We start from the raw sequence: 54532 nt of genomic DNA on the forward strand, positions 1-54532 counted from the left end.
TGGACGCCGCCGAGAAGCAGCTCCTCAACCTCGCCACGGTTCCGATCTATAAGATCCTGGGAGTTCAGGCCTATGCGCATTATGCGTTGACGGAAGGCGAGATCGAGACGCTGTCCGAGATCGTCGCCGTCGACCTGCTTTCGGCGATGCTCGACAATATGCTCGACCGGGTCGAGCAGGCGAAGGTTCATTATCAGACCTTCGATCAAGAGACCGCGACGCAGTGGAAACAGCAAATCGCGTCTACCCGGGCGAAATTCAGCCAACGGGACGTCCGGCTGAACAACAAGCTCCAGGTGACGATGCAGATCATCAACCGAAGCATTATGCTGGAATCGACGCTCCAGAATTCCATGACGCCCGGTATGGCGGCCGCGCTGAACTTTTCGCGCGGCCTCAACGCACAGGGTCTGAACTAGGCGCGGGGGCAGACCGATGCTTGAGGTCTTCACGGTTGGTGGCGGCGAGTATCTCGTAAACATCTTCAACGCAGTCGCGGCGTGGTCGGGAGGCGGTGGCTATCGCTCGCTCATCCGCGTCGTCATGGTCATGGGCCTCATCTATTCGCTGCTCGTGGTGGCCTTCACGCTCAACTATAAGGCGTGGCTGAACTGGTTCCTGCAAGCGACGGCCATTTATCTTTGCCTGATGGTCCCGACGGTGGACATCAAGGTAACGGATCGCATCAACCCGGGCCTGACGCCATCGACGGTCGACAATGTACCGATGGGATTGGGGGTGCTTGCGAGCTTCACGACACAGGTGGGCGATTGGCTGACGCGGACGGCCGAGACCGTCTTCGTCATGCCGAGCGAGCTCAACTACTCGACGAACGGCATGGTGTATGGCGCGCGACTGTTCGATGCGACGCGCAACTTCATCATTCGCGATGCGGAGTTCTCGACCAACCTCGAAAACCATTTCAAGAACTGCCTGTTCGGCGATGTGATGCTTTATCAGAAGTCGCTGACCAATCTTGCGAAGGCGCCCGATCTCTGGGCTGCGGTCGGGCCGGGCTCGGAAGCCCGATCGCAGCAATGGCTTGAGCGACAAGGTGACGGAACGGTTAACAGCTTCATCATCACTTGCCGGCAGGCGTACCAGGCGCTCGACGCGCAATGGGGTCCAATGATCGAGGCCAACGCGCCTCTTTGGGGCAAGGAGGTCTATCCCAAGCTCAGCAACGCTCTGGCGGCGGACAAGCTCAAACACGACGTTCCCATCGTCAGTGCGGCCTTCACGGGCACGAGCAACAACTTTGCTGAGGTGATGCGCCAGAACACAGCAATCAATGCTTTCATGCAGGCCCGAAATTCGATGTCCGGCGGGACGGGCGCCGCAGAGATCGACACCTTCGCGCAGACCCGTGCCGACATTCAGGCGCGCAACACCTATAATTCGATCGCTCAGCAGGCGATGGCATGGGTTCCGATTTTGAACATCGTGCTGACGGTGGTCTTCTTCGCCATGTTCCCGGTCGTTTTCCCGCTCTTCCTGATGCCTCAGACGGGCGTCTCGACGCTGAAGGGCTATGTGACAGGGTTCTTCTATCTCGCCGCATGGGGGCCGCTTTACGTCATCCTTCACATGATCTGCATGACGCGGGCGACGTCGGCAGCGACAGGCGTCGCGGAAGGCGGCGTTACGCTCGCAAGCTATGCGGGGATCGGGGCGGTGAATGGCGAGACCGCCACGATCGCTGGCTTCATGCTTATGAGCGTGCCCTTTCTCGCGGCAGGCCTCGCGCGCGGCGCGATGTCGATTGCCGGGCATTCCATGTCCATGCTCGCGCCGGCGCAGAACGCTGCGGAAGCGGCGGCGCTGGAACAGACGACCGGCAACTATTCGTATGGCAACGTGAGCTGGGCGAATGCCACGTCGAACATGCGGCAGGCCGATCAATGGTCGACGGCGCCCACCTATATGGGCGGCGGCGCCAGCTTCGGGTGGCGTCAGGACAATGGCGCCATGGTGACGGGGTTCGGCAACGGCCAGGAGGTATATGATACATCCGCGGCCATCTCGCGCCTTGGGTTCACGCCGACGATGACATCGGGATCGGTCGCTGAATGGCGCGAAATGGCCAGCGAGGCGCATCGCCAGGCGCGTGCCTATGAGAATGCCGCCAACGAGATTCTGACCGCGACCCATGCGAACCGCAGCACGTTCGGAAGCTCAACCGAGCATACGCGGGGTTGGGAATCGAGCAGCGGCAATCAGGCGAATGCCTCTGTAGAGCAGTTCGATCGGCGCACGGGCAGCAGTACCCAGGGCCTGGAAGAGCGATCGACGATTTCGCAAAGCGAGCGCGTTTCGGGGCGGCACGATCGCCAAGCGCAGATATCCGATCAGATCGGTGGAGCACTTTCGGCCGGCCTTGGCGGCCGCCGCGGTGGCGGCAACGGAGGCTCGGGTGGGCGCGGGCTGCCGGGGCTCGGAATCAATGTGTCCAAGTCGGGTAGCCAGATGGACACCATGAATTGGACGACGGACGATTCTCGGAGCAGTGAGAGCGGCAACACCTCGTCAAGCGGGGTTCGTGACGAGCATGCGAACGGTAGCGGCGCTTCGACGTCGGAAGGCACCTATGCTCGGAGCGGTGTCTTCGCCCGTGGCTCAAGGACGGATTCGTCGTCGGTCAGCACCGAAGATTCCCTGGCTCTGGCGAAATCCTATTCGGAAACCGCGCGACGGCTCGATGAGCTGTCGCAGCAGCTCTCGCGCGACGCGAGCTATGCGGAGACGCATGGAATGCAATTGAGCGAGAACCTGAGTCAGGATCTCGCCCAATGGTATCGCCACCAGCAGGTCGCAAATCCGGGGCTCGACGCGCCGGAGCTCTGGGCGACCGACTTGACCGATCAGCAGCGAGCGGTTCGGCAGGAGATGATCACGCGCTGGATGGACGAAAAGCAGGCGTCGATCCGGTCCGAGATCGAGGGCAGGCTCCATGCGCCCGATCTCGTCGATGTGCACCATCCCTCCGTCGATAGCGCTGCCGACGTTCGGGCGGCCTACCAGCCTCGCGGGCTAGCCGGAGTGCCGGCCGGTCCCGGAGGCGGCCAGTCATCGACGGCAGCGGACATAATCGAAGAGGGCAGGGCGGATATCGACCTGACGCGTGAGGCTGCCCAATCCATGCGCGGTCAACGCATCCAAGGCGCGGTCGATGTTCAAAGCGAGGTAAACCGGGGCAGGGACCATGGCTTCTTCCATGATCCCAAGCTGCGAGAATGAGGAGCTTTAGACGAACAGGACGAAATAGCCGACGCAGCCAGCCATGAGCAGATAGGCCAATGCATAGCCGATGCGACCGCCGAGCGTAGGATTGCCATCGTGATCGACAGCCGTCCCTATTTCGCAATATTCCTCGTCAACATGCGTGCAGACCGGCGTGCCCGAAGCCTTGGTCCTATTATAGGTTTCGATGTCGAATTTCACGGTTCGCATGGTGAACTCCCAGGAAGTTCACTAGCATGTTCAATCTTTGTTCACAAGGGGCGGCACTGTCCGAACGGCCATACGGCGCGCCGCTTTGCCCGATTAGGAATGGTCAAACGCAAGGTTGCGCGGAGGGGGTTCGAGATGAAATGGATGGCAGTTGTCATTGCCGGTAGCGCCCTCCTGGCCCAAGGTGGCCTTGCGACGGCAAAGGAGAGTGCGCTGCCACCACGGGAGTGCGCCGCCAAGGCACAGGCGGCGGCGATGAAACTCCGGGATATGGCCTCTGCGATCGAAGCGGAGGCTGCTTATGCCGAGCGGCACGGCGGGGCGTTTTCGCCCGAGCTCACCCAGGAATTCGTTCAATGGTATCGCGCGCAGAGCGCGAAAGCCGGAAGCGAATTGCCGGATCTGGGAAAGACGGATCTCACAGTTGATGAGGCTCGGGCGCGGCAAGCGGCGGTTGACCGCTTTCAGCGGGAGAGAAGCGACCGCCAAAATGCCATGGTTGCCGCGATCCATCGCGAGGCTGCGAGGGGATGTCCGGTGCTTGATCGCCCCGCGTCAAGATAGCAGGGATCGTGGACCAAGCGGCCGATCTCAGTGCTGCAGCTCGTGTTCAGGCCCCGCTTTGCGTCTTCGCAGGGTCAACCCAGGCGAGTGCCTCGGCGCGCTGATCGGGCTCGAACACGCGGTAGCTGATGAACGGGAGAATTGCGCTTTCAAGGCGGCTGGCCAAGCGAATCCAGGCCTGATCTGCAACGATGGCAACGCGTCCGAAGCGGTTGAGCTTCCCGAAGAGGGGCATTGCCCGGGCGGTGTAAGCGGGCAAGCCCGACAATTCGATGCCGTCGATCGTCCGCGTCTCAACGAACATATGCACCTTTTCGTGTCGCGCCATCGCGCTGTCCAATCGGGTCATGATCGCGTCAAGATCCGAGCCGGTGATCTTGCCTGAGACTGCGAGGGCGAGCACGTCGTCCGAACTGTCGATAAACTCGTGCATTCTGATCTCCTGCCAGCACCATCCTACGAAATTTCTCGACCGAAGCTACCCTGATTCCGGTCCGGTCAGAAATGGGAGATAGTCGATGTAGCAGGCCCGCTTGCATTCGAGAGATGTGCGAGCAAGGGCGGGAAGGCCATGCCCTCCCGCCCAGGAGGTCAGTAATCCATCGCCGGCATCGGCGCGGCCTTATCTTCCTTTGGAAGCTCGGCCACGAGCGCCTCGGTAGTGATGAGCAGCGAGGCGACCGAGGCGGCGTCCTGGAGGGCGGTACGCACGACCTTGGCCGGATCGATGACGCCCGACTTCACCAGGTCTTCATATTCGCCGGTGGCGGCGTTGAAGCCCCAGTTGTAGTCGCTGCTTTCCAGAAGCTTGCCCACGATGAAGGCGCCGTCCTCGCCCGCATTGTCGGCGATCTGCCGCGCCGGCGAGCGCAGAGCCCGCCTGACGATGTCGATGCCGGACTGCTGGTCGTCGTTGGCCGCCTTGAGACCGTCGAGTGCCTTCAGCGCGCGGAGCAGAGCGATGCCGCCGCCCGGCAGGATGCCTTCCTCGACCGCGGCGCGAGTGGCGTGGAGCGCGTCATCGACACGATCCTTCTTTTCCTTGACCTCGACTTCGGTCGCACCGCCGACGCGAATGACCGCGACGCCGCCTGCTAGCTTGGCTACGCGCTCCTGCAGCTTTTCGCGGTCATAGTCGCTGGTCGTGGTCTCGATCTGAGCACGGATCTGCGCGACCCGGGCATCGATGTCCGAGCGTGCGCCTGCGCCATCGACGACGGTGGTGTTGTCCTTGTCGATGATGATCTTCTTGGCGCGGCCGAGCATCCCCAGCGTTACGTTTTCCAGCTTCGTGCCGAGTTCCTCGCTGACCACATTGCCGGCGGTGAGGATTGCGATATCCTCGAGCATCGCTTTGCGGCGATCGCCGAAGCCAGGCGCCTTGACGGCCGCGACCTTGAGCCCACCGCGGAGCTTGTTGACGACGAGCGTGGCCAGCGCCTCGCCTTCGACGTCCTCGGCGATAATGAGAAGCGGCCGGCCCGACTGAACCACCTGCTCCAGCAGCGGAATGAGGGCCTGCAGGTTGGACAGCTTCTTCTCGTGGATGAGAATATAGGGGTCCTCGAGCTCGACCTTGAGCTTCTCGGCGTTGGTCACGAAATAGGGCGAGAGATAGCCGCGATCGAACTGCATGCCCTCGACCGTTTCGAGCTCGGTCGCGAGGCTCTTCGCCTCCTCGACTGTGATGACGCCCTCATTGCCGACCTTCTCCATGGCTTCAGCGAGAATGCGGCCGACTTCAGCATCGCCATTGGCCGATATGGTGGCGACCTGGGCGATCTCGCTGTTGGCGCTGACCTTCTTGGCATGCGCAGCGAGATCCTGGACCACGGCGCCGACCGCCAGATCGATGCCGCGCTTCAGGTCCATCGGGTTCATGCCGGCGGCCACCGCCTTCGAGCCCTCGCGCACGATCGACTGGGCGAGCACAGTGGCCGTGGTGGTTCCGTCACCCGCCTTGTCGTTCTGCTTCGAGGCCACTTCGCGCAGCATCTGCGCGCCCATGTTCTCGAACTTGTCCTTGAGCTCGATCTCCTTGGCGACGGTGACGCCGTCCTTGGTAATGCGCGGAGCGCCGAAGCTCTTCTCGATCACGACATTGCGGCCCTTGGGACCGAGCGTGACCTTTACTGCATTCGCAAGCGTATCCACGCCGCGCAGCATGCGATCACGCGCGTCCGACGCAAATTTCACTTCCTTGGCAGCCATCTTGGCTTAACTCCTTTCCTTGTTCCTTCCTGAATGCTTGAGGAATGGCGGTCCTGCTAGGCCGCCTGCTTGAGCGGGACGACATTGTCGATCACGCCGAGGATGTCGCTTTCCTTCATGATGAGCAGGTCCTCGCCGTCGATCTTGACCTCGGTCCCCGACCATTTGCCGAAAAGGACCCGGTCGCCGGCTTTCACGGCGAGTTCGATGAGATTGCCGTTGTCATCGCGCGCGCCGAGACCGACGGCGACGACTTCGCCTTCCTGCGGCTTTTCCTTGGCGGTGTCGGGGATGATGATGCCGCCCGAGGTTTTTTCCTCGGCTTCAATGCGGCGGACGACCACACGGTCGTGCAAGGGGCGGAAATGCATGCATAACCTCCGGATGCAAAACAATATGTGATGGCCCTCTCGTTCATCTGAACGACAGGCTTTCCGAAGCTAGGAAAGGAGATTTTTCCGTTCAAGGGGTGCAACGAAAAATATTGGCACTCTGCGCGAGTGAGTGCCAATTGCCCTGATTTCAGTGCCTTGGTCATCGCGAATGCCCTCTTGACGCGACTCACGCGCGCACCAAGATTTGCAGCGGTGGACGTGGCGCCACGAACAACAATGGAGCGACGAGAAGGAAAGGAGGCACAGCAATGTCGCAACCATTTTCCCGTTTTCTTCATCCCTTTGAAGTTGCCCGGCATCCGAGCCTGGAACCGGAAGTGAAGCGCGCAATTCTGGCGTCCTGGGCGTCCGACAGGTCCGCGGTCAGAAACCAGCCTGGCTTGCGCAAGCCCCCTGGAGCAAGGCGTCCCATCCCAGTCGACGAAATTCTTGCGGCGATGCACACGCTTGATCAGGGCCATGAGCGGCCGCAGCCGTCGCCGTGATCGACCGGGGATTTATTGCGCAGCTGAGCGGCTATGGCCTGACGACTGCGGAAATCCACTATTATCGTCCGGACGCGCCTTCGCTTCTCCAGCTATTCGTCTGGCAGGAATATGATCTCGCTCCAGACTTTCCCGTGCTGTTCGATTTTCTCGACCACTGGCGTCGCGAGATCGAGGCGGCGCTCCATTCTGTGCGCATAGCCCATGAAGGGCTGATACGCCCTACGGAATGGAACGCCGTCGACGGCGTGATTTCGATTCAGTGAATCAAGGGGTGTTCAAGCGGATGCGACGCGGCCGCAAGGATGGTGCGCGCGTGCGCCTGCCGTTCGACGATATCATGGAGTTCGCGATCGCGTTGCTATCCATCAGTCCGCAGGAGCTCGAGGCGCTGCGCTGGACTTTTGCCGATCGTAAGCGGCTGCTCGATCATCTGCTTGCATCGGGCCGAGCCGCACAGGGTGTCGATCCCGAACGGTTGGGCATGCTACCGATCGAGATTAGCATTCCCAGAGACGATCTGACGAAGATGCAGCAATTCGCCGTTCGCGAACTTCCAAAGGCCGCGAGCAAAGCAGCAGTGATCGACCGTGTTCTCACCGCCCTCGACCTGGCAGCGCACCGCCAGGACCGTGAAGCCAGGTGACGGTCTGGTAACCAGACCCGTTTCCGCCCGCTAATCGAGAAATTGGCTCATGGTGCTTCCTGAAATTCCGGGGCAGGAGCTTCGGAGCGCCGGTGGCCGGGAGCAGAGCGCCCCCGGCCTATCTCATGACGCCGCACCGCCATTGATCGGAATTCGGCGCACACTCTCGTCGGGCTTATCGGAGCGTGGCACTGTCACAGTCAGGACGCCGTTCTTGAACGTTGCGCTCGCCCTGTCGTGTTCGACACCGTTCGGAAGGCTGATCCGACGTTCGAAGCGGCCATAGCTTCGTTCAGAATAGCCGCGGTCCTTGTCCTCGACCTCGGCCTTCTTCTCGCCGCGAAGAGTGAGCGCGCCGTCCTCGACCAGCACCTCCACATTCTTCTCATCCAGGCCGGGAAGTTCGGCCGTTACACGGATTTCCTTGTCCGTCTCGCCGAGCTCTAGGTGAGGCCAGCCGGCGCGCCGATCAAACCCGGCAAAGGCGGGCATGTTGAAGCCACGCAAGACGTCGTCGAAGAGACGGTTCACCTCGCGGTGAAGCGATTGCAGCGGATGAGTGTCCCGGTCCTGTTCGGCGCTGACCGAGACAGGCAGCCGGTTTTCCTGCCGGCTCCAGGGAATGAGATCACGAAAAGCCATGATAAGCATCTCCTTTCTGGCTGGATCCTGTCGATACCTGCCGGCACCTGCCGGCCGCCGCTGGCGGGAGGGACGAAAGCGGCGCCGGCAGGCCGGCGGCGGGATCAGGCAACTTCGCTCGCCTTCTCCTTCGCCTCGCCGATTTGGCGACCGTCCGGGGCTCCGCCGCCGATTTCGATTCGGCGCGGCTTCATTGCTTCAGGAACGACACGCCGGAGTTCGATCGAGAGCAGTCCATGTTCGAAGCTCGCCGCTCCGACCTCGATGAAGTCGGCAAGCTGGAAGCGTCGCTCGAACGATCGAGACGCGATGCCTCGGTGGAGATACTCTCCCTTGTCCGCATCATCGGCGCGCTTGCCGGTCACGGTGAGCTGGTTCTGCTGCGCCACGATCTCGATGTCGTCGGGTCTGAACCCTGCGATCGCCAAGGTGATGCGGAAGCTGTCATCGCCAAGCTTCACAATATCGAAGAGCGGATAGCCGTCGTCCTCGCGTGCTCCCGCCTCAAGCAGGTTGAAAAGACGGTCAAAGCCGACCGTTGATCGCCTGTACGGCGTAAAGTCGAAGTTGGTTCTCATTTCCAAATCCTCCAACGAAGCAATTTGGGCATGAGAAGCGTCGGTATGCGAGAGCCGACGCCCTCTATGTCCATCCGGACCCGGATGGCGTCCGGTATTGCAGAGCTAGTGAGGCCAAAGTTCGATTCAAGAGCCTGATCGCACGTTGGCGGTACCTCTGATCGAACCGCGCTGGCTTCCACGAAAAAGCGGATATTGAACCCGCTGCAGGCGGAGACGGAACCGCATCGCGATGGGGTAGCGAGGATAGTGACGCGAGCCTGCCTCTCGCGATGGGCCTGGTTATGCAATTGCGGGGATTGTTCGACCGTCAGCTATTACCGTTTGCGCGAGCCAAGCGATGAAGCTGCCGTCCCTCCAGTTCCGGTGCGTTACCACGAACCCGGGAGATGTACGCTCGGCCTGGCACCGCGTGGCCTCACGCGTCGCATCGATCGCCAGCCGCATGCGCCGGCCACCTACCGCGTTCGAGATGACCAATTCAATCAGGGTTCGTTCGTCGTCTGCACCCGGTCGGACGCGGTGGATCGCACATTCGACGCCGTGGGCATCCAGCGCCGCTTGAAGATGCTCGAGAGCGCGGAGCACATCCCGATCGAGTTCCGAACGAACGAGGATGAACCGTCGAGCATGGAAGATCGGGGCTGCGTACGCTTCGATCGCTGCGGCGCGACCGTCCGGCTCGCCTTCGAAGGCAACGAGCGCGAGGTAAGGACCCTCGATGTCGCTTTCGGTGCCGATCGTTCCTGTCACACGCAGCGGCGACATATTGGGGCCATAGAGCAATGGCGGCCGGACATCGGTGGCATAGAGGACGGCGAAACCGTGTATGGAATGCCCGTTGCGTGCGGTGCGCAGAAGGGAGGCGGCGGCCTCGCCATTATGTAGAGCGACCGGGTGCGTCCAGAAGTGTTCGGCAAGGCCCACGCCGGGAGCCACTTCGAAGCCGGCAGCGGCCGTCTTCAACGCTCCGAACAGGTCAACGATAGAGGGCTGATCGGGTGCGCGGGCGGGGGCTGGAATTTCATTGCAGCCCGCAGCGTCGATGAGTTCCTCCAGCAGGTTCGCCATGGAGTGGCGCGAGGATGCGGCCGCATGCCCGGGCAGCGGCGGCAGGTCGAGATCCGTTGTGAGCCGGAACAATGGGCGAGCGACCGGCGCGGCTATGGAGGCAGCGGAGGAGCGAAACTGGTCCAGATCCATCGCCACGCTCTAGCACAGCTTCATCCGCGCGTGAGAGAGGGAAGCGCCGAACAATGACAACTACGTCACTTTACCTTGCCCAGCGGTAAAGTGACACTGGTGGCAAAATCGCCAAATGACCGTCTTTGTGAGTAATTGGGGGATTCACATGAGTCTAACTTTGTGCTTGATTCGTTCCATGTTTCAGCAGGACCTTTTCGCACCTCCGCCCGCCCGCCGGACAATCGGAATACCCGATATCGTCCGCACGATCGCCGAACATTCAGCGCGTCCGCGCTACACCTTCATGGTGCTCGACCTTATTTCGCGGGTCGCCCGGGCGAATGGGCAGGCCGGGCCGCTCGTGCGCGATGGCGAGGCTCTGGTACCGATCCGTGAATGGCTGGCGACCGCGATCGCGCCGAGCGGGGCGCGGTACCATCAGCGTCGCGCGACCGCCGGCAAGGTGCGGGCGGCGCTCGCCGCGAAGGGCGAGCTGCCGGCCGACACGGCTGAAGCTGAACGGATCGTGGAAGCGCAAGTCAGCGAGCGCATTCGGGATACGGGCATGACGGCGATCAGCCGGGCCGTGTCCGAGCTGGTGCGGGCGGGTCTTATCGAACGCCACTATCAGGGTTTCCTGGTGGATCATGAGAACCGCGGGGCGCAGCGACATGCGGTCTATACGATAACGCCCGCCGTCCGGGCCGCGCTGCATCCCAACGTCGCCACGAGTGAGCATCAGCGAGACTTCTACATTCGCGGAATGCACGGCCAGCCTCGCGCGGCGGTGTCATGATAGCGCTGGAGGTTTGCCGCTCAAGCGTGACCAGAAGTCGACGTCAGTTTTTCCAGTTTGGCGAGGAAAAAGCGCTCACTCCACAGATCAAGCGACCTGAGTTCGGCCGGCCGCAGGAAACGCCGCACGTCGTCAGCGGCGGCCTTCCAGTCGATCTTCGCAATCGTGCTGCCCAGCGCTTCGTTCAGCCAGGGCATGTCGACGGCGATGTGATTATCTCCCGCCCAGGGACCGGCCTGGATGAGGGCATTGCGCAGGAGGGCCAGATTGAGCGTTACTCCCTTGGCGACATACCAGGAGAAATCGAACCAGTCCCGACCCTTGAGGAAACCCCGGCATAGCAAGGCATGAATCTTGAGAGCGAAATTGGACGGCAGATCCTGGTGCCGAACTTCGTGGTCCGCTGGAAAATCGAGATAGCTGGACGCCTCGCCCGAACCCGCAGGTGGGTTGACGTCGATCTCTAGCTTGATCCGGATCGTCTTTGGCTTACCAGCGCCCGCAAAAGACAGGTCGAGTTGGCTCGCGATGGAATCGTTCTTGATCAGCGCCTGGCGGATAGCCGTGTCCATCTTCGCCCTGGGCAGAGCATCGAGCTTCAGCCCGAACTGGCCGAACACCTCGATCAGGGTCTTGAGATAAGGCGTCCAGTCGAAGTCTGGGTCGGCCTGGCGCAGCAGGAAGTCGAGATCTTCCGAGAAGCGCGGTAGGCTGTTCAGGATGCGCAGGGACGTGCCGCCCTGGAATAGCGCGACGTCGAAGAAGTCGCCGCGCCAAAGGGCATAGAGCGCGATTTCCTGGAGGATTTCCTTGACCGCATTCTCTTCCTCTAGCGCATTGGCGGGATCGTAGCGGCGCAGTTTCTCCTGGATGATGTCAATCATGTGCTGAGCGGACCTTCCTGGCCATGACAGTGCTTTCGAGCGCGGCGAGGAAGCTGTTCACGGCCTTGTGCTTGTAGACCGGTTTCAGCTTGGCGAAATCCTTCCGTCGGAGCCCGAGGAGCATGTCCTCGTCGATCCGCATGCCATGGGTCAGCCACTCGATGCCCGCCCACTGCTGCTTGCGCAGGGCAACGAGGTCCAACAAGGCCCGCAGCGGCTGTGCGACGAAGGCGATGAGCTTGCCCATCTGCACGCGATCGACGCCGGCCAGGAACTGATAATCCGCGATAGCGAGCGGATGAAAGCTGAACGTGCCGAAGTCTGTCGTTTCAAAGCGGAGCGTTTTGCGGCCAGGCGTCACTCCCGCGGTCACAAAGACCGCTTCGGGGATCCAGCCATGATGGGCGAGCGCGCTTTCGAAAGAGACATAGCTACCCGGCATCAGACCTTGCGCAATGGCGAAGGGATGGATGGTTTCGGCCCGATAGCGCTTAGCCAGCAGGTAGGTGCCGCGCTTCACGCGGAGCAGGGAACCATCCTTGAGCGCCCGATTGACCAGGCCGTAGCGCCGGGCGTCTCCGCCGCCCAGCAGATTGCCGAGCTGGCGTTCGCTGAGGATATGATCGGCCAGACCCGCTGCCGTGATCTGTTGCGCCAGGGAGGACATGAAATTCCCGATACTTCCAATGTATGAAAGTTTCCAGAATTTTCTGACGAAGGGCGGGAAGCAGCGGAGGCACCCAGCATTGCTTAGTCTGCCCTTGATCCTGTCCAGAATATCAAACAGGAGGTTATCGCCATGAGCAAGCCTGTTACGCTCAATGTTCGGATCAGGGGCGCACTAGGCGATTTCGTCATGGCACATGTCGGCGCCGAAGGCTCCTACGAAAATGTCAGCGAATATGTCCGCGACCTCATCCGCCGGGACAAGGAACGGCTCAAGCCGAGCAGTTTGGTCGCCTCAAGGCAGAGCTTACGCAGGCATTCAATGCGCCGGAGGGCGGCTGGGCGAAATTTATGCCTGTACGCGACCGCTGGGGCGAGGCCCAAGGCGGATGCCTACATTCGCGGCCTCTTCGACTGCTTCGATCGGATCGCTAGGCGCGAAACGCGATGGCGCGCCATTCCGGCAGAATTCGGGGTCGAGGGCTTTTTCGGCCGCCATGAGCATCACTATGTCTTTTGGCGTTTCTGTCGGATGGATCCGTCGGGCATCGTGACCGTCCTGCACGCGCGTCGATATCGCGCTCTGATCAGCATTATCGGAAAAGCTTGTAAAACAGCCCCAAAAACCGCCCTCCCCGCGCGATCTGTCACTTACCATAATTGATCGTTATGGTAAGAACAAGTGCGCGGAAACAGCAGGGAAGGGCCAAAATGACGATCGCGAAAATGGCAGCGAAATCACGCGGCACAAATGTGCCGCGCCTTGTGCCGCATGAGCACAATGCCCGGCGCAAGGGCGCGTAGCAACGATGGCCGAAAAACCCGCCAGCCGTTCCGACGCCGAAATCGTGGTGGTCCGGACCAACGATGCCGCGCTGCCGACGCGATCGCCAAACGCGGATCCCGAGACCGTCGACATGCGGCTGCTGCGCACGATCGCCAGCATCGTTCCAGCGGATCTGCCGCCGATCAGCCAACTCGGACTCGAGACGACGCTGGCGGCCATGGCCGACGCGACAAAGGCGGCGATCGCCGCCGATCTCGACTGCTGGAGCGGCTGGTGCGGTGAGGAAGGCCGCTCACCGCTGCCCGCCGATCCCGAAGATCTGGTTCGCTATGTGAATGCGCTCGATGGCAGGGGCAAGAAGCCCGCGACGCTCGCGCGCCGGATCGCTAGCCTCGGCACGGTCCACCGCATGATGGGATTGGCGGGCGAAGCCGCGCCTACCGACGCACCGATGGTGCGCGCGGCGCTCAAGGCCGTCCGCAGGCGCAGAGGAGCCTTGCAGCGCCAGGCAGCGCCATTGCGGCTCGGCAAGGCACTGGACAGCCATGTCACCAAGGGATTCACCCTCGCTGCGCTTCTCGATGCCTGCGGCGGCGACCTGCAGGGGCTGCGCGACGCTGCCCTGCTATCGCTCGGATATGACGCGGGGCTGCGCGTAAGCGAACTCACGGTGGTCGAAGCTGTGCATATCGATCCCCAGCAGGATGGTTCGGCGACGCTGTTCATCCCCTTCTCCAAGACCGACCAGGAAGGCGAAGGCGCCTGGGCATGGCTGTCGGCCGAGACCATGCGGCGGGTCGGCGCCTGGCTGGAAGCGAGCGGTATCGAGGAAGGCCCCCTGTTCCGCAGGGTCGGAGTCGATCGGCGGCGCGTACGCGCCAGCGATTCTGAAACGGCGCTCGCCCGAACGACCTATTCCATCGGAACGGCGCCGCTGACACGCCAGGGCGTCAACGGCATCTACCGACGCGTCGCGCTTGCAGCATTCGAACTGGGATTGGTGAGTCTCCCCGCCAGCGAGTTGACCGCCGCGGTGCAGGCATTGTCCACTCACTCCCTTCGCGTCGGCCTGACCCAGGACCTTTTTGCTGCCGGAGAGGACGGCGCGGGAATAGCCCAGGCGCTGCGCTGGAGCTCGCCCGCTACGGCATTACGCTATGGCCGCAAGCTCGCGGTTCGCAGCAATGTCGCCGCCCGGGTCCTATCGCGCGTGCGCCGCTGACCACACTTACGCGTCCGGAATCACAGAGCTTCGGGGCGCGACAACATCATACGCGTTTTGAGATTGCCATCGGGCCTCCGATGAAGGTCAATGATGTGGCCGGCCCGAGGTGCAAAGATCATGAGTTCAGCGGCTGTCTCGTAGGATGTATTCGACCCGAAATAGCGCACCGGTCCGTGCCACTTCTGACCTTCGATGAGCCGGAGCCGGAATGTGCCCTGCGGCACCGGCACGCGAATCCGGTCATTTTTCGAGACATAGATCGAAATGGCGTGTCGGCCGGTGGTCGGGTCGATGAGCTGCACGACGGCATTGCTGTCCGCCGTCTCGACGGTGAGGAAGCTGCTAACGGGTTCGTGCATCGCCCAACTCGCCACAGTTACCGACCCTGATTCCGGAAATGGCATCGCCGCCTCGCGATCCGGCAGCCAGCCCGCCCGTTGAGCTTCGCCGTAGAGGGGGATCAGAATGAGGAGGAGGCTCAGGGCAAAGGGAATATATCGAACAGGGCTGGAACGCCTGGAGCCCCGCCAGCGTCCGCGTTGATAGTCGAAGCTTCGAATGGCCGGGTCGAACCAGGCGCCCTCCACGCGCCCGGCTCGGTCATTCCAGCGCGTGCTTCCGCTCCGCGCGCGCTGCCGCTCGCGCATATAGTCTCGATCGTCGATGCCCATGCGCGGTTATCCTCCGATTGCCCGAGGGGGCGCGTCGCCGCGGCGCTGAGTGAATTCCATGACCGCCTCCTTCAGCCCCACCCATCCCGCCGGCCTTCGCCATTGTCGCGCAGGTTGCGCCCGTCGAGCGCCGATCGGCGGATGCTGAGCTCCACTTCCCCGCCTTTGCGGGTGATCTGCACATCGCGCGGATCGAGATTGTTGCGCCTGGCATAATCGTCAGCCGCCTTCTCGCTGCCGAACTTGCCGGCCTGCTCAAATTCCCATGCCATCGTTTCGTCTCCTTCCTTTCGCCCCCGGCGCCGCGCCGGCGGCTTCATGCTACAAATCGAGGCCGAGGCTGCGCTCGGGCAGCGGCGGCAATTGTTCCGCCCGGTCGGGCTTCGGTTCGGGCTTCGCTGCCTGGTCCTTTCCGACCGGCGCTGCGGCGCCGGCGTCAGGGAGCGGGGGCAGGTCGTCAGGCAGCGGCGGGAGATCGGACAGGTCGACGCCGTCGATCGGGCCGGGATTGAAATCCTCGCGCGCCTTCGCGCCCTTGGCCATGTTCCCATCTATGTCGAGGCGGCCGACGGTTTCGAGCGAAGAGGTCTTGTTGCCCGGGTTCATGTCGAGCTGCCGTGCCAGCTTCTCCTTGTCGTCAACGATCATCGTCAGGCCGTCGCGCACGCGCGTCACGAGGACATTGAACAGGCGCTGGTTGGACAGGAAACGCTCGAATGAGGACATGACGCCGATCGCCCTGTCGGTTGTGATGCCTTGCGCCATATGCATGTTCAGCGAGTAGGCGAGGTCGAGGCGCGAGAGCATCGGATCGCCCATCGGCAGGGTCAGTTGCTCCTTGCCCGCCGTCTCTACCGTGACGCCGGAGCCGTCGACGCTCACCACCCGGGCGAGGGTGGCGTTGTGAAGCCCGCGGCCCTTGTCGTTCGCGGTCCAGCGGATGCGGTCGCCCTCGTGGATATCGAGCGGCTTTTTCTCGGAGAGCTGGAGCCGGTCCCGCTGCTCTGCCGGCGACAGCTTCTGCGGATCGAAGCGGATCCTGCGCCGTCCGTCTGCGAGGTCGACCTTGCCACTGGCATGGACCTTGAGGACATCGTATCGCCCGGCCTGGATGCCGACATCCTGCGCCCCGCCCCGACCCACCTCGAGGGTCTGGCCGGGGCGATAGGTCGACGCATAGCGCAATTCCTCGCGCGTCGTATTCACTCGATCATAGACTGTGAGCTGGAGCGCCTCGCCCTTGACGCTTCCTTCGGCGATCAATCCGGCTTGAATGCGCTTGTTGATAGTCTCGCGCGCGTCTCTGCCTGATGCGAATACGGCGGTCGCCTCACGCTCTTCCGGTGAAAGGCCGAGCCAACTATCGGCCGCGGCGGCGGCCGGATCCTTCTCTTCCACGATATGCTCGCCGAGCACCTTCATGGCGGCGCCCGCCTTTCCCACGTTCGCGAGTTCGGCGACAACCTTCAGCTTCTGCTGCTCTTCGGTTAGCGGCTGGCCCGGCTTCCCGATGCGGATATTCTGGGTCATCCGCACCATCGTCGCGCCGGCAGCCTGGATCATGGCGAAGGCCTTGCCCCAGTCGATCGAGGAGAGCTGCTGCCTGTCGCCGACGAGGACGAGCTTGTCGACGCCCATCGCCGCGCTGATCTGGTGAAGCTTCAGCATATCGCTTGCCGAGACCATCGAGGTCTCGTCCACGAGGAGCATGGTGCCGGCGAGCCTTTCCCGCGCCGCTTCATAGCGCGGCGTGTTCCGTTCGGCGATGAAGCGCTCGTGGGCGAGGACAAAGGAGGCGATCGTCTGGGCCTGGATGCCGGCGCCCTCGGCGAGATCGCCGACCATTTTGTTCTGGAACGCGAGACCCCGGATCGTACGGCCTTCGGCCTCCGCGACGCGCGAGACCGCCTGCAGCATCGTGGACTTGCCCGTGCCCGCCTTTCCCTGGATCGTGATCGTGCGATCGTCAGAGGAGAGGATCAGGGTCGCGGCGGCAAGCTGCCCGGGATTGAGTGGATGCTCCGCGACTGCCTGAAGGCGCGCGGGCGCGTCGGCAGCAGACAGGACGGGATTTGCGGCGCCATTGCCTTCCTTCACCAGGTCGAGGATCTTCTCCTCGATGCGCAGCGCCTCCTGGGTCGTCACCATCTTGCCGTCGCGGTCCGTGGCATGGGCAGTTCCCATCACGATCTGCCGATTCTGGACGAGCTGATCGATCCGGCGCTCGACGCTTTCGACGGTGACGCCTTTGAGACCGAGATCGAGCGCAGTCTTCGACACCATATGAAGCGGCCAGGCCGCCTCGCGTTCGGACAGGATGCGGACGGCCGATGCGACCGCGAGTTGCGTGCGGGCCTCTTCGGGTGACTTGACCGCGCGCGCGAGCGCATGGTCGACTAACGGGTCGTGTGGGCGAAGGAAATCGCCGAGCCGGCTGCGCGCGAGATCGATGGCATCGACGATCGCGCGATAGCCGCGCTCGAGCGGCCCGACCGCGGTCATCATGCCAGCACGCGCTTCCGCGGCCGCGCGCAGGTCCTTTCCGTCGAAACCGAGCGCAGCGGCCCGCTCGATCCAGCTTTGCCTGAGCGCGCCGCGATCCTCGACGTCGAGCTTGGGATCGCGGGTATTGATCGTGATCTGGTCGCGGCCCTTGTGGGATGTTATGCCGGTTTCGGCCGCCTTGTTGAGAATGTCCTCGCGCCGTTGGCTGAACTCCTCACGCGCGGCCTTTGGCACGCCGACGATCTCGAAGGTTCCGTGCTTGCCGCGAAGCTCTACAGTGTAGCCGATCTTCTCGAGCGCCGTCCGCAGGTAGCTGTGGTAAATCGCGCCGATGATGCTGTTGTGGCTCCAGATCTTGTCGGCGTGAAGGGCTTGCCACTTGCCATCGGGCATCTGCGTCATGTTGCCGATCACAGCGTGAATATGGCCCTGCGGATCGAGCGCCCGGCTGGTATCGTGCTGGAAGAGCGCATAGACGAGATTGCCGGTCTGGACCGGAACCTTGCGGCCGTCGACGTCGCGCCGGCCTTCGGCAAGGTTCTTTTCGACCCAGGCCATCGTCTGCTTGACGGCCGCCATGTTGGCGGAGAGCACGCGCTTGTCGCCGGCGACATAGGCCATCACCGACGCGGACTTCGGCATCGAAAAGGTAAGGTCGAGGCCGTGCCGGCGGTTCTCGACCTGGGCGACCCCTTCCCCGCTCGGCAGGAACCCGTTTAGAATCCCTTCGAAGGCGTCCTTCGACACCTCGCCAGAGAGACCAGCGATGTCGGCCCCTTCCCCTGCCCAGGCGCTGACCTCGGACGAATCCTCGACGGTGTAATAGTCGTCCTTCGCGAAATAATTCGCGGACCCGGCGGCCGAGCGGATCGGGGCGACGGAGAGCATCAGATGCCCATATCGAGATCGTTGTCGTCACGGCCGGCCGAGAAGTCCTGACGCAGTTCGGCGAGCGTCTGATCCTCGACCTGGGGCGTCCCCTGACCCTGCCGATGGCCATCGCTCCGATCGTCGCGATCCCGCGCCGCAACAGCCTGCTCGTCTGATCGGGCCGGTGCCGCGGGCGCCTTTTCGGCGCTTTCACCCTTTACCGATCCCTGATCACCGCGGTCGTCCGTGCCCTGCGCCGCCCGTGCCGCCGCGTTCCCCTCTTCTTCTGCTTCCGCCGACAATATCCCGGCGGCCAAATCCCGCGCGAGATTGGGAGATTCCAGAATCTCGTCGATCACCAGCAACGAGCCGTCCCGCCCGCCGGCTTCCCCTGCCCCATCCTCCTCGAACGCCCCTTCTCCGCGCCTTGATCGAACGGGTTGAACATTGGCGCGAGGCATGAAGCCCTCGGCGACAACGGGGTATCGTTTCCATTCGAGCTTGATCCGTCCTGCGGGGAATCCGTCCGGATATTTGACATATCCGTGAAGCGCCGGAAGGTTGGTGATGTCGTCGGGAAGGACAAGCGGTTCGACCTGCTTTCGCGGAGTCAGCGTCGAAGCGTCGCGCGTGTTGTTATAGCCGTAAGAATAGGCCTCATCCATCTGGCGAACCTCACGGTTTCCGATGTAGAGGGAGCATTCTTCGGCGGTCTTATATTCGCCGGTGGCGAGGATCAGCTTGGTGCGTGCTAGCGAAGCAAGATTTCGAGCGCCTTCTTCGCCGTAGACCTCGACGAGCTTCGGAAAGCTGTGGAGGCCGAGGAGCATTGCTCCGCCAAAATTGCGTGCGGTCTGAAGTCCCTTCTCGATGGCCGGCAGACGGTGGAGCGCGGCGAGTTCGTCGAACACGAACCAGGTGCGCAGACTGTTCGTCCGCGGCATCGACATGAGGCTCGTGATGGACAGGTTCGTCCAGAGCGTCAGGAGCGGACGGTTCAGCTCCAGGTCCTCATAATCGGAGGTGATGAAGAGGATGGCGCCGGGCCTTTTGTCGGCCGTCATCCACCTGCGAATGGAGTAAGGCTCGCCCTCGTCGGGGAGGAACCGCAGGACCTGCGCATTGGTATTGAAGACAGCCCGGATCGATTCCGCCATCCGTGCAGCTTCCGGGGCGGTCAGCGGGTCCGCGATTGTGTTGGCCAGATAGCGGTGCACGCGCTTCAGGTCGGCCGTCATCAGATTGTCGGAGAGAGCGAGATTGGTCGTTTGGCCGCGCTCGCGGAGCTTGATGCACATTTCGATGAAGAGAGTGCGCGCGGCGAGCGCCCAGAAGGGCTCGGACGATCCGCCGTCGGACGGAACGAGAGAGGCAGCCGCTGCCGTGAAATGACTGTAGCTCGTGCAGTCGTTGAAGATGGTCCAGGCGGGACAGCGCTGGTCCATCGGGTTGAGGATCGTGTCGCGTTCCGGGTCGTAGAACGCTTCGACGTAGGCGCCCGTGAGGTCGAAAACGACGGCGTTGTCCTGGCGCTGGCGCATCTGCACAATCAGATCGCGAAGCTGTGTCGTTTTCCCGGCGCCGGTCGTTCCGAATAGCATCGCATGCGACTGCTCGAGCCGATGGGGGAAAGGGATGTCGGCGAGCTTGTAGGGATGGTGGATTCCGGCTGCCTTGCGCACGGCGAAGGGAAGCGCGAGGACGTCCCGCGGCGACTTCCCGGGAAAGAGTTCGACCGCCTCGGTTTCGAACTTCTCGCGATTATATTCATTGATCTCGTTGAGAAGGATATCGTGGTCGACAAGCATGGCGCCGCGTTCATGCCGTTCCTGAAGGATCGCGCGGCCGCGTCGATGCGAGATGTCGATGAACCAAATGGTCAACGGAATGGTGATGAAGGCCGAGATGAGGAACGCGCCCAACAGTCCTCTCATGGCGACGGTCCATGCCCTGATCACCTCGGGGATGTAGGGGACTGCCGGCATCACGGTGCGAAGGACGTCTCCGCTGGGAAGCGTGACGTTGACGCGCTTGTTCGGATCGAGGTCGATCCAGTTCCACAAGGCCGAATAGAGCTTCATTCCGATGAGCTGGACGCCGTGCTCGTCGAGCTTCACGGCGAGGATGAGGCAGAAGGCTATGAGGAAGACAAAAAACCATAGCAGGAAGGGCAGCTTCGCGCCCGAGAACCACATCAGCATCTCGTGCGTGAGGAGCTGGCTTCCGCGCGTGAAATTGCCTGAGTTGCGCTGCACATTTCCGCGCGCGCTGTGATGAATGAGGGGGATGTTGCGCCCGTTCGATCGAATGTCCTTACGCGCCATGGTAGGTCTCCAGACGCTTGTCGGTTTCAGCGAGGATGCGATCGCGATATTCGGGGAATTGCTCGCGGATGATGATGTCGAGAGCGAGGTGCTGAAACTCGTTGATCCGCGCGAGCCGCCGCTGGCTTCCAGCGAGAATCTGGCCGGCTCCAAGGAAGGCGTCGACCGCGTGCCGGATGAGGTCTGAGGCGGTGCATTCGCGCTCGGCCGCGATCGCGACTAGACGGTCATATTTGCTGCGGTCGAGCCTGACCGTGCAATGCTTGTTGGGGGTCATCAAAACCAGGCCTCCTAGCAGGGAGGCTGGTGGGGTCTCAGAAACCTGCCCGTCTTATAGTTCAGCCATGCCCGCATGGCAAGAATTCTCGATCTGGCGAGCGGCCCGTGTTCTCGCGTAACACACTGAAATGCCCGCAAAATAGCGGTTTGCGTGTGGGCGCCACATGCGTCCCACAGGCGAACACGCGCGGTTTTCGCCTCATCTTCTTGAAAACGCGAAGAAAGCTCCTGCACCCTGGTGCGTAGGGTGTGCTGCTCTGTACCAGGGCAGATCTCCACCCTCGGGTCGTCATGTGACACAGATGGTCTGGGATGAAAAATGCCTTCGGCGGGGCGCCTCGCCGTCCTTTGGACGGAACGGCGTGCAAGGCGTGATTACGCGAAGCGAGACTGCCAGTCTGCGCGTCTTAGCGTTGTGAACGACGCTGATGGGATTTGTTTGCACGAGGAAAAGTGCACCGAAAAACATCGGCGACGTTCCGCTTTCGAGGCCGGTCGCGAGAGGCTATAGTGTCGCGGTTCATAGCCCGATCAGCGTGAACCAAGAGGCCCTTCATGGCACGCACATTGGAACAGGAAAGAGCCGCGATCGAAAAGGATGTCCGCAAGCTCGAAGAGCGGCGGCAAAGACTGGAAGAGAAGGAACGCGAGGCAGCCATTCAGGCCATCGAGAAGACCGGTCTTCTCAAACTCGAGACAAAGCGGCTGGGGAACCTTCTCGGCCGGATTCGGAGCCTCGGGATAGACGAAGTGGAAAAGCGCCTGACGGCGTGAACAGCCCCCGCCGCGAGCATGCTCGCGGCACGGACATGGAGGGCTCGATGCCCTCCATGTCCGTTCTGACCCCACAGCAAAAAAAGGGAGAGGCGCAGACGCGCCCCTCCCCATCTGTCTCAGAATTCGTCAAGCCGTCCGCCCGGCACGCTGTGGACGATCCGGTCTATGATCGTCATCGGCAGCGCGCCGTAATCGCCCTCGTCGATGGTGATGTAGCCGGCCTCCTCGTCCGCCACGACATGCTGGTCGAAGTAGCTGTGAAGCGCGCGGCGTTCGGCATTCGCGATGGCGGCGAAGAAGGCGGCGTTGTCGGCGGCGGCGCTGGTCGAGATGATCTGCATGATAGGCTCCTGTCGGTCTTGAATGACAGGAGCGGCGCGTCGGGCGGCCGAGGCCGGGTCAAGGATCGCGAAGCGACCGCGTGAGCGGCGGTGGGGGTCACGATTTTCTTCGGCGGCCGCCAACGCCGAAGGAGAAGCGCCGCGCTCGATCCGCCGAAGAAAATGGTGGGGCCCCACCGTCCTTGAGGCGGTCTCGGCCGTCCGACATAATGGGAAGTCTGTGAGAGATGTTTCCCCTCGTCGGGACGCTGCGGCAAGGCGTAGCGGCGTGCGGACCGACGGGTCCGCGCGGCACGCGAGCGAGCCGGAACGAGTTCGGCGATGGATGAGAAGAAGGGGCCGAGCGGATACCCGGCCCCGATGTCGTCAGGGATGCCGGCCGCAATGGCAAAAATGCTCATCGATGCCGCTGATCGAGCATAGGCCTGGACCGAAGCCGGCCGCCATGACCTCGGTATCGGCGATATAGCCAAGCTCGCTGGCGATCGTGATTGCCTGGGGCCGGAGCACCGGATCGAGCTTGTCGATGGCAGGCCCGAGCGCTTCTGTGAACCAGCGTTCGTACATTTGGTAGCTTCCTCCGGCGGTCTGGCGCATCATGGCTTTCGAAACGCGGCCCGCCTCGTCCCGAAACTGGGCCAGACTATCTGATTGGGCGGCTGCCGACAGCGGGTCATCTTGCGGAATGTGCGGCTGTGGTGGGCGGTGTTCGGCCGCGACCTGGTATGCCCTGCAGCAGTTCGAACAGCGGGCGCATTCATCGACCTCGTCATATTGCTCAGGATCGTAGAGCGTCGCGCAGTACGGGCAGATCGGAGCGTTGAACAGCGCCCGGAGATCGTCGGAAAGGTTGTCCATAAGAGCCTCCATCAGAATGATGCCGTGCTCCCCATCTCTCATCGATGAGGATGGGCTCAGCGGGACGCGGTGTTGAGGCGGTCAGGGACGGCATGGCCGCCGCGAAGCGGGCAGCGGGGGAACCGATTTTGTTGCCGGGTAGCGCAGCGGAGCGGCGGCAAAATCGGGGGGACCGCTGATCCTTGACGGCCGAGGAACACCCAGCGTCATGCTATGGCGATGAAGCCCCGTCTGATGCCGAGATGTGCGAACGCGTGCTTGCCTCCTGCCCGGCAAGTCGAGCGGGTAACCCGGCAGTAAATCCCCGGCGCTACTCCGGCGAACGGGGTGCCGCTTGGTTGGTCCTCGTCGCTGTGCTAGGCGCTTCGGCGTGCTGCAAAAACGGCAGCGCCGGGGCTTAAGAACCCTGTCGAGAACGGCACACGGTGTGATTTCACGCCGGGGTGCCTGCGCATATGTCCAGGAGCCTCGGCTCTAAAAGCGTAGGCGCATGTCTCGACGTGTTCTTAAGCCCCGGCTCCCGCGCCTTCGCGCGGGAGCGTTGGGCGGGAATGGCTCTCTCGTTTCCGCCTCGGCGGAGGCGAGGGGAAGTCGGATGATCAAGCCGGAAGATTTGGAGGCATCGGATCGACATTTCGTGGAGCAGGTCATGCTATCGATCCGAATGCTGCGCGGCGAAATTGGGCAAGGCGATGGTGGCGATGCGAGGATGCAGCGCGCTTATGCGCTGGTCTTGATGCGCGAGGCTCTGGGCGTGCTCGATTCGATCCGGGACACCAATTGCACCCCGCATTTGCAGATGGCGATCGACCGATTGCTGGGCGGCCCTCGCAATGATCTGTCGCGGGAAATTCATTGAAATCAGGCCCAGGCGAGGCGGGCGTCGTCCGTTCCATCGGCGCTATCCGCCAGACGCTTCAGCCGGGGCAGATACTGTTCGACGCCAAAGCGCATCGCGCGCCGTGACGTAGCCGGGTCGGCAATGCGCTCCCTGAGCTGGGAAAGGGCGATCTCTCCTACGCTCTCGGCGTCCACGCCCAAGGCTTCGAGAAGCGCATAGGCGTTGCCATAGGCAAGATCGAGTTCAAGCCCGCTATCGGATGTAAGCGCGACCCTCATGGTTATTTCGGCCGAGTTGGCGCAGTGGTGAACGCAGACCCGGCGGGCACGAAACTGCGCTTCCTCGACCACGCTGATCACCGCCGGATCATGGTCGAAGATGGCCGTCACCGTGGCCAGCGCGAGCGGGCAGACCCGGACCTCGAAACTGTCGCCGATGATGTCGTCGGGTTCGATGAGCGCGGTGCCGATTCGGTCGCCTTCGGCGCGAAGGATGCGGCGCAGCGCGGCGAGTTGGCGGGCAGTGATGACGGCAACCGGCGCGAGGGTGTCGTCGGCAGGAACGGCGATGCGAAAGAGGATGGACATGACTTTGTCTCCTTGGGCAAACCGCCACCCTTTCATCCCCCTTTTCTCTGGACGCGGCTTGATGCCGCATGGCGTTCGCCCCGGCGGAGCGCGGGGGTTCGATGCCCCCGCGCTCCGCATGTCGCGCGCAAAAGGAAGAGAGAGGCCCCGGCGGATGCCGGAGCCTCTCTCGGGCGCGGGCTCAGGCCCAGCGCTGCTGACGCTGCGGTGCCGGGCGCGGGGCCTGCTGGTCCAGCTTCACGACATGGAGCGGAACGCCGGCCTGCCGCAGCTTCTGCGCGAGGTTCATCTGGATGCCCGACCCCTCGCAGATGACCGCTTCGACCGGCTTGAGCGCCAGCAGGCGATCGTTGCGGACGAAGGCGGCCTTGGCGCCGAGACGGCGATCCAGCCGGAACAGGATGACCTTCACGCCGCGCGCTGCCGCCCAGGCCTGGGCGATCGCGTCGCAGCCTTTGGTCTGCGCGGTGGTCGCGAGGATCATTTCCGGCACGCGGGCCTTGATGGAGTCGAGACCGCGCCAGAGCATCTCGTGATCGTCCCAGACCTGACCGCCGGAGAAGGCGACGACGGGACCTTCGGGCGCGAACTGTTCGCGGCGCTCGCGGGCGCGCTCGGCGAGATAGTTGCGGGCATCGATCATCGAGGCGGTGACCCCGCTCGACACCCGGCTGCCGCGGGTCGGCGAGTAGGGACGGCCAGTCTCGACGCGATAGACTTCGGCGGCATGGTCGCGCATGCATTCCATCGCATCGCGGCACCCCTGCAGTGTCTGGCACAGCAGCTGCGCCTCCTCGAGCTGCGAGGCGTAGATCTCGCTCGGATCGAAGCTGCGGGCGAGATCTCCGAGCTCCTTGGCCGCGTCGTCCTCGCGGTCGCTGAGACGCTTGGCGACGACATGGAAGCTGTTGACGAAGCCCCAGGCGAGGTCGCTCGCGAAAGGCTCGAGCCGCGTGTCGCGAAACACGTCGAACAGCGTCGCCATCACCATTTCCACCGCTGCGCGGGCTTGCTCGGGATCGGGCATCTCGCGTTGCTCGGTCTCGTCGACGGGCGACAGCTTGGCGCGTTCGTCGTGCTCGATGAAAGCACCCTCGTAGATCGAACTCTGGCCGTGATGGCCGGTTTCGCCGGCGATGAAGCTGGCGAGGTCGGCGAAGTTCGTGAAAGACTTGGTCATGTGAGCCTCCATGGCGTTTTTGCTGTCTCATCCCCTCGGATGAGACCTGACTCAGGGCATGCGGTGGTCAGGGAGGTCAGGCACGTTAACCGGGAAGCCGGCCACAGGCCGGACCCCGGTTAACGCCGCGCCAGCGGGGAGTGGGGGAACCGATTTTGTCGGGGTTGCCGGGACGCGTCAGCGGCGCGGCGGCGCCGTCAAAATTGGGGGGGACCGCTCATGCTCGACGGACCGCCAACCCCGCATGCCACACTAGGCAGACACAAGAGAGGAATAGGGGTGTAAAACCTCACCGGCGAGAACAACCGCAAGCGGGATCGTAACCCGGACGGGCGGAGACGAGGCTCAGGCCTCGGCTCCGTGAGGTTAGCCGGGGACCGCGCGCATGCGCGGGCGGCGGCTTAGCGAATAGAGCCCCGGTCCCGTCCTTCTGCCCTGGCGAAGGACGGGATGCGCCAACCATCCATGCAACCGCCCCATCCCCATGTTGCGCCATGCCGCAATCGGGAGCGCAGCGCCCCGAGATCAGGCATATGGGCAATATCCTGCGAGCCAATGCGCTCATGCCGGCAGGAACTTCGGCATCGCGGCTTCCGCCGTGCGAGGGGTGGTCACGCCGGCGCCCGGGACATGGCTGGCACCCGTCCCGGACATTCGACGTCGGCAGCGATCAGACGGGGCCGATCCAGTCCGCGGCCTCACGCCACCCAAGGATGTCGCTGCCACTGTCGGAGACGGCGTCGTTCGAAATGTCGCGCCACGGCGAGCGCGGCCGATAGGTCGGCATGTATCGAGCGGTCATCAGCTCAAAGGTGGCGCAGCTATAGCCGCTGAGGCGAATGGCAAGCACCGGCTGATTCTCCGAAGGAAGATCGAAGAAGACCGAGGTGAAGCCGGACGGAAGCGGCCGGATCGTCGCATCGATCATCGTGCGCGCCAACCGAAGCTCGAGTTCGCCGGCATCGCTGCCCCAGGGATGCGCGTCGATGTCATACAGATCGACGCTCCCGGCGGCGCGCACACAGGAGAATTCGCCCGACCAGCAACGGCTGTCCGGGTGCAGGGCCGTGACCTCGGCGGGAAGACCGGCATCGCCGGTCTCCGAGCGAAGCCAGTCGGCGAGGGCCGGCGTGAGCCGGCCCGAGAGCTTGCGCGCGCGAACCGGCGCCGCGTCGAGTTCGGGAAACTCGACGAGCCACCAGGCGAGGCGGTGATGGAGAAGGACGCCGTAGCAATGCTGTACGGCGGGTCTGGGGGCGGGCTGTGTGGCCATGAGCGGAATCCTTGCTTGAGCGGAAGGACGGGTCAGTGAACTGACCCGTCATGCGCGAAGATGGCATCGGGGCTGATCAGCTGGTGCTCGCCGGCGACCAGCGACCAGGCCGCGGCGAGGTCGTCGTAATATTCGCTGTCGACGATCGCATCGGCACTCGCTTCGCCGAACTGGGCTTGTTCGAACGCGCGGACGTGGGCCGCGTCGGCGGCTTCGGCAATCGCCTGGGCGAGGCGTGCGGCGATCTCGTAGCGGTTGAGGCGGTCTGCCGCACGCCGGATGCGGTCGACCATGGCGGGGTTCGTGGTCTCGATGCCGTGGGCAATGCCGGCGATCTCATCGAAGGTGGCGAGATGGAACATTGTGCTCTCCGTGGAAATGAGGAGGGCGGCCGCTGACGGCCGCCCGTCAGGGATCAGAGGAACTCGATTTCCTCGGCGACGATGTCGGTGTTGTAGTAGGTGCGCCCATCGCGCTCGTTGCGGCTGTAGCGGATCTCGCCGACGACCATCAGCTTGTCGCCTTTCTTCTTGTGGTTGGCGACCGACTTGCCGAGGCCGTTGAAGGCCTTCACCGTGTGGAACTCGTCGTAGGTCTCGGTGTAGCCGTTGTCGTCCTTCTGGACCTGGCCGTCCTTGATCACCGGCTTGGAGGTGACGAGGCTGAAGCTGACGCCGCCCTTGCTGTCGGTGCCGAAGCGGCTGATGTCAGAGGTGATGCGGCCTGAGAGAAAAACCTTGTTCATGGTCGTGTACCTTTCGCGTGTCCGTCAGCGGGCCGACCCCGCTGGGATGAACAGTCGCGAAAGCCCGTGAACGAGGGAGCGCCGCACCGGAGCGCCAGCGACGGGGAACCTGCGATTTTTCGGGTGGTGCGGGCAGAGGCCGCCAGGCCTCAACACGGCCGCAAAATCGGGGGTTGCGACGGTCCCGCACGGGCGTAGCGTTCATCCCGACAAGCGGGTGGCCGGATGGCGGACAGGAGACGGGGACGCACCGACTGTGGAAGGCTCGATCCCGGCCGCTTGCCCTCAACCAGCGCGGCCGATGGCCGGGCGATGGGCCTCCTGCTTTGCCCGGTCGCGGGCTCCGGTCAAGGCGGCCGCCAGTGGGCGCGGTGTGCGCCGACCGCCTCGATGATCCCGCGGGCCGCCTGCAGCCGGAGGCCGGGCCACATTCCAGAGACGATGAGATTGGCCGGCGGGTCCGTCCCGGGCGAGCGCGCCGGATCCCGCGCTTCGGCAGGAAGGGCGCCGCTGATCGCAGCCGTCACGGCGGCAGGTGATCACCGGTGCTGCGGTGGGGACTGTCACGGCCGCCGGATGGGAACCGGGAAGGTTCGGCTGTAACGGGGCGGATATCGAAGCCGAGCCAGGTGAAATGATTATACTGGTCGATGACCACTGACGTGCCGTGCGCGAGCCGGCGGGATCGCCAACGGCGTCGGGAATGGCCAGCTCCTGGCCCGCCTTGTCGCTCTTCGTGGCGATCGCGGCCGTGAAAGCGCGCTGACTCTGCACAGCGATCACAATGACTGGACGTGTCTTGATGCCCTCGTCCCGACCGGCCTACTGGTCACGGGTGAAGAGATAGACACAGTGGAGGATGTCGCCGACCTTAAGGAGCGGCGTCATCGTTCCAAACGTCCTGTCCTATTTCTTCGGCGGAGGGCTTCGCGGCCTCGAAAAGATCCCGATGCGCGTCGGGCATTTGATCGGCATCGGCGGCGTTAAGATCGAACACCGCAAGAATCTGTCCAGCGGCGAGCCGTTCGAAATAGGCGGCCTCGACAATAGTGATGTCTGGACGCCCATGTTTTGTGACGGTGATTGGTTCTCGCTGGCTGATATCCGGATATTGACCGGTATGATTGTGGAAGGCCGTCCGCGGAACTTTCTTCTTCGTTGTCGACCGCAAGGTTTCCGCATTCATGGCACGGTCCAGGCGGAATAATCGGCATATACCAAATATGGCAATTTTAGTAAGTTCGAGAAATACCGCCGCCAAACAAGAACAGGGTCCGCTTCGCGTGAAACGAAGCGGACCCTGCGGGAATCGTGCCCGGCCTGGAGGCGCGGGACCGGGCACGACGGGGGGATTTCAGCTGACGGTTTCGGGTTCCTCCACCTGTTCGGCCGTACGCTGACGACGCTGACGCCGGCCGCCTTCGGGCTGTTCGCCACCAAAGGCGTGCTCTGCCGACGACTGGCCGAGGCCGGCCTCGGCGCCCTGGGCCGGCGCGCCGGCGGTTTCGCCTTCGCCGGGCAGCGGCGGCAGCGCGTCATCGGCCTTGCGCGCCATCTCCGAGGCGAGGTCGCGCCGCCGCGTCGGACGCGACCAGACCACGTTGTAGCTGCCGTCCTCCTGGCGGAACGCGGAAATGTAAAGCGGCGCCGCCAGGCTCGGATCCTCGATCTTCCCGTTGAGGAACGCCTCGCCCGTGCCGTTCGAGAACAGCTCGAACAGCGCCCCAACCTGCACCCACGCCCGCGATGCCGACAGCGCCAGCACCTCGAACTTCGGCGCCTTCGGATTGGCCGAGTGCACCTCGCGCAGCGCAATCGTCATCGCAATCGTCAGCGTCTCGATCTTGCCGACGAAAATACCGCCTTCATTCTGCTTGATCGAACCAATGTTCATGGAAAGTCTCCTGGATGATGGTCTCGAACACTGTGTCCGGGACACCGTCCTTCCTCCCCCTCCTCTCCTCGGCCGTTCGGCCGAGCCAGCGCGCAAGCGCCATAGCCGAGGCCCGCGTCCGCGGCCTCGGGACGATCCGGTCGATCCATGGATCGATCCGAACAGCCCCCGCCTGGTCCCGGCCTGATCAACCCCACCCCCGACGCCAATCGTCGGGCAGCAGATCAGACGCAGGAGATGATCGGCCATCGCGAAACGCTCGCGCGTCAGGCCGCTGGCTTTGGCGAGTTGGCTCCAGGATGCCGGAATTCGACTGGGCTTCTTCCGTGCGCAGCTATTCCGCAGGACCGCAATCTGGGATGGTGGCCCGTCAACGGCGGACAGTCGCGTTCAGGCGTAGTGCGGCCGGACCTCGGGAAAGGCCGGGGGCGCCGTCCATTCGAAGACGATGGCAGTATAACGGCCGCCATCATAAAGGACGGAATCGACGCGGCGACGATGACGCTGTAGCCGTTCGAGCAGGCGGTTGGCGCGGTCAGCCAACTGGATGGCCCGCGCTTCGGTCGGCGCCAGCGCGAGAAGGCGGGCCAACTCGCCGGTGTCGTACCACCAGCCACCCTCTTCTGCTCCACCATAGGCGCGGTCAATCTCATAAAGGGCGATGATGTAGCGCATGTGCGGCTCCTTCAGTTGAGTGGGGCCGGGAGCGCCAGCCATTCGGGCTGGTCGTCGGCAATGGGCGGATCGAAGTTCGCGGCCTCGGCCTCGGAAAACACCGTGGCGCCAGCAAGCGAGCCGAAGCCCGAATGGCTGTTCCAGAAGAGCAGGCCGGCCTCTGCGTCGCGCGTGACAAGGACGTATCCGTCGACACCTTCGTGGTGACCGCGCGCGATAGCGCGATCGAGGAGCCGGGACGAACCTGCGAACTCGAGCCCGTCTTCGCGGATGACGACATAGCCGCCGCCGAACTCACCGGGGCGCAGGCGATCGCAATCGAGCGCATATTCGAAGCCAAACGGCAGAGCCGATTTCGCGGTCGCCTGGATCAGCAGCGCGGCGGTTTCGACATCGACCTGGTCGCCGTAGAACCAGACCTTGCAACGGCCTGACCCATCGGACGGATCGACCTGCAGCGAGAAGCTGAGGCGTGGATAATCGAGATCGCTGAAGATCGCGCGAAATCCACCGAAGGGATCGGCCTCGATCGACGGGAAGCACGACGTGAAGGATTCGCCGAGCGCGGCATAAGCTGCGGCAAGTTCATCCTGCTCGAAACCAGAATCATCGAGAATTCCTGTAGCATCTTCGATCTGGCGCAGGACTTCGGCCTCGGCCTCGGTAACGGTGAGCACAAAGCTCGCTTTGACGAAATGGTTGGCCATGTTCGCTCCTCGCGAAAAATAGGTTCGGGACAGTCAGGTCTCCGGCCTCGGAGACATGTCCTGCCCCTTCCCCCTTCCCTGCTCCTCTTTGCGTGCGCGAAGCGCAGATGCGGCGAGGCGCGCGGAGGAGAGCCTCGGTCTCGGTCAGTGGCTTACAGAAGGCGTGGGCACCGTCAGCGAGTCCAAGCGTATCGCCGACACCAGCACGTCGGGAGACAAGGCCTGCGGCGCGCCGGGGAAGGTTTTGCTCATTCTGGCCGCTCATCCGATAATTTCTGGAAACTTTCACAATTTGGAAGTATGAGGAAATTCATGTCATCCTTGGCACAGCAGATCACGGCAGCAGGGCTGGCCGACCATATCCTGAGCGAACGCCAGCTTGGGCGGTTGCTGGGCGGCGGGGATGCGCGGCGCTACGGCCTCGTAAACCGTGCCCTCAAGGATGGCTCCCTGCTTCGGGTGAAGCGCGGCACATATCTTCTGGGGCGAGACTATCGCAGCCAAACCGTACATCCCTTCGCCATTGCCCAGAGTCTCGTACCAGGCAGCTATATCTCGCTCGAAAGCGCGCTGACCTGGCATGGCTGGATTCCCGAAGCGGTTTTCACCACCGCCAGCGTGACACCGGGACGCAAAACGCTGCACTTCGACACGCCGGACTTCGGGGCGTTCAGCTTCCACCCTCTCGCCATTGCCGATTATCGGTTCCTGATCGGCGTTGATCGGGTCCAGATGGGCAAACTCACCGCCTTCGTCGCCCAGCCTTTGCGGGCGCTGATGGACTTGGTTGCCCTGCGCAAGGAACAATGGAGCGGGGTCGAATGGCTGACCCATGGCATGCGGATCGACCCGGACAGGCTCGTCTCGCTTCGACGAAAGGATTTCGCCAAGCTCAGATCCACCTACAAGCACAAGGCCGAGAACGCCTTTCTCGCCGCGCTCGAATACGCCGTCATGGCCCGAAAGGCTTCCAATCATGATTGACATCATCCAGGAAAAGCTGCGCAGCTACGATGCGGCCAACGCCCTCGAAGAGGAAAATGCCGTCAAGGAAATCCTCCAGGAGATCGCGCTTTACGCCCTGTGGCGCGGCGATTTCTTCGATGTCGCCCTGTTTCAGGGAGGCACCTCGCTGCGTATCCTTCATGGCCTGCCGCGTTTTTCAGAAGACCTCGATTTCCTCCTCCGCGCGCCCGATCCGGATTTCGATTGGTCGCCTTATCTCACGGTTCTGGTCGACGTGTTCGGCCAGTTCGGCCTGAAGCTCGACGCGCGGCCCAAGGCGAAAATGGACAGCGCGATCCGCCAGGCGCTCCTCAAGAATGATTCGATCGCCAGCCAGCTCGACCTTATCTTTGCCGGGACAGGCAAGCCCCGGACGATCCGCATCAAGTTGGAAATCGATGTCAATCCCCCCGCCGGCTCCGGCGAAGATGCCACCTATCTCGATTTTCCGGCCGACTATGAAGTGCGACATCAGGATCTGCCGTCCAACTTCGCGCTCAAGATCCATGCGCTGCTCTGCCGGGGCTTCCTCAAAGGTAGGGACTGGTACGATTTCTCCTGGTATGTCGCAAAGGGAACTGCCCCCAATCTGCCGCTCCTGCGCGCGGCGCTGATTCAAGCCGGACCGTGGGCTGGTGACGAGAGCATTGCCGTCAATATGCCCTGGCTGAAGGACGCGCTGGGCAGCACGATCGCCGGTCTCGACTGGAAAGCGGCGGCCGAAGATGTGCGCCGCTTCCTGCGTCCGGCTGAACTCAAATCGATCGACCTGTGGAGCGAGCGCTTCTTCATGGCGAAGCTGGACCGGCTGGTTCCGCCCCCCGGACAGAATGCGAATGCATGATTGCCCGTCGCCAGGGCAAGCGCTCGACGCCTGACTCAAGACCTATGGAACCGTGCGCGATGGCAACTCGGGTCATCTCCTGCCCGAGCAACAGTAGGAGATCGATAACGAGCGGGTTGCTCTGCACGTTGGAAAACTTCTAGTCGCCGAAATCCCGCCAGCGGCCGACCAGTTCGATCATCTCGGCCTTGCAGCCGAAGGCATCCGGATAGATCGCGCCTTCATGTTGACCGAGGAAACCGACGATCGTCGTGATGTGGGTCGCGATCGTCGCGTCGACGCCGAACAGATCGGCGATAGGAAAGTGCCCGCAATCCTCGCCGTTCCACCAGGCCAGAAGGAAGTTTGCGACCCGGCGTGATTGGCCGGTGTCGGATCGGGCAATTGCGATGAGACGATCGAGGGCGTTGTCTGCGGCGGCCTTGCTGAAGGGTCCCTGATCCATGAGATCAGGCTACAGCAGCGTTGGGTGCGGGTGAACCGGAAATAGCAGGATCCAGCCCCGGCGAGCCGGCGGGATTGCCGCGCAACATCCAGGGCATCGGCTGGATGAGCCGTGCCCAGTCGGCGAAAGACGGAATGCGCCCCAGATCTTCGGTGACGTGCGCCTCCCCGATCAGACGCACCGGCACCTGACGTCCGTCGCTGTTGCGAACGGTCACGCCAAAAATCGTCTCGAGCAGGAAAATCCCCTCGGCATGGTGCCTGAGCGCCCGGTGGCGCGGATCAGCGATGATCTTCTTGGATTCATCGAACCATTGATGAAGGGCGATATAGTCGCCCGGCACGCCGCCCCAGCGGCGCGCCGAGCTGAGCGCATGAAAATAGCAGTGAGACATGGATCACAGCTCCGTCTCGGTGGTGTCGTAGTCGATGAACCGGGCATTATGCGTGATGGTCACGCCTCCCGAGGCGACATCGATGACGATCTCTCCGTAGGCGCCCTCGCCATTTTCCCAGCCACCATGATGGTCGCAGACGGCATTTTCAGCAAAAGACGACAGGGCGTCCTCCAGTTGCAATGCGGAACTGCGAACGTTTCCACCATAGTCGACGGCGTAATGGTCGCACAGCACCGAAGGCAATTCCCGGACAGACTGGCCGCCATAGGCGGTGACATCGCCCATCATGCCTTCATCACCGCCACCATCATAGCTGATGTCGACGCGTGTGATACCATGCTCCCGCAGGATAGGCAGGAACGCGCTCTTGCAGCGCGCTTCGACACGCCGGACGGCGGCGGCATGCTCTGCGATCTCGGCCTCGATACGAGCCTGAATGGCGGCCTGGTCGGAGGTAAGTTGCGTCGGTATCATACTGGTGTCTCCTCAAGCGAGCGGTTCGCGGCCTCGGCGCAGCGAGGGTAGGCGGCGGCGAGATTGCGATGAAGGATCTCGAAGTCGGGAATGGGGAACCGTCCCAACGGGTCGGGCCGCGTCGCGAGCAACGCACCCATGACGATGTCGTCGATACGGTCCCGGTCGACCGCGGGGGCACGGCCGTCGTCGTAGCGGACCGGCGGCGCGAAACCGGCTTCGACCCAGCTGGCGAGACCGTCCTGGGCGGCCTCGACATAGGCCGCGACCGAGGGATCGCGACGATAAGCGCCCGCATCGACCTTGAGACCGAGCGTGCGATAGATGCCGAAGTCGTGCCGGTTGGTGATAAAGACGAGGGCACACCCGTCCGGGGGCGGGCCGAAGCGGGCGATGACGGCGGCCCGATAGGCGGCGACCTCAAGCCGGTTGAGGCGCTCGAAGTCGGGGGTGTGGCCGAGCTGCGCGCAATCCTCGTGTCCGGGCGCGCCGCCGAGGTCGATGATGTCGGACATGGCCTTCTCCTGTTGCGTGAACACAAAGGCACACCCCCCTCCTCTCTCCGGCCATGAGGTCAATGGACGGCAAAGGCCCCCCGATCCGCTATGGAGCTGAAGGTCATCTCAAGGGTTAGGGTCGATCGCGAAGCGTGTGGCGGCGGCCCGCCGCTGGAGCGAGCCGATGCGCTAGACGAAAGCCATGCGGTGATTGCCCGGCATCCGGTCAATGAAGGTCGGCGATCCAGTTCTCGACTTTGAGTGCGCGTATCCGCGAGAAGTCTGTGATATTCGCGGTCACCAGCACCGCTTCCAGGGCATAGGCATGGGCAGCGATGAACCAGTCATTTGGCCCGATAGGCTTGCCGGCTGCTTCCAGCTCTGCGCGAATACCGGCATATTCAGTGTCGGCGGGGACATCGAGGGCAAGGATCTGGAGGCTGTCCAGAATGGCCTCGATCTGCGCCAGCAGCCGCGGCGAACCCGCTCTGGCGCAGCCGTAGCGGAGTTCCGCCGCGGTGATGATGCTGACACAGATCGCATCCGGGCCCACTTCGGCGATGCGTGCGGCAACCGATCCTTGCGGATTGCGGGCAAGCTCGGAGACGGTATTGGTGTCGAGCATATAGAGCCCGCTCACAGGTCGATGGCCTTTATCGGGAGCAATGTGTCCTCGACATCGGGAAACTGATCATCGGGCCCGAGCGGCTGCAGGGATGCGAGGACTTCCAGAAGATTCTTGCGGCGTACCGGTTCGATAATGAGGCGGTCGCCATCGCGATGGATCATCACGCGGTCACCCGGAAGTTCGAAATCGGCAGGGATGCGCAGAGCCTGACTCTTGTTGTTCCGGAACAGTTTGGCTTCTCGTGGAGGGACGGAAACTGCTTTTTTCCGGGCCATATCGACCTCCTTTGCATATGCATGAACATATGCATTGTACTGGGGAAATGTCAAGATTGTAGCCCATGCCGGGTGTTGCCGTACCTGCGCGGCGACAACTACGATGGCCGGTTGAGCGGCGACTATGATGGCCGGTAGGATCGGTTGTCTGGTCTGATCGTAGGGAGGGGCGCAGCCCCGACCGGAGAGCGGACCAGACAACCGGTGGCGATCTTTTTCCCCTTCTTTCGGGGGGCAGATCGGGGCTGTGGCGGGCGGTGGTATCGGAACACTCATCGAACAACGAGCGATGGGTTTGCGATGCCGGGCCACCACATTTCCGATCAGCAGGTATTTCTCTTCATGACCCATCGTCGCCAACACACCCAGGCCGTCGCGGCTGCCAAGGCCGGTATCAGCGAACGCAGCGCACGCCGGATCGAGAACGATCCGCAGCTTCCGTCCCAGAAGAAGAAGGAGCGCCACTGGCGCACCCGCGCCGATCCGCTCGAGCCATTCTGGCCACGTATAGAGGAGTTGCTCCAGATCGACGGTATCATTGCCGTCACGGTCTTCGAGACGCTCCAGGACGAGTTCGGCGAGGATGCTGTTCCCGATGCGATACGACGAACACTGGAACGCCGGATCGCCCGCTGGCGGGCACTGCACGGCGGCGAGAAGGAGATCTTCTTCCCGCAGCATCATGAGCCCGGTCGGCAGGGCCTGTCGGATTTCACGGTATGCGACAGTCTCAAGGTCACTGTTGCCGGCGAGACCCTGGCCTATCGCCTCTACCACTTCCGCTTGGCGGCGAGTGGCTGGGAGCATGCGGCTGTCGTGCTGGGCGGGGAGAGCTTTGCCGCCCTTTCGGAGCACCTGCAGGATGCGTTGTGGAAGCTGGGCGGTGCGCCGGCCGAACACCGCAGCGATTCCCTGTCAGCCGCCTACAAAAACCTCAACGCCGATGCGCAGCGGGATTTCACCCGAAGCTATGACGAGCTGTGTCGTCATTACGGCATGCTTGCTACCCGCAACAACCGCGGCGAGGCGCACGAGAACGGATCGATCGAAGGTCCCCATGCCCATCTCAAGCGACGGCTCGATCAGGCCTTACGCCGGCGGGGCAGCCGCGATTTCGTTAGCATCGAGGCCTGGCGCGAGTTCGTTGAGGCGCAGGTCGCCAGACAGAACCGGCGACATGCTGCGCGCATCGATGCAGAACGCAGGGTACTCAAGGCGCTGCCCGCAAGGCGAACCACCGATTTCGCCATGGTCACCGTCGATGTCACCCGCAACGGCACCGTCGCCATCGATCGGGTTACCTATTCGGTGCCTTCCCGCCTCGTCGGACGGCGCCTCAACGCGCATCTCTTTGACGATCGCATCGAGCTCTTCCTCGGTCCAGACAGGGTAATGTCCACGCCGCGTGTGCGGATCAGTCATCCCCACCGGGGGCATAGCATCGATTTCCGGCACATGATCGGTAACCTGCGCCGCAAGCCCGGTGCACTGCGCAACCTCGTCTACCGCGAAGCCCTCTTCCCCGATCACGCCTACCGGCGGGCCTGGCAAGCCTTCGATGCCCAACTCGATGGACGGCAGGCCTGCCGCGATGCCGTCGCGCTGCTCGATATCGCCGCCAGGGGCGACTGTGTCGACGTGCTGGCCCGGCGGATCGATGAGGCTCTCGACAGCGGGCGCTTGCCCGATGTCGATGCGCTCAGGGACGAGTTCCTGCCAACCGCAAGATCGCAGCGCGATGTCGCTATCCCGCCACCCGATCTGCACAGCTACAACAGCCTGATCGCCAGCGGGGAGGTGCACTGATGACCCGCACCAAGGATCAGGCCGCCGCCGTACTGCCTACCCTGCTCAAGGCCTTGCGCCTGCCGAGCATCAACCGCAACTGGAAGCACCTCACCGACACCGCCGATCGCGATGGCTGGCCGGCCGCCAACCTGCTGGCCTCGCTTCTCGAGATCGAGATGGCTGATCGCTCCTCCCGGCGCATCCAGCGCCATCGCGACCAGTCCGGCTTGCCCGCAGGCAAGACCTTCGCCACCTTCGATTTCGACGCCGCCCCCGGCATCCGCAAACCGCACCTCTTGTCCCTCGCCGCCGGTGACGACTGGATCGAGAACGGCGGCAACCTGCTGCTGTTCGGCCAGAGCGGGACCGGCAAGACGCACGCAGTTGCCGCCATTGGCCATGCCCTCATCGACACGGGGCGGCGCGTCCTGTTCTGCTCCACCACCGACATGGTCCAGAAGCTCCAGTCCGCGCGCCGCGACCTCAGCTTGCCCGCCATGCTCGACAAGCTCGACAAGTTCGATCTCATCGTGCTCGACGATCTGTCCTACGTCCGCAAGGACCAGGTCGAAACCAGCGCCTTGTTCGAGCTCATCGCCCACCGCTACGAACGCCACTCGCTCGCCATTACCGCCAACCAGCCATTTTCGGCATGGGACAACGTCTTCCCTGATCCCGCCATGGCTGTCGCCGCGATCGACCGCCTCGTGCACCACTCGACCATCATCGAGATGAACGGCGAAAGCTACCGCAAGCGTTCCGCCGTCGCCCGCATCAACGCCGGCGATTACGACCCGCCCAATGGCGCCCCGGACCGGCCATCATAATTGTCGCTGGCTTCGCGCTCGGGAGCACCCTTGCTGAGGCAACGGGTAATTGTCGCCAGCGGCAATTACATGCCAACCATCCCATGCGCTTCAAACCCTCGCTTCCGGCCAGCGCCAGCGACAATTACCCAGCGTCGTAATTGTCGCTCGACGGTTGCTCCTCGCAACAGCAAATGGTAGCCAGAATTCACCAACCGGCGCGGCCACCTATCGGCCATCAAAATTGACGCCGACCGGACTCCGTAATCGTCGCGCTACAGCCGCGAAACTCGTTTGCCGCACTCGGTATGCTTTGTTCGTGCAGAAGGGAGCGTACGCGCTCGACCAGATGGGCAGATCCCGGAGCCGGGTAACGCATCTCGTAAAGTGCGTCAGGAAAGCCACCGAAATCATGAATTGTAGTGTGTCGGTCGAGGCCGTTGAGGGTCACAACACTCTCTTCCCAGTGCGCCGATATGATCAGGATCGCGGTCGGTCGAAAGGGGAGAAGCGCGGGCAGAGATTCGAGGAACGACCGCGCCGGACTGTCGCCAAGCGCAAGGCTTGGAGCACCGTGGCTAATGAATATGCTTGGGAGCATCGATTGAACCGCCAGAAGAGAGTTTATACGGGGATGGCATTACGGGCTGCGGGCGGAGAGCAGCTTCAGGTGATCGCAGGGTTGATAACGGTCCCAGGAAGCGGTGTCGGCTTCAATGCGTAGAGCCCATCGCCGATCAGAGCCTGGACTATGAGGGTGAGCGCCCAGAAGGCAGGAAATTCCCAACCCCCATTGGGATTGTTGAAGAAGAAGCCGGCGCCGGCATGCACCGTTGCAATCGCGCCGAGCAGGATTGGGATAAGGCCCAGCGCCACGATGCGCGGATAGATGCCGAGGAGCAGTGCAATTCCGCCAAGCGTTTCCGCTGTCATCACCAGATAAGCGATGAACCCTGGTACGCCGACCGACTCGAAGAATTGCGCCGTTCCGGCCGGCGTGAACACGAAGATCTTCATGCCTGCATGTGCGAGGAAGAGGCCGCCAAGGGCGGCACGCAGCACCGTGGCACCGATCATTCCGGTGTGGACTTTCATAGCATCGCTCCATCGACGCGACCGATGACAAAGGCATTGCCGTCGGTTGCGATGTCTGTCGCCGTGGAGTTCCGAACTGGATTTGCTCGGCTAGCTCTTAGCGGCGGGCGGAGCCGTCTCCGCCGATGCCGTGACAGGTAATCTGCTTCCCACCTCGCGATAATCTGCAAAAATGTGCGGCGTTATCACACCGCCAGTGTGAACCGAAGCGAGCGATCAGTTCCTGTCGGTTGTCTGATCGATGCGTCGCTGCCACGGTGGGGTGCCAGCAAAACGCTTGATAAGGAAATCAATGAAGACGCGCACCTTCGCGGGGAGATGCTCGTTCGGAGGGTACACTGCGTAGATGTTGCCGAGATCGAACGGAGGATGGTCGAGTTCGAGAATTTCGAGCCGACCATCTGCAACGGCATCGGCAACGATGAATGTGGGCTGGTAGACGATCCCCATACCGGCAATGGCCGCTGCGACAAGTGCGTCGCCGTTGCCGGCGCGAAGCGGCCCCGAGACAGGCACCTTGATATCGCCGTTGCTTCCAAAACTCCACGAACTGGGTCCGACAGCGTGGGACAGGGTGTAGCCAAGGCAGCGATGATCGCCGAGATCGATTACCGTCTTGGGGCGTCCGTGTTTTCTGAGATATGCCGGCGATGCGCAGACCGCCATGTGACAAGGCGCGAGACGGCGCGCAATCATGGGCGAGTCCTGTAGTCGTCCGATACGTATGGCGAGATCCCATCCTTCCTCCACGAGATCGACAAGACGATCGTTCACGCCAAGATCGATTGTCAGGTCTGGGTGAGCTTTGGAAAGGTCGTTCAAAATGGGCGCGATTTCGCTTGTGCCGAATGAAACCGGAACATTGACCCTGAGCAGTCCCCGCACCACTAGTTTGTCGGCTGCCGCTTCGGCTTCCGCTTCTTGAAGTTCGGCGATGATGCGTTCCGCGTTTTGCACGAAAGTGCGCCCGATTTCAGTCGGGGTCACTTTGCGTGTCGTGCGGTGCAGAAGCCGCACGCCGAGCCGCTGCTCGATAGCAGCGACATGTTTGGTCGCCATGGTCGGCGACATGTCCAAAGCCCGAGCTGCACCCGACAAGCTGCCCAGCTCGACGACTTTAAGCAGGACCTGAATCCCCTGGAACCTATCGAGCAAGCGACTATCCTCACACTGATGGTGTCAAATCTTCGCTCTAGGTAAGAAATTATGCCTCGCCTTACAATGAATAAGGTCGCTCCACCGGTGTGAGGTAACTTTCGTGCCCGAGTGAAGCGACGCTGGGGGCGGGGTCGCGGGTCGAATGGTCTCGCACCGTCCGGCTCGATGATGAGGTGCTGTGCGGAGAGAATTTCCTGCAATTGCGATCGCAAGGGAGTTTGCGTGATCGTCAATGCGTCCGACCCGCCGAACAGCAAGCTGGGCGGCTGCTTAATCTCAAGGGGCGAGCTGGAGTGATCGGCGACCGGTCTCATTGCCACCTATCGGGCGCAAGAAAGTGTCTTCGTACCTCTGGTGAGAGCAGAACTCCGTCTCGGTGGGATTATCCCATTGAAAGGCGATTGTTAGCTTAGGCGACACCCTGATGAACTGCCGTCAGAGGCAAACCGGACCGTATGGAAGCGGCCTGGCGCGCTTGCCTGCAGGCCTACGGGTGGCGCTTCGAGCGCTGCAATCCGGCGCGAGTAGATAAGGCAGAACGACAATGACGCTTCGATCGATTGTGCGCGTGTTGGGATTGTTGCGCGAGGCGTCTGCTCAAACCAGTGCCGCGGCATCCTCCCGGCCCGCCAATAAGGAATCAACAATGACCAAGGTGCTTGTCCTCTATTACTCGTCTCACGGTCATATAGAGGAGATGGCCTATGCCGCCGCCGAAGGTATCCGGTCGGTCGGCGTGGAGGCGATCGTGAAACGGGTTCCGGAGACGACCCCGGAAGAGATCGCGCAAAAAAATGGCTTTAAGCTTGACCAGAAAGCCCCCATCGCGACCGTCGATGAGCTTGCCGAGTATGATGGCATCATCCTCGGCTTTCCGACGCGCTTCGGCACCATGCCGGCGCAGATGAAGGCGTTTCTCGATCAGACTGGCGGGCTTTGGTATGAGCGTAAACTCGTCGGAAAAGTGGGGTCAATCTTCACGTCGTCCGGCACGCAACATGGTGGGCAGGAATCGACGATCCTTGGAAGTATTCCGGTGTTGCTCCATCATGGCATGATCATCGTTGGACTTCCCTATACCGCGCAGGGTCAGATGCGCCTTGACGAGATCACCGGCGGTTCCCCGTATGGCGCGTCGACGATTGCTGCGCCGGATCGCTCACGCCAGCCTTCCACCAATGAGCTGGAGTTAGCATCGCTGCAGGGGAAGTTCGTCGCGGAAGTTGCACGGAAGCAAGCGGCGGCCTGAGCACGGTCCTGAGGGGCCTGTCGATGCTTCTCAGGGTAGATGCGTTAGACAGCTGGCGGGTAATCACGGCGAAACGATCGCGCTCAGCGCGTGGACGGATACCCGCCAGCTGGAAACGACAGGTGATGATGCGCCGGCATAGGCGAGGGGCATGAACACCACATGCTGCCCGACATCGGCCGCTCGGCCGTCGCGGAAAAATCTACACAAACCCCGACCAGAAAATACCGGAGGTGGCGTGAGTCCCGTGGGAACCTTAGCGCTTCTTCCCGACCTTTCGGGGCTCCTGGGCGCGTTTGACCGGCTTCTTGTCGCTGAGGCTTCGCATGAAGGCGGAGAGGATCGGGGTCGTGTTCGCCTTGAGATAGGCACAGTGGGTTGGCGATGTGATGTTCGGTTCGGCCAGCCTGACGAAGGTTACGCCAGGCATGCGGATGCTCGTGACCGCTTCGGGAGCGATACAGATACCCGAGCCGATCGACACGAGCGCAAGCGCCGATGTTTGATCCTCCGCTTCGGCGCCGATAACAAGATTGACGCTTGCAGCCGACAGGGCGCTCAGAACAGCATCTGCGAAGCTCGGCCGATTTCCGGATGGGAACAGGATGAGCGAACGCCCGATAAGATCGGGAAGCCTCAGAGACGTTGCATGAGCAAGGTTGTCTTCGACCGGAAGTGCGACATAGAGCGGTTCTTCGGCAACCGTCATGACCTCAATGTCAGGTGCGGGATTGAAATAGCGGCTAAATCCGATGTCGATCGCTCCGGAACGAAGAGCTTCCTGCTGGCGATCCTTTCCCATGCTGACGAGGACGATTTGCGCAAGCGGGACTTGGGCACGGAAGCGGCGCAAAATCATAGGCACGGCTTGATAGATGGACGAGCCAAAGAACGCGACGGTGAGGCGGCCGATCTCGCCGCGGTCGGCCGCGCGGCTGCGTTCACCAGCGCGGCGCGACCGCTCAATGATCTCGCGGGCCTCTTCGAGAAAGACGCGGCCGGCTTCAGTGAGAATTGCCCCCCTCGGCGTGCGCACGAAAAGCGTGACCTTCAGCTCTTGCTCAAGCGCATGAATCTGTCGGGTAACAGGGGGCTGTGTGACGTGGACGCGCTGCGCCGCGCCGCCAAAACTGCCCTCTTCGGCGACTGCAATGAAATAGCGCAACTGTCTCAATTCCATCGTAACTCCAGTCATTCCGAAAAGGTATCGCTGAGCGCCTCATATAGTATTTTACAGAAAGAGCCTGGCTTTCGATAGTGCCCGTCAGCAATCAATTGCGCACGAGATGTTGTGACGATTGCCGAATAGAAACGAGAACACGGGCAGGTATTGAAATGTTTTATCTAGTGCGAATGGTGGTCTCTCCGCCTTATGGCATGCCGCCGGAAGAATTCGAGAGACTGAAAGCTGAAGAGAAGGAAGTCGGGATCCGACTTCAACGTGAGGGGATCTGGAAGCACATCTGGCGAGTAGCGGGGGCGTACGCGAACGTCTCGATTTTCGAGGTCGATAGCGTCGAGCAGCTTCACTCGGCAATCAGCAGCCTGCCTTTCTTTCCATTCTTAAGTGTAGAGGTGACGCCGCTCGTGCCGCATCCCTCATCGATCAACCCCGCCGACAATCCACTCCTGAAGGAGGGCAGAGCATGAACGAGATGGTTTCTCCGATCGTCGCCACGACTAACTTGGCAAAGGACGCCTTGCGCATCCGCGCCGTCAAAACCACGATCGTCGATTTGCCGATCCGCAGGGCGCACCAGTTCGCCAAGGCAAAGATCAGCTCGCAGGCATTCCTGATCGTCGAGATCGAGACTGAAAGCGGCATCACGGGGCTCGGCGAAGGAGCTACGCCCGGTGGACCATGGTGGAGCGGCGATAGCATCGAGACGATGAAGGTGATGATCGACACCTATCTGGCGCCGGCGATCGTCGGACAGAGTGCGGGTGACGTCACGGCGCTCCACGGTCTGATGAACAAGGTCGCGTTCGCAAACTATTTTGCCAAGGCGGCGGTCGACATCGCTTTGTGGGACATCGTTGGCAAAGCGCTTAACGCACCCGTCCACGCCTTGTTCGGGGGCATGGTTCGCGACAGCAGCGAGATCAGTTGGGCCCTGGCGACCGGCGAGGCGGATACCGACATCGCCGAAGCCGAGGACATGATCGCCCGCAAGGCCGCGAAGGTATTCAAGCTCAAAGGTGGGGCAAAGCCGCCTCAGGCAGACGTCGAGCGTGCCGTAAAAGTCGCCAAGGCGCTGGCAGGCCGCGCGGAGGTGAGAATCGATCTCAACCAGGTGTGGGATGAGACGACCGCCAATCGGTGGATTCCGGCGCTGATCGATGGCGGAATCAGCCTGCTCGAACAGCCGGTACAGGGCTGGAATTTCGACGGTTTGAAGCGGATCCGCGAACGCTTCGGCATCAAGGTCATGGCGGACGAGAGCGTCTGCACGCTTCAGGATGCGATGCGGCTCGCGGGCAGCGCTGCGGTGGACGTCTTCGCCTACAAGGTAATGAAGTCGGGCGGCCTGACTGCGTGCAGGCAGATCGCCGGCATTGCCGAGGCCGCTGGCATTGCGAGCTATGGCGGTACTTTCCTTGAAAGCTCGATCGGCACGTCTGCCGGCCTGCAGGTCGCAGCGGCCGAGCGCAGTGTCACGTTCGGCTCCGAGTTCATCGGAGGCATCTGGCTTGCTGACGAAATCGTCACCGAACCCCTGGTCTACAGGGACTTTCACGTTTTCGTACCGACAAGGCCAGGCATCGGCATGACGCTCGATCGCGACAAGTTCGAGCATTATCGCCGCAAGTGAGCGACGAGCAGACCACATAAAGAGCCCCCCGATCGGCGAGTAAGCCTTCGCCGATCGGCTTTCTGCTTTCTAAGCCAAAAACATAATGGGGAGGGGCCATGTCATTCCAGGTTTCGACGATCGGGATCACACTCATTTATATGGCCGCCGTCGGGCTGATTGCAGCTTATGTGCGCCGCTCGGCAATCACCGCTGCGGGCTACACCGAAGGCGGGCGTCAGTTTCCCGCCATCATAATCGGGTTCTTGATGGTGTCGGAGTTTATCGGCACGGCGGTGAGTGTAGGCACCGCGCAGCTCGGCTATTCAAAAGGGATTTCGGCTGCATGGAACGTGTTTGCGTTGGCGCTGGGATTTGTCCTCTTGGGTCTGATCCTGGCACGCAAGTATAAGGAGCTCGGACTTAACACGATCTCAGGTGTGCTCGCCTCGCGTTACGGCCAGAACACACGTATCGCGGCCTCCGTACTGACGATCTGCGCGCTCGAAATTATCGCGGTGTCGATCTATGCGAGTGGCGGCGCGGTGCTTTCCGGAATTCTCGCGATCGGCAAGCCGACCGCGGTCATCGTGGTCGGCGTGCTTTCAGTCGGCTATGTCAGTGTCGGTGGCATGCGCTCGGTGGTCTACACCAACGTTTTGCACGCATCGATCAAATATCTCGGCATCGTGATCGCGATGATCTACGGGCTTTCGTTGACCGGAGGCGTGACGGCCCTCGCCACGAAGCTCCGTCCAGAAATGTTTGTCTGGGACGCCGTCGGTTGGTCCCAGATCGGGGCCTGGATGATCGCCGGGATCGGCTCGATTTTTGCGACCCAGCACGTCATCCAGGCGCTTTACACTGTGCCCAATGTACGAGCTGCCCAGAAAGCGTGTTTCTATTGCGCCGCGGCGATGGTGCCTTTCGGAATCCTGACGGCAGCCGTCGGGATGGCGTCGGCGGCTTTGCATCCGGGCATCAATCCTCTGCAAGCGTTTCCGAGCCTCATAGCCGATATGGACCGTCTGAGCGCTGGTATCGTCGTGGCAGGCTTGGCGGCCTCGCTGTTCGGAACGATTTCGGCTGTTAGCATTGGCGCAGCGACGTTGCTGATGAAAGATTTCTTCGAACCGCTATTCAACAAGGAAAGGGATGAGAGGCGATCCGTCCGGTTCCTCAAGGTCGCCACGATTATCGTTGGCCTCTTGCCAGTTGTCATCGCACTCGGCGCGAACAACGTTCTCCACATTGCTTACCTTGGAAAGGGGCTCCGTGCGGCGCTGGCCGTTCTCGTGCTGCTGGCTTTCTATGCTCCAAGCTTCAGCAACGGGAGTGGCGCATTCATCGGGATCATCGTGACCCTCCCAGCGACCGTGGTCTGGTACATGCTCGGCGATCCGTACGGCATCGACAACGCGTACGTCGCGCTTGCATGCCCGGTAATCGTTATGGGCCTGTTTCATCTGACTTCGCGGCGAACCGCCCCGATTGTGACAGGAAACGGACCCTTACCCGAACAGCAGGTTGTGGCGAACACCGAATGAATCAAAACCGGGATGCCGCGCCAGTCCGTCTGAGCGGCGTGGGTGGCCGTCAGGAATAACGTGAGGCAGTTGGAAATGAAAAAGATCGTTGTCGGCGCCGTCGAAATCACGCGAGTTGAGGAGAGCCTTGCACCCAGTTTCGAGCCTGCTTTCCTGTTCCCGGAGTGGCGGCCAGAGTATCTGGAGCAGTATGGGTGGATGGAGCCTCACTTCTATGACCGGGGGGCTGGCAAGTTCATGTCATCGATCCATAGCTGGGTGATCCGCACGAAGCATCATTTGATTGTGGTCGACACCTGCGCTGGCAACGACAAGAGCCGGCCATCGTTCGAACGGTTCAACATGTTGCGTAGTTCTTATCTGGAGCGACTGCAAAGCGCCGGCATACGTCCTGAGGACGTCACGCACGTCCTGTGCACGCATCTTCATCTCGATCATGTCGGCTGGAACACACGCCTACTCGATGGACGCTGGGTGCCAACGTTTCCGCAGGCGAAATACATCCTTTCGAGGCGTGAGTGCGAATTCTGGGATACGCGCAGCGGAGAGGGAGGGAAACTCCCGATCAACGACAACGTATTCGAGGACAGCGTCAGGCCGATCCTGGACGCGGGGTTGGCAGAGTTGATCGATCCTCCCTTTCAGCTGACGGACGAGCTGACGATCGAGGCAGCGCCGGGGCATTCGCCGGGCCATTGCATATTGGTGCTTCGAAGCGGCGGCGAGACGGCGATCTTCTCGGCGGACACGATGCATCAGCCGGTGCAGATCTACGAACCACATCTCAACAGCCGTTTCTGCGCCGATCCCGAGCTTGCTCGGCAATCGCGGCAGGCCGTCCTCGAACAATGTGCATGCTCGAACGGCTTGCTTTTGCCGGCGCATTTTGGGCGACCCCATGTTGGCCGCGTCAGTGAGCGGGCGGGCGGCTTTGCTTTTTCCTGCGACAAAGTCTGAGCACAATATGGTCAAAAGTTGATAGCGGCGTCGCTGGCGTCGGCGCGGGCAGAATGCCGACAGAGCGCGTTCCTGCACTGTGCGGGCATTGTCTCCGCATCATCGGTAAACGCGCTGTGGTCCGATCGCGCCACTCTACTTGCGAAGACTTTGATCGACATGATGAGGGAACGTTGACCCGGGCACGATTATCCGCCCAGGGGGCGTTTATGTCACTCCAGAAGGCGATACGATTTCGGTATGGCCAAAGACCCGAAAAGGAATTTGAAAAAATGTCTCGGGTGTAAAATATTGGTTCTTGAGAATAGAAACGGATCTCCTGAGAGGATCGGAAAATGGCAGACGAAGCTCGTATAAACGCAGTGGTCAGCGATATCGTGGATGGAGTGCGCGCGGCTCTGTTCAAGCACGATGTGACGTTCGACGAATACAGGGTGGCGCTGGCGTTTCTGCTTGATGCCTTCGAAAAGAACGACGTGCCGCTACTGATGGACGTCTTCTTCAACACGACGATCGTGAAAATCGAGGGCAAACTGATGGGAGGCTCTAAGCCTTCGCTGGAAGGTCCTTATTATCTGGAGAATGCGGCTGTCGTCACGGACCGCCTTCCAATGCGCGACGAGGATCAGCACCACACTGCGATGCAGCTGCGCGGTCGAGTGACCGGGATGGATGGGCGGCCGCTCGCGCGTGCCACGATCGACGTTTGGCATTCGACCCCGGAAGGCCGGTATAGCGGTATTCATGATGGAATTCCGCCGCACTATTATCGCGGCAAGATCGTCACTGACGCTGATGGCCGCTACAACGTGCGGTCGATCATGCCGATCCCGTACCAAATTCCTAACGAAGGGCCCACCGGTGCGCTGCTCACGGCGATGGGGCGGCACTCCTGGAGGCCAGCTCATGTCCATTACAAGATCTCGGCCCCTGGCATGCATACACACATCAGTCAGGCCTACTTCGAAGGCGGCGCGTACGTCGAAGACGATTGCTGCGAGGACGTTTGCGAGGAGCATGTTGTCGCCGAGAAGGTGGAAGACGGTGTGCGCATCGTCGAAGTGGACTTCGTGATCCCGAAAGCGACGGAAAAGGCGCAAGCCGCCTGAGCGGTTTCGTGAGCCGCCTTTGAGCGGCGACGCATCTTCCATCCAACGACAACAAAGCGATCCGGCGTGTTGCCGGATCGAACCTTTTACCGCGGGCCATTGAGCGCTGGTCCGCATGGCGGCGGCCGGGCTGGCTCGAGCCAAGATCAAGGGCGTGAGAGATTGAGATGCAATTGAGTTTCACTTACGAGGCCAATCCAGGACGAACGATATTCGCGCCGGGTAGCCTGGCTTCGCTCGGCGATGAGCTTACGCGGCTTGGTTTCAGTCGTGCGCTGATCATCTGCACGCCGCCTCAGCGCGATTTGGCCGAGCGGATCAACGCGATGCTCGGCGATCGTAGTGCCGGAATCTTCGATGGCGCCCTGATGCACGTCCCATTCGAGACCGTCGTCGCCTGTCGAGACGTGGCGCTAAAGAGCTTGGCCGATTGCACGGTCGCAATCGGCGGTGGATCGACGACGGGTCTCGCCAAGGCTCTAGCGCTTGAAGACGGCCTTCCGATCGTGGCGGTCCCTACGACCTATGCAGGCTCCGAAATGACCCCGATTTGGGGAATGACGAAGGATCGGCGAAAGGTCACGGGGCGCGACAAGGCGGTACTGCCGAAAACGGTCATTTACGATCCGGAGCTGCTGGTGTCGCTGCCGGCTTCTATTACCGGGCCGTCCGGGCTCAATGCGATCGCGCACGCGGTTGAAGCTCTTTACGCGCCGGAAGCCAATCCCATCACGTCGCTAATGGCGGAGGAGGCGATCCGGGCGATCGGACAGGGCCTTCCGAAATCGATTGAGACGCCGAACGACATCGGCGCGCGCTCTTCGACGCTCTATGGCGCTTGGCTCGCCGGCGCGACACTCGGCATGGTTGGCATGGGCCTCCATCATAAGATTTGCCACACGCTTGGGGGTACGTTCGATCTGCCGCATGCCGATGTTCATGCGATCGTCCTTCCGTATGTCGCCGAGTTCAACGCGAGCGCCGCGCCTGGCGCGATGGCGCGCGTGGCGATGGCGTTGGGCGGCTTGGCGGCAAGCGACGCAGGACGGTGTCTTTACGATCTTCGCCGGAAAACGTGCCCAAAGCAGTCGCTTGCTAGTTTGGGAATGGCGCAATCCGATATTCGGCATGCCGCGGAACTGGCCAGCGCGGGCAGCTATCCAAACCCCAGGATCGCCTCGGCCGACGATGTCGAACGCATCATTATCGAGGCGTTTCACGGTCTGCAGCCCTGATGTCGCGCACAGCTGGGATCGCTCTTGGAGACTTTATGGAGACGGCCGCGCGCGGCGGCTTGAGAGGAAGGCGGCGAGTTGGATAGCAAAATATATGGCAGCGCCGAGCAGGCTTTATCAGGGCTGTTGAGCGAAGGCATGACAATCATGTCAGGCGGCTTCGGCCTCGTCGGTAATCCTGAAACCTTGATCGACTGCGCGGCGACAACTACGATGGCCGGTTGAGCGGCGACTATGATGGCCGGTAGGATCGGTTGTCTGGTCTGATCGTAGGGAGGGGCGCAGCCCCGACCGGAGAGCGGACCAGACAACCGGTGGCGATCTTTTTCCCCTTCTTTCGGGGGGCAGATCGGGGCTGTGGCGGGCGGTGGTATCGGAACACTCATCGAACAACGAGCGATGGGTTTGCGATGCCGGGCCACCACATTTCCGATCAGCAGGTATTTCTCTTCATGACCCATCGTCGCCAACACACCCAGGCCGTCGCGGCTGCCAAGGCCGGTATCAGCGAACGCAGCGCACGCCGGATCGAGAACGATCCGCAGCTTCCGTCCCAGAAGAAGAAGGAGCGCCACTGGCGCACCCGCGCCGATCCGCTCGAGCCATTCTGGCCACGTATAGAGGAGTTGCTCCAGATCGACGGTATCATTGCCGTCACGGTCTTCGAGACGCTCCAGGACGAGTTCGGCGAGGATGCTGTTCCCGATGCGATACGACGAACACTGGAACGCCGGATCGCCCGCTGGCGGGCACTGCACGGCGGCGAGAAGGAGATCTTCTTCCCGCAGCATCATGAGCCCGGTCGGCAGGGCCTGTCGGATTTCACGGTATGCGACAGTCTCAAGGTCACTGTTGCCGGCGAGACCCTGGCCTATCGCCTCTACCACTTCCGCTTGGCGGCGAGTGGCTGGGAGCATGCGGCTGTCGTGCTGGGCGGGGAGAGCTTTGCCGCCCTTTCGGAGCACCTGCAGGATGCGTTGTGGAAGCTGGGCGGTGCGCCGGCCGAACACCGCAGCGATTCCCTGTCAGCCGCCTACAAAAACCTCAACGCCGATGCGCAGCGGGATTTCACCCGAAGCTATGACGAGCTGTGTCGTCATTACGGCATGCTTGCTACCCGCAACAACCGCGGCGAGGCGCACGAGAACGGATCGATCGAAGGTCCCCATGCCCATCTCAAGCGACGGCTCGATCAGGCCTTACGCCGGCGGGGCAGCCGCGATTTCGTTAGCATCGAGGCCTGGCGCGAGTTCGTTGAGGCGCAGGTCGCCAGACAGAACCGGCGACATGCTGCGCGCATCGATGCAGAACGCAGGGTACTCAAGGCGCTGCCCGCAAGGCGAACCACCGATTTCGCCATGGTCACCGTCGATGTCACCCGCAACGGCACCGTCGCCATCGATCGGGTTACCTATTCGGTGCCTTCCCGCCTCGTCGGACGGCGCCTCAACGCGCATCTCTTTGACGATCGCATCGAGCTCTTCCTCGGTCCAGACAGGGTAATGTCCACGCCGCGTGTGCGGATCAGTCATCCCCACCGGGGGCATAGCATCGATTTCCGGCACATGATCGGTAACCTGCGCCGCAAGCCCGGTGCACTGCGCAACCTCGTCTACCGCGAAGCCCTCTTCCCCGATCACGCCTACCGGCGGGCCTGGCAAGCCTTCGATGCCCAACTCGATGGACGGCAGGCCTGCCGCGATGCCGTCGCGCTGCTCGATATCGCCGCCAGGGGCGACTGTGTCGACGTGCTGGCCCGGCGGATCGATGAGGCTCTCGACAGCGGGCGCTTGCCCGATGTCGATGCGCTCAGGGACGAGTTCCTGCCAACCGCAAGATCGCAGCGCGATGTCGCTATCCCGCCACCCGATCTGCACAGCTACAACAGCCTGATCGCCAGCGGGGAGGTGCACTGATGACCCGCACCAAGGATCAGGCCGCCGCCGTACTGCCTACCCTGCTCAAGGCCTTGCGCCTGCCGAGCATCAACCGCAACTGGAAGCACCTCACCGACACCGCCGATCGCGATGGCTGGCCGGCCGCCAACCTGCTGGCCTCGCTTCTCGAGATCGAGATGGCTGATCGCTCCTCCCGGCGCATCCAGCGCCATCGCGACCAGTCCGGCTTGCCCGCAGGCAAGACCTTCGCCACCTTCGATTTCGACGCCGCCCCCGGCATCCGCAAACCGCACCTCTTGTCCCTCGCCGCCGGTGACGACTGGATCGAGAACGGCGGCAACCTGCTGCTGTTCGGCCAGAGCGGGACCGGCAAGACGCACGCAGTTGCCGCCATTGGCCATGCCCTCATCGACACGGGGCGGCGCGTCCTGTTCTGCTCCACCACCGACATGGTCCAGAAGCTCCAGTCCGCGCGCCGCGACCTCAGCTTGCCCGCCATGCTCGACAAGCTCGACAAGTTCGATCTCATCGTGCTCGACGATCTGTCCTACGTCCGCAAGGACCAGGTCGAAACCAGCGCCTTGTTCGAGCTCATCGCCCACCGCTACGAACGCCACTCGCTCGCCATTACCGCCAACCAGCCATTTTCGGCATGGGACAACGTCTTCCCTGATCCCGCCATGGCTGTCGCCGCGATCGACCGCCTCGTGCACCACTCGACCATCATCGAGATGAACGGCGAAAGCTACCGCAAGCGTTCCGCCGTCGCCCGCATCAACGCCGGCGATTACGACCCGCCCAATGGCGCCCCGGACCGGCCATCATAATTGTCGCTGGCTTCGCGCTCGGGAGCACCCTTGCTGAGGCAACGGGTAATTGTCGCCAGCGGCAATTACATGCCAACCATCCCATGCGCTTCAAACCCTCGCTTCCGGCCAGCGCCAGCGACAATTACCCAGCGTCGTAATTGTCGCTCGACGGTTGCTCCTCGCAACAGCAAATGGTAGCCAGAATTCACCAACCGGCGCGGCCACCTATCGGCCATCAAAATTGACGCCGACCGGACTCCGTAATCGTCGCGCTACACGTACCAGTCACCGGAGCCGAGCGTGATGCGGCCCTCTGTCATGGAGAAATACAAAAGGCCCCCGCTCCGCGATGGAAGCGAGGGCCTCTTGAAGCAACGACTGGACGGTGCTCAGCTTGCAAAGGCGTGCTCTGCGGAGGATTGGCCGAGGCCGGCCTCGGCGCCCTGGGCCGGCGCGCCGGCGGTTTCGCCTTCGCCGGGCAGCGGCGGCAGCGCGTCATCGGCCTTGCGCGCCATCTCCGAGGCGAGGTCGCGCCGCCGCGTCGGACGCGACCAGACCACGTTGTAGCTGCCGTCCTCCTGGCGGAACGCGGAAATGTAAAGCGGCGCCGCCAGGCTCGGATCCTCGATCTTCCCGTTGAGGAACGCCTCGCCCGTGCCGTTCGAGAACAGCTCGAACAGCGCCCCAACCTGCACCCACGCCCGCGATGCCGACAGCGCCAGCACCTCGAACTTCGGCGCCTTCGGATTGGCCGAGTGCACCTCGCGCAGCGCAATCGTCATCGCAATCGTCAGCGTCTCGATCTTGCCGACGAAAATACCGCCTTCATTCTGCTTGATCGAACCAATGTTCATGGAAAGTCTCCTGGATGATGGTCTCGAACACTGTGTCCGGGACACCGTCCTTCCTCCCCCTCCTCTCCTCGGCCGTTCGGCCGAGCCAGCGCGCAAGCGCCATAGCCGAGGCCCGCGTCCGCGGCCTCGGGACGATCCGGTCGATCCATGGATCGATCCGAACAGCCCCCGCCTGGTCCCGGCCTGATCAACCCCACCCCCGACGCCAATCGTCGGGCAGCAGATCAGCTGCTCGCCGAAACCCGCTCAATCCGTAGATCCATGGCCTCGCGTCCGATAACGGCGACGAACCGGGAGCCTTCCGGAACGAACCATTGGGTCCGGTAGGCGAGGACGGCGCGCAGGCGCTCGAGCAGGGCCGCTTCATCGCCCAGAAGGAGACGGGTCGCCATTTCCTGCGCATCGAGCAGGAAACGATCGTGCTGCGTATCCCAGCTATCAGCCTCGCGATCGTCGCTGGCGCAAAAGCAGGCGCCGTCGAGCAGATCGACCAGTTCGGCAGGCGTGACGGCCGTGGGTGCCGCCAGGAGAATATTAGCCTCCTCAAAGCTCCAGAAGAGGCCATCGTCATATTCGATGGCGACAGGCGCCGGTATATGAAGCGTTTCAGGGGCGGGGCCAGAAATCGTCAGCACGAGATCCAGTCGCTCGACCGTGCCGCTGTCGATACCGGGAAGGTCCGACCCACCGAGCACAAGCGTCTCGCCCCCCTTGTCGATCTCGAAGCGGAGATCAGTGATCCGGGGAAGCCGGTCATACCAGCCATAGCCCACCATCGCCTCGTCGGATTCGGCGAGCCGTCCCTCATAGCGGCCGTCCTTCGAGAGCGCGAAAGCAGCGCACTGCTCGAGCGGTGGCCCAAAATCATCGATCAGGACGAGATCGTCCGTCGAGGTCAGGTGCTGGCGACCGGACCCGCTATTGTAGTCGGCGACCGCCGGCGTCCATGAGAATAGCTCACCCCGTGCCTCGGGAAGCTGAACATCGAGATCGGCCGCCTCTCACCAGTCCGCGAAGGCCAGACGATGACTGCCGAGCGCCTGGATATGCCGGTAGATGGCGAGGCGGATCGCCGCGCGCAGGCTCTGCAGCGCGCCATTCTCGACCATCTCCTTGCGGGCCGGGAGTACGAGCTGCAATTCCGGAGCATCGACGATGTCGATCTTGGCCGCCCAGTGGCGATCCTTTTCCGCGACCGTTGGAAGGAGCGACGCGACAGTCACGCCATGGAAGTTGATGCTCGGGCTGAAATGCCGGTGAAGATAGTTGCGATAGATGCCGATGCGGACGCCGTCCTGCTCGATGATCGTCTCTGCGCCCTTCAGCCAGTCCTCGCGGAGTAGATCCTGGCCGTCGAGCCGAACCGGAAGCGGGCAATAACGCGCGGCGCTTTGTGCAATAGTCTCGAGTGACTTGAGCCATTGCGCGTCAATCGGCACCCGGATCTCGGTTCCGAACGGGTGGGTGCAGGGCGCAACGGCGATGGGCGCGCCGGACTCCCAATCGCCTGAAGCGATGCGGATCGACCAGCCCTCGCCAGTCGAGCGCGGGCAGGAGCGAATCTCGACATCGCGACCGGCAAGGCTGAACACGCCCATGCCGGCAGGATCCTCCCGCCGCGCGATCTCG

Annotated in this window: 62 protein-coding genes and 1 pseudogene (2 of these 63 running past the window's edge); 24 read left to right on the top strand and 39 right to left on the bottom strand. The window is 62.3% G+C overall.

Annotated elements, in window-relative coordinates; translation table 11 throughout:
* Together K663_RS21000 and K663_RS21005 are read left to right on the top strand one after the other, a co-directional pair.
* On the top strand, window positions 1-419 hold the end of the coding sequence (locus K663_RS21000) for a conjugal transfer protein TraH (RefSeq protein WP_020818492.1). Its footprint begins 1048 nt before the window's first position; 419 of the gene's 1467 nt are visible here — the last part of the coding sequence; the start codon falls outside the window, past its left edge; it ends in the stop codon at window positions 417-419.
* 16 nt (window positions 420-435) lie between these two features.
* On the top strand, window positions 436-3237 hold the full coding sequence (locus K663_RS21005) for a conjugal transfer protein TraG N-terminal domain-containing protein (RefSeq protein WP_020818491.1): 2802 nt from the start codon (window positions 436-438) through the stop codon (window positions 3235-3237).
* Window positions 3238-3243: 6 nt separating this feature from the next.
* Here the strand turns inward: K663_RS21005 and K663_RS21010 are convergent, their stop codons facing one another.
* From K663_RS21010 to groES, 5 genes are all read right to left on the bottom strand, one after another.
* Complete coding sequence (locus K663_RS21010) at window positions 3244-3450, bottom strand: hypothetical protein (protein WP_020818490.1); 207 nt, start codon at window positions 3448-3450, stop codon at window positions 3244-3246.
* Between the two features lie 93 nt (window positions 3451-3543).
* Window positions 3544-3963 (bottom strand): hypothetical protein, encoded by a 420-nt coding sequence (locus K663_RS24080; protein ID WP_139375815.1) that lies wholly within the window; start codon window positions 3961-3963, stop codon window positions 3544-3546.
* 97 nt (window positions 3964-4060) lie between these two features.
* Window positions 4061-4447, bottom strand: a complete 387-nt coding sequence (locus K663_RS21020) for an STAS/SEC14 domain-containing protein (protein ID WP_020818488.1) — start codon at window positions 4445-4447, stop codon at window positions 4061-4063.
* A 158-nt stretch (window positions 4448-4605) separates the two neighbouring features.
* A complete protein-coding gene (groL, locus tag K663_RS21025; RefSeq protein WP_020818487.1) occupies window positions 4606-6225 on the bottom strand; it encodes a chaperonin GroEL in 1620 nt (539 codons plus the stop codon).
* 56 nt (window positions 6226-6281) lie between these two features.
* On the bottom strand, window positions 6282-6596 hold the full coding sequence (gene groES / locus K663_RS21030; RefSeq protein ID WP_020818486.1) for a co-chaperone GroES: 315 nt from the start codon (window positions 6594-6596) through the stop codon (window positions 6282-6284).
* A gap of 272 nt (window positions 6597-6868) precedes the next feature.
* Between groES and K663_RS24990 the strand changes: the two genes are divergently transcribed.
* Genes K663_RS24990 through K663_RS21045 form a run of 3 tightly spaced genes read left to right on the top strand, consistent with a single transcriptional unit; the run spans window position 6869 to window position 7751 of the window.
* Window positions 6869-7105, top strand: coding sequence for a hypothetical protein (locus K663_RS24990; RefSeq protein WP_021224284.1), 237 nt, complete (start codon window positions 6869-6871; stop codon window positions 7103-7105).
* A complete protein-coding gene (locus tag K663_RS21040) occupies window positions 7102-7371 on the top strand; it encodes an usg protein (RefSeq protein ID WP_062121835.1) in 270 nt (89 codons plus the stop codon). Before K663_RS24990 ends, K663_RS21040 begins: the two co-directional genes overlap by 4 nt.
* Window positions 7372-7421: 50 nt before the next feature.
* Window positions 7422-7751, top strand: a complete 330-nt coding sequence (locus K663_RS21045; RefSeq protein WP_235589630.1) for a hypothetical protein — start codon at window positions 7422-7424, stop codon at window positions 7749-7751.
* Window positions 7752-7874: 123 nt separating this feature from the next.
* Here K663_RS21045 and K663_RS21050 read toward each other — a convergent pair whose 3' ends face one another.
* The 3 genes from K663_RS21050 to K663_RS21060 all read right to left on the bottom strand — a co-directional run bounded on the left by K663_RS21050 (window position 7875) and on the right by K663_RS21060 (window position 10174).
* Window positions 7875-8393 carry an Hsp20/alpha crystallin family protein gene (locus K663_RS21050; RefSeq protein WP_025160432.1) on the bottom strand — a complete coding sequence of 173 codons (519 nt, stop codon included), beginning with the start codon at window positions 8391-8393 and terminating at the stop codon, window positions 7875-7877.
* A gap of 104 nt (window positions 8394-8497) precedes the next feature.
* A complete protein-coding gene (locus tag K663_RS21055) occupies window positions 8498-8971 on the bottom strand; it encodes an Hsp20 family protein (protein ID WP_020818482.1) in 474 nt (157 codons plus the stop codon).
* Window positions 8972-9253: 282 nt separating this feature from the next.
* Window positions 9254-10174 (bottom strand): hypothetical protein, encoded by a 921-nt coding sequence (locus K663_RS21060; protein WP_020818481.1) that lies wholly within the window; start codon window positions 10172-10174, stop codon window positions 9254-9256.
* 178 nt (window positions 10175-10352) lie between these two features.
* Here K663_RS21060 and K663_RS21065 point away from each other — a divergent pair, with 178 nt between their 5' ends.
* Window positions 10353-10952: a hypothetical protein gene (locus K663_RS21065; RefSeq protein ID WP_020818480.1), complete on the top strand. Its 600-nt coding sequence runs from the start codon at window positions 10353-10355 to the stop codon at window positions 10950-10952.
* Window positions 10953-10972: 20 nt separating this feature from the next.
* On the opposite strand, the gene K663_RS21070 is transcribed toward K663_RS21065, so the two are convergent.
* Entirely contained in the window at window positions 10973-11836 is an 864-nt protein-coding gene (locus K663_RS21070) for a nucleotidyl transferase AbiEii/AbiGii toxin family protein (protein ID WP_020818479.1), read from the bottom strand.
* On the bottom strand, window positions 11829-12503 hold the full coding sequence (locus K663_RS21075) for a type IV toxin-antitoxin system AbiEi family antitoxin domain-containing protein (protein ID WP_020818478.1): 675 nt from the start codon (window positions 12501-12503) through the stop codon (window positions 11829-11831). Before K663_RS21075 ends, K663_RS21070 begins: the two co-directional genes overlap by 8 nt.
* Window positions 12504-12635: 132 nt before the next feature.
* On the opposite strand from K663_RS21075, the pseudogene K663_RS23590 reads away from it, so the two are divergent.
* Together K663_RS23590 and K663_RS21085 are read left to right on the top strand one after the other, a co-directional pair.
* Window positions 12636-12937, top strand: a pseudogene (locus tag K663_RS23590) (ribbon-helix-helix domain-containing protein).
* 374 nt (window positions 12938-13311) lie between these two features.
* The gene (locus K663_RS21085) at window positions 13312-14511 is read left to right on the top strand and encodes a tyrosine-type recombinase/integrase (RefSeq protein WP_020818477.1); all 1200 of its coding nucleotides are present in this window, start codon (window positions 13312-13314) and stop codon (window positions 14509-14511) included.
* A 20-nt stretch (window positions 14512-14531) separates the two neighbouring features.
* Here the strand turns inward: K663_RS21085 and K663_RS21090 are convergent, their stop codons facing one another.
* The 5 genes from K663_RS21090 to K663_RS21110 all read right to left on the bottom strand — a co-directional run bounded on the left by K663_RS21090 (window position 14532) and on the right by K663_RS21110 (window position 21164).
* The gene (locus tag K663_RS21090) at window positions 14532-15185 is read right to left on the bottom strand and encodes a hypothetical protein (RefSeq protein ID WP_020818476.1); all 654 of its coding nucleotides are present in this window, start codon (window positions 15183-15185) and stop codon (window positions 14532-14534) included.
* Window positions 15186-15256: 71 nt separating this feature from the next.
* On the bottom strand, window positions 15257-15457 hold the full coding sequence (locus tag K663_RS21095) for a hypothetical protein (protein ID WP_020818475.1): 201 nt from the start codon (window positions 15455-15457) through the stop codon (window positions 15257-15259).
* Between the two features lie 49 nt (window positions 15458-15506).
* Window positions 15507-18578: a MobF family relaxase gene (mobF, locus tag K663_RS21100; RefSeq protein ID WP_020818474.1), complete on the bottom strand. Its 3072-nt coding sequence runs from the start codon at window positions 18576-18578 to the stop codon at window positions 15507-15509.
* The gene (locus K663_RS21105) at window positions 18578-20884 is read right to left on the bottom strand and encodes a type IV secretion system DNA-binding domain-containing protein (protein ID WP_020818473.1); all 2307 of its coding nucleotides are present in this window, start codon (window positions 20882-20884) and stop codon (window positions 18578-18580) included. Before K663_RS21105 ends, mobF begins: the two co-directional genes overlap by 1 nt.
* Window positions 20874-21164 (bottom strand): hypothetical protein, encoded by a 291-nt coding sequence (locus tag K663_RS21110; protein WP_025160433.1) that lies wholly within the window; start codon window positions 21162-21164, stop codon window positions 20874-20876. The genes K663_RS21105 and K663_RS21110 overlap by 11 nt, the downstream gene beginning before the upstream one ends.
* A 554-nt stretch (window positions 21165-21718) precedes the next feature.
* On the opposite strand from K663_RS21110, the gene K663_RS21115 reads away from it, so the two are divergent.
* Entirely contained in the window at window positions 21719-21937 is a 219-nt protein-coding gene (locus K663_RS21115; RefSeq protein WP_020818471.1) for a hypothetical protein, read from the top strand.
* Window positions 21938-22056: 119 nt separating this feature from the next.
* Here K663_RS21115 and K663_RS21120 read toward each other — a convergent pair whose 3' ends face one another.
* Complete coding sequence (locus K663_RS21120) at window positions 22057-22281, bottom strand: hypothetical protein (RefSeq protein WP_020818470.1); 225 nt, start codon at window positions 22279-22281, stop codon at window positions 22057-22059.
* 366 nt (window positions 22282-22647) lie between these two features.
* On the bottom strand, window positions 22648-23139 hold the full coding sequence (locus K663_RS21125; RefSeq protein ID WP_020818469.1) for a hypothetical protein: 492 nt from the start codon (window positions 23137-23139) through the stop codon (window positions 22648-22650).
* Between the two features lie 595 nt (window positions 23140-23734).
* Between K663_RS21125 and K663_RS21130 the strand changes: the two genes are divergently transcribed.
* Window positions 23735-23998 (top strand): hypothetical protein, encoded by a 264-nt coding sequence (locus tag K663_RS21130; protein ID WP_015460598.1) that lies wholly within the window; start codon window positions 23735-23737, stop codon window positions 23996-23998.
* Window positions 23999-24000: 2 nt separating this feature from the next.
* Here K663_RS21130 and K663_RS21135 read toward each other — a convergent pair whose 3' ends face one another.
* From K663_RS21135 to K663_RS21180, 9 genes are all read right to left on the bottom strand, one after another.
* The gene (locus K663_RS21135; protein ID WP_020818468.1) at window positions 24001-24567 is read right to left on the bottom strand and encodes a hypothetical protein; all 567 of its coding nucleotides are present in this window, start codon (window positions 24565-24567) and stop codon (window positions 24001-24003) included.
* A 181-nt stretch (window positions 24568-24748) separates the two neighbouring features.
* Window positions 24749-25747, bottom strand: coding sequence for a DUF2493 domain-containing protein (locus K663_RS21140; RefSeq protein ID WP_020818467.1), 999 nt, complete (start codon window positions 25745-25747; stop codon window positions 24749-24751).
* A gap of 670 nt (window positions 25748-26417) precedes the next feature.
* Complete coding sequence (locus K663_RS21145) at window positions 26418-27020, bottom strand: hypothetical protein (RefSeq protein ID WP_020818466.1); 603 nt, start codon at window positions 27018-27020, stop codon at window positions 26418-26420.
* A 32-nt stretch (window positions 27021-27052) separates the two neighbouring features.
* Entirely contained in the window at window positions 27053-27382 is a 330-nt protein-coding gene (locus tag K663_RS21150) for a hypothetical protein (protein WP_020818465.1), read from the bottom strand.
* 53 nt (window positions 27383-27435) lie between these two features.
* A complete protein-coding gene (locus K663_RS21155; RefSeq protein WP_007015553.1) occupies window positions 27436-27765 on the bottom strand; it encodes a single-stranded DNA-binding protein in 330 nt (109 codons plus the stop codon).
* 871 nt (window positions 27766-28636) lie between these two features.
* On the bottom strand, window positions 28637-28951 hold the full coding sequence (locus K663_RS21165; protein WP_031297199.1) for a type II toxin-antitoxin system prevent-host-death family antitoxin: 315 nt from the start codon (window positions 28949-28951) through the stop codon (window positions 28637-28639).
* 168 nt (window positions 28952-29119) lie between these two features.
* Window positions 29120-29659 (bottom strand): DUF736 domain-containing protein, encoded by a 540-nt coding sequence (locus K663_RS21170; protein WP_015460591.1) that lies wholly within the window; start codon window positions 29657-29659, stop codon window positions 29120-29122.
* A gap of 390 nt (window positions 29660-30049) precedes the next feature.
* Window positions 30050-30334 (bottom strand): hypothetical protein, encoded by a 285-nt coding sequence (locus K663_RS21175; protein ID WP_015460590.1) that lies wholly within the window; start codon window positions 30332-30334, stop codon window positions 30050-30052.
* Window positions 30335-30345: 11 nt separating this feature from the next.
* Window positions 30346-31041 (bottom strand): hypothetical protein, encoded by a 696-nt coding sequence (locus tag K663_RS21180; protein ID WP_015460589.1) that lies wholly within the window; start codon window positions 31039-31041, stop codon window positions 30346-30348.
* A 312-nt stretch (window positions 31042-31353) separates the two neighbouring features.
* Between K663_RS21180 and K663_RS21190 the strand changes: the two genes are divergently transcribed.
* Window positions 31354-32025 (top strand): type IV toxin-antitoxin system AbiEi family antitoxin domain-containing protein, encoded by a 672-nt coding sequence (locus K663_RS21190; RefSeq protein ID WP_020818773.1) that lies wholly within the window; start codon window positions 31354-31356, stop codon window positions 32023-32025.
* On the top strand, window positions 32018-32890 hold the full coding sequence (locus tag K663_RS21195) for a nucleotidyl transferase AbiEii/AbiGii toxin family protein (RefSeq protein ID WP_015460587.1): 873 nt from the start codon (window positions 32018-32020) through the stop codon (window positions 32888-32890). The genes K663_RS21190 and K663_RS21195 overlap by 8 nt, the downstream gene beginning before the upstream one ends.
* Window positions 32891-33029: 139 nt before the next feature.
* On the opposite strand, the gene K663_RS21200 is transcribed toward K663_RS21195, so the two are convergent.
* From K663_RS21200 to K663_RS21225, 6 genes are all read right to left on the bottom strand, one after another.
* Window positions 33030-33335: a DUF7673 family protein gene (locus K663_RS21200; protein ID WP_015460586.1), complete on the bottom strand. Its 306-nt coding sequence runs from the start codon at window positions 33333-33335 to the stop codon at window positions 33030-33032.
* Between the two features lie 4 nt (window positions 33336-33339).
* Window positions 33340-33729, bottom strand: a complete 390-nt coding sequence (locus tag K663_RS21205; RefSeq protein ID WP_015460585.1) for a DUF6915 family protein — start codon at window positions 33727-33729, stop codon at window positions 33340-33342.
* A 3-nt stretch (window positions 33730-33732) separates the two neighbouring features.
* Complete coding sequence (locus K663_RS21210) at window positions 33733-34206, bottom strand: DUF6878 family protein (protein WP_015460584.1); 474 nt, start codon at window positions 34204-34206, stop codon at window positions 33733-33735.
* On the bottom strand, window positions 34203-34721 hold the full coding sequence (locus K663_RS21215; protein ID WP_020818772.1) for a hypothetical protein: 519 nt from the start codon (window positions 34719-34721) through the stop codon (window positions 34203-34205). Before K663_RS21215 ends, K663_RS21210 begins: the two co-directional genes overlap by 4 nt.
* 208 nt (window positions 34722-34929) lie before the next feature.
* The gene (locus K663_RS21220; RefSeq protein WP_020818771.1) at window positions 34930-35343 is read right to left on the bottom strand and encodes a type II toxin-antitoxin system VapC family toxin; all 414 of its coding nucleotides are present in this window, start codon (window positions 35341-35343) and stop codon (window positions 34930-34932) included.
* Entirely contained in the window at window positions 35340-35606 is a 267-nt protein-coding gene (locus tag K663_RS21225; RefSeq protein ID WP_020818770.1) for an antitoxin, read from the bottom strand. The genes K663_RS21220 and K663_RS21225 overlap by 4 nt, the downstream gene beginning before the upstream one ends.
* 300 nt (window positions 35607-35906) lie before the next feature.
* Between K663_RS21225 and istA (K663_RS21230) the strand changes: the two genes are divergently transcribed.
* Both istA (K663_RS21230) and istB (K663_RS21235) read left to right on the top strand, forming a co-directional pair.
* Window positions 35907-37412 carry an IS21 family transposase gene (gene istA, locus K663_RS21230; protein ID WP_020818759.1) on the top strand — a complete coding sequence of 502 codons (1506 nt, stop codon included), beginning with the start codon at window positions 35907-35909 and terminating at the stop codon, window positions 37410-37412.
* Window positions 37412-38221 (top strand): IS21-like element helper ATPase IstB, encoded by an 810-nt coding sequence (istB, locus tag K663_RS21235; protein WP_020818758.1) that lies wholly within the window; start codon window positions 37412-37414, stop codon window positions 38219-38221. The genes istA (K663_RS21230) and istB (K663_RS21235) overlap by 1 nt, the downstream gene beginning before the upstream one ends.
* Before the next feature lie 217 nt (window positions 38222-38438).
* Here istB (K663_RS21235) and K663_RS25335 read toward each other — a convergent pair whose 3' ends face one another.
* The 3 genes from K663_RS25335 to K663_RS21250 all read right to left on the bottom strand — a co-directional run bounded on the left by K663_RS25335 (window position 38439) and on the right by K663_RS21250 (window position 40450).
* On the bottom strand, window positions 38439-38801 hold the full coding sequence (locus K663_RS25335) for a dioxygenase family protein (RefSeq protein WP_062121841.1): 363 nt from the start codon (window positions 38799-38801) through the stop codon (window positions 38439-38441).
* Between the two features lie 65 nt (window positions 38802-38866).
* On the bottom strand, window positions 38867-39295 hold the full coding sequence (locus K663_RS21245; protein WP_021222964.1) for a DoxX family protein: 429 nt from the start codon (window positions 39293-39295) through the stop codon (window positions 38867-38869).
* 216 nt (window positions 39296-39511) lie between these two features.
* Window positions 39512-40450 carry a LysR family transcriptional regulator gene (locus tag K663_RS21250; protein ID WP_020818768.1) on the bottom strand — a complete coding sequence of 313 codons (939 nt, stop codon included), beginning with the start codon at window positions 40448-40450 and terminating at the stop codon, window positions 39512-39514.
* 649 nt (window positions 40451-41099) lie between these two features.
* Between K663_RS21250 and wrbA the strand changes: the two genes are divergently transcribed.
* The gene (wrbA, locus tag K663_RS21255; RefSeq protein WP_020818767.1) at window positions 41100-41702 is read left to right on the top strand and encodes an NAD(P)H:quinone oxidoreductase; all 603 of its coding nucleotides are present in this window, start codon (window positions 41100-41102) and stop codon (window positions 41700-41702) included.
* 256 nt (window positions 41703-41958) lie between these two features.
* Here the strand turns inward: wrbA and K663_RS21260 are convergent, their stop codons facing one another.
* A complete protein-coding gene (locus K663_RS21260; protein ID WP_020818766.1) occupies window positions 41959-42882 on the bottom strand; it encodes a LysR family transcriptional regulator in 924 nt (307 codons plus the stop codon).
* A 155-nt stretch (window positions 42883-43037) separates the two neighbouring features.
* Here K663_RS21260 and K663_RS21265 point away from each other — a divergent pair, with 155 nt between their 5' ends.
* The 9 genes from K663_RS21265 to istB (K663_RS21300) all read left to right on the top strand — a co-directional run bounded on the left by K663_RS21265 (window position 43038) and on the right by istB (K663_RS21300) (window position 52067).
* Window positions 43038-43352: a muconolactone Delta-isomerase gene (locus K663_RS21265; protein ID WP_021222966.1), complete on the top strand. Its 315-nt coding sequence runs from the start codon at window positions 43038-43040 to the stop codon at window positions 43350-43352.
* Window positions 43349-44515 (top strand): muconate cycloisomerase family protein, encoded by a 1167-nt coding sequence (locus K663_RS21270; protein ID WP_020818764.1) that lies wholly within the window; start codon window positions 43349-43351, stop codon window positions 44513-44515. The genes K663_RS21265 and K663_RS21270 overlap by 4 nt, the downstream gene beginning before the upstream one ends.
* A gap of 98 nt (window positions 44516-44613) precedes the next feature.
* Window positions 44614-46041: a sodium:solute symporter family protein gene (locus K663_RS21275; RefSeq protein WP_020818763.1), complete on the top strand. Its 1428-nt coding sequence runs from the start codon at window positions 44614-44616 to the stop codon at window positions 46039-46041.
* Window positions 46042-46116: 75 nt separating this feature from the next.
* Window positions 46117-46998 carry an MBL fold metallo-hydrolase gene (locus K663_RS21280; protein WP_021224462.1) on the top strand — a complete coding sequence of 294 codons (882 nt, stop codon included), beginning with the start codon at window positions 46117-46119 and terminating at the stop codon, window positions 46996-46998.
* A 335-nt stretch (window positions 46999-47333) separates the two neighbouring features.
* A complete protein-coding gene (locus K663_RS21285) occupies window positions 47334-48107 on the top strand; it encodes a dioxygenase family protein (protein ID WP_021224463.1) in 774 nt (257 codons plus the stop codon).
* 167 nt (window positions 48108-48274) lie between these two features.
* Complete coding sequence (locus K663_RS21290; protein ID WP_020818760.1) at window positions 48275-49342, top strand: maleylacetate reductase; 1068 nt, start codon at window positions 48275-48277, stop codon at window positions 49340-49342.
* A gap of 78 nt (window positions 49343-49420) precedes the next feature.
* Window positions 49421-49567, top strand: coding sequence for a CoA-transferase (locus K663_RS23600; RefSeq protein ID WP_021224464.1), 147 nt, complete (start codon window positions 49421-49423; stop codon window positions 49565-49567).
* A gap of 185 nt (window positions 49568-49752) precedes the next feature.
* The gene (gene istA, locus K663_RS21295; protein ID WP_020818759.1) at window positions 49753-51258 is read left to right on the top strand and encodes an IS21 family transposase; all 1506 of its coding nucleotides are present in this window, start codon (window positions 49753-49755) and stop codon (window positions 51256-51258) included.
* Window positions 51258-52067 carry an IS21-like element helper ATPase IstB gene (gene istB, locus K663_RS21300; protein WP_020818758.1) on the top strand — a complete coding sequence of 270 codons (810 nt, stop codon included), beginning with the start codon at window positions 51258-51260 and terminating at the stop codon, window positions 52065-52067. The genes istA (K663_RS21295) and istB (K663_RS21300) overlap by 1 nt, the downstream gene beginning before the upstream one ends.
* Window positions 52068-52438: 371 nt before the next feature.
* Here the strand turns inward: istB (K663_RS21300) and K663_RS21305 are convergent, their stop codons facing one another.
* The 3 genes from K663_RS21305 to K663_RS25000 form a co-directional block, all read right to left on the bottom strand.
* A complete protein-coding gene (locus tag K663_RS21305; RefSeq protein ID WP_020818775.1) occupies window positions 52439-52903 on the bottom strand; it encodes a DUF736 domain-containing protein in 465 nt (154 codons plus the stop codon).
* Window positions 52904-53127: 224 nt separating this feature from the next.
* On the bottom strand, window positions 53128-53679 hold the full coding sequence (locus tag K663_RS24995) for a hypothetical protein (protein WP_020818776.1): 552 nt from the start codon (window positions 53677-53679) through the stop codon (window positions 53128-53130).
* Between the two features lie 225 nt (window positions 53680-53904).
* Window positions 53905-54532, bottom strand: the 3' portion of a protein-coding gene (locus K663_RS25000) for an ATP-binding protein (RefSeq protein WP_020818777.1). It continues 251 nt past the right edge of the window; the window shows 628 of its 879 coding nt (coding positions 252-879); its start codon lies off the right edge, out of view — the gene reads right to left on this strand; its stop codon occupies window positions 53905-53907.

The organism is Sphingobium sp. MI1205 (assembly GCF_001563285.1).
Taxonomy (GTDB): Bacteria; Pseudomonadota; Alphaproteobacteria; order Sphingomonadales; family Sphingomonadaceae; genus Sphingobium.

Excerpts from the sequence above, each read along its gene's own strand:
- K663_RS21070 (WP_020818479.1), bottom strand. The coding sequence starts at position 11,836 with ATGATTGACATCATCCAGGAGAAACTGCGCCGCTACGATCCCGCCAAT.
- K663_RS21085 (WP_020818477.1), top strand. The coding sequence starts at position 13,312 with ATGGCCGAAAAACCCGCCAGCCGTTCCGACGCCGAAATCGTGGTGGTC.
- K663_RS21305 (WP_020818775.1), bottom strand. The coding sequence starts at position 52,903 with ATGAACATTGGTTCGATCAAGCAGAATGAAGGCGGTATTTTCGTCGGC.
- K663_RS21075 (WP_020818478.1), bottom strand. The coding sequence starts at position 12,503 with ATGTCCTCCCTGGCGCAACAGATCACGGCAGCGGGTCTGGCCGATCAT.
- istB (WP_020818758.1), top strand. The coding sequence starts at position 51,258 with ATGACCCGCACCAAGGATCAGGCCGCCGCCGTACTGCCTACCCTGCTC.
- groES (WP_020818486.1), bottom strand. The coding sequence starts at position 6,596 with ATGCATTTCCGCCCCTTGCACGACCGTGTGGTCGTCCGCCGCATTGAA.
- istB (WP_020818758.1), top strand. The coding sequence starts at position 37,412 with ATGACCCGCACCAAGGATCAGGCCGCCGCCGTACTGCCTACCCTGCTC.
- K663_RS21050 (WP_025160432.1), bottom strand. The coding sequence starts at position 8,393 with ATGGCTTTTCGTGATCTCATTCCCTGGAGCCGGCAGGAAAACCGGCTG.
- K663_RS21180 (WP_015460589.1), bottom strand. The coding sequence starts at position 31,041 with ATGGCCAACCATTTCGTCAAAGCGAGCTTTGTGCTCACCGTTACCGAG.
- K663_RS21280 (WP_021224462.1), top strand. The coding sequence starts at position 46,117 with ATGAAAAAGATCGTTGTCGGCGCCGTCGAAATCACGCGAGTTGAGGAG.
- K663_RS21140 (WP_020818467.1), bottom strand. The coding sequence starts at position 25,747 with ATGACCAAGTCTTTCACGAACTTCGCCGACCTCGCCAGCTTCATCGCC.
- K663_RS21095 (WP_020818475.1), bottom strand. The coding sequence starts at position 15,457 with ATGGCATGGGAATTTGAGCAGGCCGGCAAGTTCGGCAGCGAGAAGGCG.
- K663_RS21010 (WP_020818490.1), bottom strand. The coding sequence starts at position 3,450 with ATGCGAACCGTGAAATTCGACATCGAAACCTATAATAGGACCAAGGCT.
- K663_RS21200 (WP_015460586.1), bottom strand. The coding sequence starts at position 33,335 with ATGGATCAGGGACCCTTCAGCAAGGCCGCCGCAGACAACGCCCTCGAT.
- K663_RS21055 (WP_020818482.1), bottom strand. The coding sequence starts at position 8,971 with ATGAGAACCAACTTCGACTTTACGCCGTACAGGCGATCAACGGTCGGC.
- K663_RS21275 (WP_020818763.1), top strand. The coding sequence starts at position 44,614 with ATGTCATTCCAGGTTTCGACGATCGGGATCACACTCATTTATATGGCC.
- wrbA (WP_020818767.1), top strand. The coding sequence starts at position 41,100 with ATGACCAAGGTGCTTGTCCTCTATTACTCGTCTCACGGTCATATAGAG.
- K663_RS21165 (WP_031297199.1), bottom strand. The coding sequence starts at position 28,951 with ATGAATGCGGAAACCTTGCGGTCGACAACGAAGAAGAAAGTTCCGCGG.
- istA (WP_020818759.1), top strand. The coding sequence starts at position 35,907 with ATGCCGGGCCACCACATTTCCGATCAGCAGGTATTTCTCTTCATGACC.
- K663_RS21060 (WP_020818481.1), bottom strand. The coding sequence starts at position 10,174 with ATGGATCTGGACCAGTTTCGCTCCTCCGCTGCCTCCATAGCCGCGCCG.
- K663_RS21130 (WP_015460598.1), top strand. The coding sequence starts at position 23,735 with ATGATCAAGCCGGAAGATTTGGAGGCATCGGATCGACATTTCGTGGAG.
- K663_RS21245 (WP_021222964.1), bottom strand. The coding sequence starts at position 39,295 with ATGAAAGTCCACACCGGAATGATCGGTGCCACGGTGCTGCGTGCCGCC.
- K663_RS21145 (WP_020818466.1), bottom strand. The coding sequence starts at position 27,020 with ATGGCCACACAGCCCGCCCCCAGACCCGCCGTACAGCATTGCTACGGC.
- K663_RS21285 (WP_021224463.1), top strand. The coding sequence starts at position 47,334 with ATGGCAGACGAAGCTCGTATAAACGCAGTGGTCAGCGATATCGTGGAT.
- K663_RS21090 (WP_020818476.1), bottom strand. The coding sequence starts at position 15,185 with ATGGGCATCGACGATCGAGACTATATGCGCGAGCGGCAGCGCGCGCGG.
- K663_RS21150 (WP_020818465.1), bottom strand. The coding sequence starts at position 27,382 with ATGTTCCATCTCGCCACCTTCGATGAGATCGCCGGCATTGCCCACGGC.
- K663_RS21215 (WP_020818772.1), bottom strand. The coding sequence starts at position 34,721 with ATGTCCGACATCATCGACCTCGGCGGCGCGCCCGGACACGAGGATTGC.
- K663_RS21170 (WP_015460591.1), bottom strand. The coding sequence starts at position 29,659 with ATGAACATTGGTTCGATCAAGCAGAATGAAGGCGGTATTTTCGTCGGC.
- K663_RS24080 (WP_139375815.1), bottom strand. The coding sequence starts at position 3,963 with ATGGATCGCGGCAACCATGGCATTTTGGCGGTCGCTTCTCTCCCGCTG.
- K663_RS21260 (WP_020818766.1), bottom strand. The coding sequence starts at position 42,882 with ATGGAATTGAGACAGTTGCGCTATTTCATTGCAGTCGCCGAAGAGGGC.
- K663_RS21135 (WP_020818468.1), bottom strand. The coding sequence starts at position 24,567 with ATGTCCATCCTCTTTCGCATCGCCGTTCCTGCCGACGACACCCTCGCG.
- istA (WP_020818759.1), top strand. The coding sequence starts at position 49,753 with ATGCCGGGCCACCACATTTCCGATCAGCAGGTATTTCTCTTCATGACC.
- K663_RS21020 (WP_020818488.1), bottom strand. The coding sequence starts at position 4,447 with ATGCACGAGTTTATCGACAGTTCGGACGACGTGCTCGCCCTCGCAGTC.
- K663_RS21195 (WP_015460587.1), top strand. The coding sequence starts at position 32,018 with ATGATTGACATCATCCAGGAAAAGCTGCGCAGCTACGATGCGGCCAAC.
- K663_RS21270 (WP_020818764.1), top strand. The coding sequence starts at position 43,349 with ATGAACGAGATGGTTTCTCCGATCGTCGCCACGACTAACTTGGCAAAG.
- K663_RS21065 (WP_020818480.1), top strand. The coding sequence starts at position 10,353 with ATGTTTCAGCAGGACCTTTTCGCACCTCCGCCCGCCCGCCGGACAATC.
- K663_RS24990 (WP_021224284.1), top strand. The coding sequence starts at position 6,869 with ATGTCGCAACCATTTTCCCGTTTTCTTCATCCCTTTGAAGTTGCCCGG.
- K663_RS21175 (WP_015460590.1), bottom strand. The coding sequence starts at position 30,334 with ATGCGCTACATCATCGCCCTTTATGAGATTGACCGCGCCTATGGTGGA.
- K663_RS21225 (WP_020818770.1), bottom strand. The coding sequence starts at position 35,606 with ATGGCCCGGAAAAAAGCAGTTTCCGTCCCTCCACGAGAAGCCAAACTG.
- K663_RS21210 (WP_015460584.1), bottom strand. The coding sequence starts at position 34,206 with ATGATACCGACGCAACTTACCTCCGACCAGGCCGCCATTCAGGCTCGT.
- K663_RS25335 (WP_062121841.1), bottom strand. The coding sequence starts at position 38,801 with ATGCTCCCAAGCATATTCATTAGCCACGGTGCTCCAAGCCTTGCGCTT.
- K663_RS21005 (WP_020818491.1), top strand. The coding sequence starts at position 436 with ATGCTTGAGGTCTTCACGGTTGGTGGCGGCGAGTATCTCGTAAACATC.
- K663_RS21190 (WP_020818773.1), top strand. The coding sequence starts at position 31,354 with ATGTCATCCTTGGCACAGCAGATCACGGCAGCAGGGCTGGCCGACCAT.
- K663_RS21290 (WP_020818760.1), top strand. The coding sequence starts at position 48,275 with ATGCAATTGAGTTTCACTTACGAGGCCAATCCAGGACGAACGATATTC.
- groL (WP_020818487.1), bottom strand. The coding sequence starts at position 6,225 with ATGGCTGCCAAGGAAGTGAAATTTGCGTCGGACGCGCGTGATCGCATG.
- K663_RS21105 (WP_020818473.1), bottom strand. The coding sequence starts at position 20,884 with ATGGCGCGTAAGGACATTCGATCGAACGGGCGCAACATCCCCCTCATT.
- K663_RS21115 (WP_020818471.1), top strand. The coding sequence starts at position 21,719 with ATGGCACGCACATTGGAACAGGAAAGAGCCGCGATCGAAAAGGATGTC.
- K663_RS21125 (WP_020818469.1), bottom strand. The coding sequence starts at position 23,139 with ATGGACAACCTTTCCGACGATCTCCGGGCGCTGTTCAACGCTCCGATC.
- mobF (WP_020818474.1), bottom strand. The coding sequence starts at position 18,578 with ATGCTCTCCGTCGCCCCGATCCGCTCGGCCGCCGGGTCCGCGAATTAT.
- K663_RS21120 (WP_020818470.1), bottom strand. The coding sequence starts at position 22,281 with ATGCAGATCATCTCGACCAGCGCCGCCGCCGACAACGCCGCCTTCTTC.
- K663_RS21155 (WP_007015553.1), bottom strand. The coding sequence starts at position 27,765 with ATGAACAAGGTTTTTCTCTCAGGCCGCATCACCTCTGACATCAGCCGC.
- K663_RS21265 (WP_021222966.1), top strand. The coding sequence starts at position 43,038 with ATGTTTTATCTAGTGCGAATGGTGGTCTCTCCGCCTTATGGCATGCCG.
- K663_RS24995 (WP_020818776.1), bottom strand. The coding sequence starts at position 53,679 with ATGGTGGGCTATGGCTGGTATGACCGGCTTCCCCGGATCACTGATCTC.
- K663_RS21205 (WP_015460585.1), bottom strand. The coding sequence starts at position 33,729 with ATGTCTCACTGCTATTTTCATGCGCTCAGCTCGGCGCGCCGCTGGGGC.